The sequence below is a fragment of the Microbacterium deminutum genome, from assembly GCF_039530205.1.
In the GTDB taxonomy this organism is placed as follows: Bacteria; Actinomycetota; Actinomycetes; order Actinomycetales; family Microbacteriaceae; genus Microbacterium; species Microbacterium deminutum.
On record NZ_BAAAOG010000002.1, the window covers coordinates 772,652 to 830,322 of the forward strand.

The following is a 57,671-nucleotide window of genomic DNA, read 5'->3' on the forward strand; positions in this document are numbered from 1 at the left end:
AGCGTGCCGGCTTTGTCGCCCCGCTGGGCCGTCGCCCCGTACGCGACGGCATCCCGGATGTCGTCCCAAGGGTCGGGGGGAGCCGGAGCGGCGAACCGAAGCGCGCCGACCGGGGCCTTCGCGAACGGGATGCCGAGGAACGCGGCCGATGCGCCCGAGTCGCCCGGAGTTCCGCGCCAGAAGCCGCGGACGCGGCCCGGCGCGATCTTCACGACCGGAGCCTCAGTTGCTGTGATCATCGGTGGTCCTGTCTGTCGCAGAGGGGGTGAGCAGATCGAAGAGCTGTCCCACGATGCCGGCCATGTCCAGATCGGGCTCCAGCATCCATTGCAGCTGCAGGCCGTCGGCGACGGCCTGGAAGATCCGGGCGAGGGTCTCGGGGTCGATGGCTTCGGTCAGCTCGCCCGATCCGCGTCGCGCCGCGATCACGGCCGAGAACACCCCGCGGAGGTTCGCGCCCCGGTCGATGAAGAAGCGGTGCGCGGGATGCTGCTCATCGACCGCATCGACCGACATCTGCGAATAGAGCTGGACGAGCCCGGGCACGTCGCTGTTGTGCCGGATGACGGAGACGTAGCCCTCACGCAGCTGGGCGATGGTCGTGTCGTCCAACGCCGCAGGTCCGTAGTGGGCCATGTCGACCTCGTCGCGCTTGCGCACGATCTCGGTGAAGAGCTCTTCCTTGCTGTCGAAGTAGTGGAGGAGTCCCGCCTGACTGAGCCCGACCGCATCGGCCAGCACTTTTACGGATGCTCCGCGGTAACCCTCGCGCCCGATCACTTCAAGGGCTCGCTCGAGGATCTCCTCGCGCTTCGCGACGCCTTTGGCGTAGGAACCGCGGCGTCCCGGTCGGCTTTGTGCCATAGGAGAAGTAAACCGAACAACGCTTGATTTCTCAAAACCAAATGTCGTAAGGTTTTTTCCGCTGCGCTCGCTCCCGAGCGCGGCTCACCCATAGTCGTGTGAAAGGAACACCTCTGTGTCTGCCGCTGCACCCGAGCTCGCCCGAGAACTCACCGACGAAGAACTCGTCGACGGCGCCACCGAAGGCCCCGTCAACATCCGCGGAGCGCTCCGCAAGCTCGTCTGGTGGGCCATCCCCGCCAACTTCGCCATCTTCGTCATCTGGGGGGCCGTCCCCGGACTTCTGCTCGCGAAGCAGATCGAAGCGTTCGACCCCGACCCGCAGGCAAAGGTCGCGAACCTCGCCATCGTGGCAACGATCGGCGCGTTCGTCGCCATGATCGCGCAGCCCGTCGCCGGGCAGGTGTCCGACCGCACGCGCTCGCGATTCGGCCGTCGTGCGCCGTGGATGATCATCGGCTCGGTCGTCGGCGGCGCCGCGCTGATCGCGCTCGGGTTCCAGCACACCATCCTCGGCTTCGTGATCTGCTGGGCACTCGTGCAGGCCGCGTACAACTTCGCGCAGGGACCGCTGTCGGCGATCATGCCCGACCGGGTGCCCCGCATGGCTCGCGGCACGTTCGCCGCGGTCTCGGGCATCGCTCTCATGGTCGGGGCACTGGGCGGATCCGTCGTGGGAGCCTCGTTCGTCTCGATGATCCCGGTCGGCTACACGGTCCTCGCGGTCTTCGCCGTCGTCGCACTGGCGCTCTTCAACGTCTTCAACCGCGACCGCTCGAGCCTCGACCAGGTCAACGAGCCGTTCGATCTGAAGGCGTTCCTCAGCACGTTCTGGGTCAACCCGGTCAAGCACCCGGACTTCTTCTGGGCGTTCACCGGCCGGCTGCTGCTCTACACGGGCTACTTCGCGGTCGTCGGGTACCAGCTGTACATCCTCTCGGACTACATCGGCCTGGGCGACGACGCGACCAGCATGGTCCCGCTGCTGAGCCTCGCGGGACTTCCGGGCATCATCATCTCGATCGCGGTCTCGGGTCCGATCTCGGACAAGGTCGGGCGTCGCAAGCCGTTCGTGTTCGGGTCGTCGGTGCTCGTCGCGGTCGCGATGCTGTTCCCGATCTTCATGCCCACGTTCACCGGGATGCTCATCATGTCGATCGTGGCCGGCTTCGGCTTCGGCATGTTCCAGTCGATCGACACCGCCCTCATGAGCGAGGTGCTGCCGAGCAAGGAGTCCTTCGCAAAGGACCTCGGTGTCGTCAACATCGCGGCCACCCTGCCGCAGACCCTCGCTCCCGGCGTCGCCGGCGCGATCGTGCTGGCCTTCGGCTACATCGCGCTGTTCCCGGTGGGCATCGCGCTGAGCATCCTCGGGGCCCTCGCGGTCTGGCCCATCAAGGCCGTCCGCTGACCGGACAAGCGGATGCCGGGACCCCGGCATCCGCCTGTCAACCCCCACCCGCCCCGACACGAAAGCTGATGAGATGACTGATGTGAGCACCGCACCCGCGCCGGCGACGATCGCCGACCTGACCCTCGAAGAGAAGGCCTCGCTCACGAGCGGCGCCAGCTTCTGGTACACGAAGCCCATCGAGCGTCTCGGCATCCCGAGCATCATGGTCACCGACGGGCCGCACGGCCTGCGCAAACAGCGCGAGGGGGGCGACCACCTCGGGCTCGGCGACAGCGTCCCGGCGACCTGCTTCCCGCCCGCGGTGGGGCTCGGCTCGTCGTGGGATGTCGACCTCGTCGAGCGGGTCGGGCAGGCGCTCGGTGTCGAGACGTCGATCGAGAACGTCGCGGTGCTGCTCGGACCCGGTATCAACATCAAGCGCTCGCCGCTGTGCGGCCGCAACTTCGAGTACCTCTCCGAGGACCCCATCGTGTCGGGCGTGCTCGGTGCGGCCATCGTGCGCGGCATCCAGTCGAAGGGCGTCGGCACCTCGCTCAAGCACTTCGCCGCGAACAACCAGGAGAACGACCGCATGCGGTCTTCGTCGGATGTCGACCCGCGGCCGCTGCGCGAGATCTACCTGCGCGGCTTCGAGCGTGTGGTCGAGGACGCTGAGCCCTGGACCGTCATGTGCTCGTACAACCGCATCAACGGCGTCTATGCCTCGGAGGACCCGTGGCTGCTCACCAAGGTGCTGCGCGACGAGTGGGGCTTCGAGGGCCTGGTGGTGTCGGACTGGGGCGCGGTCAACGAGCGCGTGCCTTCGATCGCGGCCGGAATGGACCTCGAGATGCCGTCGTCCATGGGCATCACCGACGCGCAGATCGTCGCCGCTGTGCAGGCCGGCTCGCTCGACGAGTCGGTGGTGGATGTCGCAGCCGGACGCGTGCTCGACCTCGTGCGCAAGGCACGGGAGGGCGCCGGTTCCGTCGAGGGACCGCTGGATGTCGATGCCCACCACGCGCTCGCGCGGGAGGCCGGCGGACGCTCGATCGTGCTGCTGAAGAACGACGGCGACATCCTGCCACTGCAGGGCCAGCGGTCCGTCGCGCTCATCGGCGCGTTCGTCGACCAGCCGCGATTCCAGGGCGCGGGCTCGTCCATGATCAATCCCACGCGGGTGGACGACCTCGCTCTCGAGGTCGTCGCGCAGGCGGGGGAGGACTTCGTGTTCCAGGCGCAGGGCTTCTCGATCGCCGTCGCCCCGGAGCCGGCCGAAGTGGAGCGGCTGCGCGACGAGGCTGTCGCCCTCGCGGCCGCGAACGATGTGGCGGTGCTCTTCCTCGGCCTGCCCGCGCGGCTCGAGTCCGAGGGCTACGACCGCGAGGACATCGATCTCCCGGCCGATCAGCTGGCCCTGCTCGACGCCGTGCTCGAGGTCAATCCGAACGCCGTCGTTGTGCTCTCGAACGGCGGAGTCGTGGCGCTTCCCTTCGCCGACCGCGTGCCCGCGATCCTCGAAGGGTGGCTGCTGGGCCAGGCGGGCGGCGGCGCGATCGCGGACGTCCTCTACGGCGACGTGAACCCCTCCGGCAAGCTGACCGAGACCATCCCGCACCGGCTCGAGGACACCCCGGCGTATCTCGACTTCCCGGGCGAGTACTCGCACGTCCGCTATGGCGAGGGCCTGTTCGTCGGATACCGCTGGTACGACGCGCGTCGCATGGACGTGGCGTTCCCCTTCGGCCACGGCCTGTCGTACACGACGTTCGCGTATGGTTCTGCGACTGCTGCGGTCGGCGCTGACGGCGACGTCGACGTCCGGGTGACCGTGTCGAACACCGGGGGTCGTGCCGGCCGCGAGGTCGTGGAAGTGTACACCTCGCTGCCCGGTGGGACGGTGCAGCGGCCGGAGCGCGAGCTGAAGGCCTTCGCATCGGTTGCGCTCGAGGCAGGCGAGAGCCGCGAGGTGGTCCTCACAGTCCGCCGCAAGGATCTCGCCTACTGGGACATCCGCACCGACAGCTGGGTCGTCGAGGGCGGCGAGTACGTGGTGGATGTCGCCGCGTCGAGCCGCGACATCCGCTCGTCGGTGACTGTGCCGATCGAGGGCGATCCGATCGTGCTGAAGCTCTCACGGACCTCGTCCATCGGCGAGGTGATGGCGCACCCCGTGGTCGGACCGATCGTGCAGGCGGCCATCGCCCAGATGATGGGGTCGATGGAAGGCGCGGCCTCCATCATGCCCGAGGGCGTCGACATGACGAAGATGATGGAGTCGTTCCCGATCGGCCGCGCCGGCATGTTCGCCGCTGCGAGCGGTGGCGAAGGCGGCGTCAACCCCGAGATGATCGACGGCCTGATCGCGATGGCGAACGCTCCCCAGGGCTGACGGCCCGCCGGGTTCGGGGCGTTTCGTCTCGCTTCGCTCGCTCAACGACCGGGGGTGGCGGTTCCGGTGGTCGACCCACCGGGGGTTGCGGGTTTCCGGTCGTTGAGCGAGGAGCGAAGCGACCAGGCGAAACGCGCTATGCGGAGCGCAGGAACGCGAGCAGGGCCTCGTTCACCTCGTCGCCGTGGGTCCAGAGCAGTCCGTGCGGCGCGCCCTCGAGCTCGACGTACGTCGCTTCCGGCAGGAGCTCCTTGAATCGCCGCGCGGTGGCGTCGATCGGCAGGATGTTGTCGGCGGTTCCGTGGAGGATGAGCGCCGGCACGTCGACGGCGGGGATGTCGGCGCGGAAATCCGTCGGCCACGTCAACGGCGCGATGGCGATCGCCACATTGGCCATCTGATTTCCCACCTGCACGCTCGCGTCGACCGCCTCCTGCGAGATTCGCGAACCCAGGTTGTCGTCGAGGTTGTAGAAGTCCTTGTAGAAGCCCGCGAGGTACGCGTAGCGGTCCTGCCGCACCGCGGCGGCGATGCCGTCGAAGAAGTCCTGGGGCCCCGCGCCCCCTGGATTGTCCGCCGTCTTCAGCAGGTAGGGCTCGAGCGAGCTGAGGAACGCGGCCTTGGCGACCCGGGCGCTGCCGTAGCGCGAGAGGTACCGTGCGACCTCTCCGGTGCCCATCGAGAACCCGACGAGCACCGCGTCATGCAGGTCCAGGTCTTCCATCAGCGCGTGGAGATCCGCCGCGAAGGTGTCATACTCGTAGCCCGATCCCGGCTTCGACGACGCCCCGAACCCGCGGCGATCGTATGCGATCACGCGGTAGCCGGCATCCAGCAGGGCGGACTGCTGCTTGCCCCACGACTCGCCGTTCAGCGGAAAGCCATGGATCAGCACAACCGGCTGACCGGATCCCTGGTCGGTGTAGTAGAGGTCGATGTCGGCAGAGTTCTCGGTTCCCACGGTGATGTATGCCACGGTCATTCCTTCCGGCCGGGGTCGCGCGCCACGGCTCACCTCGACGCTAAGCGCGGGGCTGCCGTCTGCGCCAGGGGTTGACGCGTCGGGCGCTTCAGTCGCGACCGGCCCCTGCGGAGGGCACCACGGTGAAGAGGGTGGGAGCGCCGAATCCGGATGCCGCGAACGCAGCGGTGACGGCATCCGCCACCTGCTGCAGCCGATCGTGCGCGACGAGCGCGATCGCGGCACCGCCGAAGCCGCCGCCCGTCATGCGCGCCCCGACGGCACCCGCCTCCAGCGCGGCCTCGACCGCGGTGTCGAGCTCGGGGACCGAGATCTCGAAGTCGTCGCGCATCGAGGCGTGCGAGGCGACGAGCAGGTCGCCGATCGCGGTGGGTCCGTCGTCGTGGAGCACTCGGACGGTGTCGATCACGCGCTGGTTCTCGGTCACGACGTGGCGCACGCGGCGGAAGGTGACGTCATCCATGAGCTCGGCGGCGCGCGGCAGGTCGTCCACCGACAGGTCGCGCAGCGCGGGCACGCCCATGATCGCCGCACCGCGCTCGCAGGCGGCACGGCGCTCGCCGTAGCCTCCCGTGGCGTGGGAGTGCTTGACGCCGGTATCCATCACGAGCAGCTCGAGACCCGCCGCCGCGAAGCCCAGGTCGACGACCTTCGTGTCGAGGGAGCGGCAGTCGAGGAAGATCGCGGCATCCGCTCGCCCGAGCATCGATGCCATCTGGTCCATGATCCCCGTCGGGGCGCCGACGGCGTCGTTCTCGGCGGTCCGGCCGACGCGCGCGAGCGCGACATCGTCGAGGCCGAGGCCCCACGTCTCGTTCAGCGCCGTCGCGGCGGCACCCTCGATCGCCGCCGACGACGAGAGTCCGGCCCCGACGGGCACCTCGGACGTGAACCGCAGATCGGCGCCGGCGACGGCATCCGGTCTCGTTTCCGACGCACGCAGCAGCGCCCACGCCACCCCGAGCGGATACCGCGCCCATTCCGCGACCTCGTCCCGGCGCTCGGGGAAGAGGTCGTCGAGATCGGCGATGGCGACCTCGACGGCATCCTCGTCGAACGTCGACGCCACCCGGAGAATCCCGTCCTCGCGCGGCGTCAGCTCGACATGGGTGCGATGCTGGATGGCGAACGGCAGCACGAACCCGTCGTTGTAGTCGGTGTGCTCGCCGATGAGGTTCACACGCCCCGGCGCCGACCAGGTCTGCGTGGTGGTCACTCGGTCACCTCCGCGATCGAGGCGACAGCCTCGCGCAGCCGCTCTGCCGAGGTCTCGGGAGGGATGTCGCCGATCCACGCGCCCATCGCGGCCTCCGAGCCCGCGAGGTACTTGAGCTTGTCGGCGGCGCGGCGGGGGGACGTCAGCTGCAGGTGCAGGCGTGCGGTGTCGCGTCCGCGGTGCACGGGCGCCTGGTGCCACGCGGCGATGTACGGGGTCGGGGTGTCGTACAGCGCATCGACGCCGCGAAGCAGACGGAGGTAGAGCGGCGCGAGCTCGTCGCGTTCGGCCGTCGAGGTGGAGGCGAGATCCGGCACATGGCGGTGCGGCATCAGGTGCACCTCGAGCGGCCAGCGGGCTGCGAACGGCACGAACGCCGTCCAGTGCTCCCCTTCGAGGATGACGCGCTCCGAGCCGCGCTCGAACTCGAGGATCCGGGCGAATACGTCGGGTCCTTCGCGGTCGATCGACGACAGCAGGCTCATCGTCCGTGGGGTGATGTAGGGGTACGCGTAGATCTGCCCGTGCGGGTGCGCAAGGGTGACGCCGATGGCCTCCCCTCGGTTCTCGAACGGGAACACCTGTTCGACGCCCGGAAGGGCTGAGAGCGCCGCTGTGCGATCGGCCCACGCTTCGATCACGGTGCGCGCCCGGACGCGGGTCTGAGTGCCGAACGAGCCGGAGTCCTCGGGGCTGAAGCACACCACCTCGCAGCGTCCGACCGAAATGCGTGTGCGGCCGAGACCGGGCGCAGCGAGGTCGTCGAGGCCGAGCGGTGCATCGGCTCCCGCCGATACCGCACCAGCAGCGGCATCCGTCCCGGCCAGCGCAGGGCCGAACGACGGCGACTTGTTCTCGAACACGGCGACGTCATAGCGCGACGGGATCTCGGACGGATTGGTCGGCGTCTGCGGGGCGAGCGGATCGAGCTCGGCGGGGGGCAGGAATGCCCGGTTCTGTCGTGCCGCCGCCACAGACACCCAGTCGCCGGTGAGCACGTCGCGGCGCATGATCGCGGTCTCGGGGCGGGCGAAGGGGTCGCGGCCGTCGACCGCCCGTTCGGGGCCCAGGGTCGTGTCGGGGTCGTCGTAGTAGATGAGCTCGCGGCCATCGGCCATGCGCGTCGATCGCTTGACTACGCCGGCGCCGAGGGCCTCTGCGCGGATCTCTGGTATGTTCACGTCAACACGTTACCCCGAATGGCATGGTAACGTCAACATGGCCCGAGTCCGCCGACGTTTCGCAGCACTCTCGGGCAACATCCGACGGGGCTCAGCGGAGGGAGCAGAGATGGGCGACGCGAGACGCGTGTCGATGGCCGACGTCGCTGAGCACGCCGGCGTCTCGGGTCAGACGGTGTCGCGGGTCGTGAACGCCAGCCCGCGGGTCGATCCGGCGACGCGCGCTCGCGTCGAGGCCGCGATGACAGAACTCGGCTACCGCCCCCATCGCGCGGCACGGGCCCTGCGCACCGGCCGGACCCAGACGATCGGGCTCGTGGTCTCGACCCTCGCGAACGTCGGCAACTCCCGCATGCTGCAGGCGGTGGCCGATGCCGCGGCCGCACGCGGCTACGCCCTCACCGTCGTCACGCTCGGCCCGGACGGCATCGGCCCCGGGTTCGAGCAGCTTCGCGAGCAGGGCGTCGACGGGGTGGTCGTGCTCAATGAAGCCTCGGCGCTCGCGCGCGATGCCCCGGCACCGCTCGACCTCGAACTGGTGGTCGTCGACACTCCAGGCGCCGACGGAGCCGCCTACAGCATCGTCCAGTCCGACCACGCCGGGGGTGCGCATCAGGCGACGGCGCATCTGCTCTCCCTCGGACACAGCGGCGTCCACCTCCTCGCGGGTCCGGCCGCGTCGTTCGCGGCCGACGAGCGAGAGCGCGGATGGCGAGAGGCGCTCGTGGATGCCGGAAGAGAGGTGCCCGCCGTGGTCCGAGGCGACTGGACCGCGGCATCCGGTCACTCGGCCGCTGCTGCGCTCGCCGCGGATCCGACCGTCACGGCGGTGTTCGCCGCGAACGACCAGATGGCGCTGGGTGCGATCCGGGCCCTCGCCGAAGCGGGTCGGCGGGTTCCCGAGGATGTCAGCGTCGTCGGCTTCGACGACATCGCGGATGCCGCGGACTATCGGCCGCCGCTCACCACGGTGCGTCAGGACTTCGATGTGCTCGGCGTACGCGCGGTCGCAGCCCTGGTCGACGGGATCGAGGGCGGCCGCCGCCGCACCGAGACGATCCTCACCACCCTCGTGACTCGGGCGAGCACAGCGCGCAGGGGCTGATCAGCCCTGCGCCGCGCGCCGGGCCTCCCAGCCGGTGCGCACCATCTCGTCCAGCGAGTACCTCATCGCCCAGTCGAGGTCGCGGGCCGCGAGCTCGCCGGTCGCGACGATGCGGTCGGGGTCGCCAGGCCGGCGATCCGCGATCTCGGGGGTGAAGTCGATGCCGGTGACGCGGGCCATCGCATCCATGATCTCGCGCACCGAGAGCCCGTTGCGGGAGCCCAGGTTGTAGGCGGCCTCGACCGGCTCGCCGCCCTCGAGCCGCTCGGCCGCCACGACGTGCGCGGCGGCGATGTCGCCGACATGCACGTAATCGCGCACGTTCGTGCCATCCGCGGTGTCGTAGTCGTCGCCGTTGATGCGCGGGGTCCGGCCCTCGATGAGAGCCTCGAACACCAGCGGGAAGAGGTTGTGCGGGCTGGTGTCGTAGACATCGAGGTCGGCGGAGCCGACGACGTTGAAGTAGCGCAGCGACGTGTGGCGGAGCGGATGCCGCGACCCGGCGGTCGCCGTCGCCTGGTCCCGCAGCAGCCACTCGCCGATGAGCTTGGACTCGCCGTACGGTGACGCCGGCCGTTTGGGAAGGTCCTCGGTCACCAGCTCGACGTCGGGTGTGCCGTAGACGGCGGCGCTCGACGAGAACACGATGTTGGCGACATCCGCGGCCGCCATCGCCTCGAGCATGACGCGCGTGCCCTCGACGTTCTGCGCGTAGGTGTGGAGGGGGCGCTGCACCGAGACGCCGGCGTACTTGTATCCGGCGACGTGGATGACGCCGGTCACGCCGTGCTCGCGGAGCGTCGCCTCGACCAGCCCGCGATCGAGGATGGTGCCGACGATGAACGGCACGCCGCCCGGGACGAACCCCCGATGGCCGCTCGAGAGGTCGTCGATGACGACGGGAGCGAGGCCGGCGGCCGAGAGTGCGCGGACGACGTGCGCGCCGATGTAGCCGGCGCCGCCGGTCACGAGCCAGGACATGTCACTCCTCGGGGAGATGAGCGGGGGACAGGTCCATTCTGCCGGTACGGCTCCACGCCTCCGCACCGGCCCAGCGCGCCGCGTTGCGGATCAGCGCCTGATGCGACGCGGACTCGTACGACCGCTCGTCATGACCGAACGCTGTGACGACGGCGCGGGTCGGATGCTCGCGCACCCACACGAGGGGGTGGGATGCCGCATCCCGGGTGTGCGCGACGAGCACCTGTGCCCCGGGATCGATCACGAGATCGGTGTACAGCTCGTCGAAGAGCGCTATCCCGGTGAGGCCGGCTGTCACCGGATGAGCGGACTCCGACACCGGGACGACGGCGTAAGCAGCGGGAGGATGCCACGATCGCCCCTCCTGCCATTCACCGCCGATCGCCGTTCGCCACGCCGGGTAGTCGCGCAGGCTCGCGAGGGCGCTGTGCACGGCGATGACGCCGATGCCGCGTTCGATGGCGGCGTCGAGGCCCGACTGCGCACGGGGATCCACCCCTCGGCCGGCTTCGCGCCCGCCGGCGGACACGACGCTGTGCCACGGATCGCCCGCGTTGACGACGAGGACCGCAGCGTCGTCCAGCGACGCGAGTGCGGCATCCGGATCGTGGATCAGGGTGACGTGCCACCCGTCGTCGTCGAGGATCTCGGCGATCCGCGCGGACGTGTGGGCGAATGGATGCCACGGGTCGGCATAGCGCCCCGCCCCGCTCGCAATCACCGCTCGCGGGAGTGCGCTCGCATCGGCGCTGCTCATGCCTCCAGTTCTATACCCCCTCCCGCCCCACCGAGACATGTGTGCAACGTTGTAGAGTCAGGATGCCGCGGGGGAGGAGTGGTCATGTCGGTAACGCTGCACGACGTCGCCCGCGCGGCGGGAGTGTCGATCAAGACGGTGTCCAACGTCATCAACGACTATCCGCACGTGCGCGCGGACACCCGCGCCAGGGTGCACGAGGCGATCGAGCAGCTGGGCTACCAGCCGAATCTCTCCGCGCGAAGCCTGCGTTCCGGACGCACCGGGGCCATCGCCCTGGCCCTGCCCGAACTGAGCCTCAGCTATTTCGCCGAGCTCGCCGATTCGGTCATCGAGGCGGCAGAGCGGGTCGGGCAGTTCGTGATCATCGAGCAGACCGGCGGCGACCGTGAGCGCGAGCTGCAGCTGCTCTCGAGCTGGCGACGCAAGATGACCGACGGCCTGATCTTCAGTCCGCTCGGCATGGGGATGGATGACGCCGCCCACCTCGACGTCGCGTATCCGCTCGTACTGCTCGGCGAGCGGATCTTCGACGGCCCGACCGATCACGTGACGATGCGCAACGTCGAGGCCGCCCGCGCGGCCACCGAGTTCCTCATCGCGCGAGGACGCCGTCGCGTCGCGATCGTCGGAGCCCACGAGGGTGAGGTGATCGGTTCGGCAGGGCTGCGGCTTCGCGGATACCTCGAGGCGCTCGAGGCCGCCGGCATCCCGTACGACGAACGGATCGTCGTGCACACCACGCTCTGGCATCGCGCGAACGGAGCGACCGCGATGCGGGAGCTGCTGGCCCGCGACGTCGAGTTCGACGCCGTGTTCGGTTTCAACGACACCCTCGCGCTCGGTGCCATGCGCGTGCTCCAGGTGGCCGGCTACCGGGTCCCGGAGGACGTCTCGGTGATCGGGTTCGACGACCTCGACGAGGCGATGTACTCGCTGCCGAGCCTCACCACCGTGAACCCGGGCCGCAGCGAGATCGCCGAGGTCGCGGTGCGATCGCTCACGGAGCGGATCGAGGCGAACGGCGACACGGAGGTGCCCCCTCGCCTGCACCTCGCGCAGTTCCGGATCGTCGAACGCGAGTCCACGGCCACTGCGTAATGACTCTTGACAGAGGTCGGGGTCTCCAGGCAGGATGCATTTACAACGTTTACCTACAACGTTGTAAATCACCTTCACCCCGAGCATCGCTCGCTGGGCGGGGGTCGCAACACGATCGCAACGCAGACGACGGTGTCCCACACCGCGAGAGAAAGAGCACAGCCCAATGAAGAGAAAGCTCCTCGCAGCGGCGGGTGTCGCGGCCTTGGCCGCAGCACTCCTGACCGGCTGCTCGTCAGGCAGCTCGGCCCAGCCCGCGGCCAGCTGCACGAACAAGATCAGGGTGAAGGACGCGCCGCAGGTCAGCGTCTGGGCCTGGTATCCCTCGTTCGAGGAGGTCGTCGACCTGTTCAACGACACCCACAAGGACGTTCAGGTGTGCTGGACGAACGCCGGCCAGGGCAACGACGAGTACACGAAGTTCTCCACCGCGATCGAAGCAGGATCCGGCGCGCCGGACGTCATCATGCTCGAGTCCGAGGTGCTCTCGAGCTTCTCCATCCGCAAAGCGCTCGTCGACCTGACGAAGTACGGCGCGGATGACGTCAAGAGCAACTACAGCGAGGGCGCCTGGAAGGACGTCTCCAGCGGCGCCGCGGTCTACGCGATCCCCGTCGACGGCGGTCCCATGGGAATGCTGTATCGCAAGGACATCCTCGACAAGTACGGCATCGCCGTGCCCACCACGTGGGACGAGTTCGCCACCGCCGCTCAGAAGCTGAAGGATGCCGGTGCCCCCGGCGTGCTCGCCGACTTCCCGACCAACGGCCGTGCGTACAACCAGGCGCTGTTCGCCCAGGCCGGCTCCGTGCCGTTCGTCTACGACAACGCGAAGCCGACCGAGATCGGCATCAAGGTCAACGACCAGGGTGCCAAGGACGTGCTCTCCTACTGGGAGAAGCTCGTCGACAAGAAGCTCGTCGCGGTCGACGACGCCTTCACGGCCGACTACAACACCAAGCTCGTGGACGGCTCGTACGCCATCTACGTCGCTGCCGCGTGGGGCCCCGGGTATCTCGGCGGCCTGTCGGATGCCGACCCCAACGCCGTGTGGAAGGCCGCGCCCGTCCCGCAGTGGGACCCCGCGAACCCCGTGCAGATCAACTGGGGCGGCTCGACCTTCGCGGTGACCAGCCAGGCCAAGGACGCGAAGCTCTCGGCCGAGGTCGCCAAGGAGATCTTCGGCACCGAGGACGCGTGGAAGATCGGCATCGAGAAGGCCGCGCTGTTCCCGCTGTGGAAGCCGATCCTCGAGTCGGCCTACTTCCGCGACTTGAAGTACCCGTTCTTCGGCGGTCAGCAGATCAACAAGGACGTCTTCCTCCCGGCGGCGTCGGGCTACACCGGCTTCACGTTCAGCCCGTTCCAGAACTACGCGTACGACCAGCTCACCGAGCAGCTGTACGCGATGGTCCAAGGCCAGAAGGACTCCGGGGCGGCACTGGACGACCTCCAGGCATCGCTGGAGAAGTACGCCAAGGAGCAGGGCTTCACCCTGCAGTGATCGACGATGGGTGCCGGTGGCCGCGTCTCACGGCCGGCCACCGGCATCCGCCCTCCCGACGAAGAGAGAGCCCGATATGACCGCAACAGCCACGCTCATCGCCCCGGCCGGCAATCCATCGCGCGAGCGGCGATCCCGGCTCGACGCCCGGCGCCAGCGATGGGGATGGCTCTATGTCAGCCCGTTTCTGGTCGTCTTCGCACTGTTCCTGATCTTCCCGCTGTTCTACGCGTTCGGCATGAGCCTGTTCACGACCGGGCTCGCCACCGGCACGCAGTTCACAGGCATCGGCAACTACATCAAGGCGTTCACCGACCCCCTCTTCCTCGAGGGCCTGCTGCGCGTCGCCGCGTTCGCGATCGTCATGATCCCGGCGCAGCTGCTGGTCGCACTCGTCGCCGCGCTGGTGCTCGACTCGCTCGTCACATGGCTGTCGAAGGCGTCGAGGCTGCTCATCTTCGCGCCGTACGCGATCCCGGTCGTGATCGGCGCACTGATGTGGAGCTTCCTCTACAGCCCGCGGTTCGGGCCGGCCGGCACCCTCTTCGAGCTGTTCGGGCTTCCGGCGCCCGACTTCCTCGCGGCAGGAACGGTGTTCTACAGCCTCGTCAACATCGTGACGTGGCAGTGGTCGGGCTATTACATGATCGTGATCTACGCCGCGCTGCGGTCGATCGATCCGGCCATCTACGAGGCCGCGCGCATCGACGGGGCGAACGGCCTGCAGACCGCGCTTCGGATCAAGATCCCGATGATCTCGTCATCCATGGTGATGGTGATCACCTTCGCGCTCATCGGCACCCTGCAGTTCTTCACCGAGCCGGTGGTGCTGCGCAACATCGCGCAGGGCGCCATCGACGCCGCTTACACGCCCAACATGTACGCCTACTCGCTCGCGTTCTCGTACAGCCAGTTCAACTACGCGTCGACGATCGCCTTCTCGCTCGGCATCCTCGTCTTCGCCGGTTCATTCGTCTTCCTCTTCCTCACCCGCAAGCAGAGCGGACTCAAGTGATGGCCACCTTCATCGCCCCTTCGGATCCCCAGACCACCACGATCGGGCTGCCCTCCCATGAGGACCGCAGCGTCCGGGTCCGGGGGCGCCGAAACGGGGGCCGCCGCATCGGCTCGCACATCCTTCTCGTCATCCTCGCGATCTACTTCGTCGTCCCGATCTGGTGGCTGTTCGTCGCATCGACGAAGACCACACCGGGTCTGTTCGCAAGCCCGGCGTTCTGGTTCTCAGACAACTTCGCGTTCTTCCAGAACGTCGCGGGATTGTTCGCCCATCAGGACGGCATCTACTGGCGCTGGCTGGCGAACTCGTTCGTCTACGCGTTCGCCGGCGGCATCGGTGCGACGATCCTCGCGATCCTCGCGGGCTACGGCTTCGCGAAGTACCGCTTCCGGGGGCGTTCGGCGATCTTCACGATCATCCTCGGATCCGTCATGGTGCCGCTGACCGCGCTCGTGATCCCGACGTTCATCCTGCTCAGCCAGTACGGCATCATCAACACGCCGTGGGCCGTCATCCTGCCCTCGCTGCTGAGTCCGTTCGGCGTCTATCTCATGCGGGTCTACACGCAGGATGCCGTGCCCGACGAGATGCTCGAGGCGGCACGGATCGACGGGGCGGGCGAGATCCGCACGTTCTTCCAGGTCGCGCTGCCGCTGCTGCGACCCGCGATCGTCACCGTGCTGCTGCTGTCGGTCGTCGGCACCTGGAACAACTTCTTCCTGCCGCTTGCGGTGCTCACCAACGAGCAGCTGCTTCCCGTGACCGTCGGGCTCAACCGCTGGACTGCGCTGTCGAATGCCGGTGCCGGAGGTGAGCAGGTCTGGAACCTGATCACCACGGGCGCGTTCATCTCGGTGCTGCCGCTGCTGCTGTCGTTCCTCTTCCTGCAGCGCTACTGGCAGGGCGGCCTCGCGCTTGGAAGCCTCAAGTAGCCCGGCGCCATCCGATCCACCCCTCTTACCCCTCTCGGAACCGAAGGACCGTCATGCCTGCCTCCCATCTCACCATCGACCCCCGCTTCGCTGTCGGTCCGATCAACCGCCGCCTGTTCGGCTCGTTCGTGGAGCACCTCGGTCGGTGCGTGTACGACGGAATCTACGAGCCCGGGCACCCCACGGCGGATGCCGAGGGATTCCGCCGGGACGTCATCGACCTCGTCAGCGAGCTCGGCGTCTCCGCCATCCGGTACCCGGGCGGCAACTTCGTCTCGGGCTTCCGCTGGGAGGACAGCGTCGGCCCCAAGGACGAGCGGCCGCGCCGGCTGGACCTCGCGTGGCACTCGACGGAGACGAACGAAGTCGGTCTGCACGAGTTCTCGTCGTGGCTCGACAAGGTCGGCAGCGAGCTCATGCTCGCCGTGAACCTCGGCACGAGAGGGACCCTCGAGGCCTTGGACCTGCTGGAGTACTCGAACATCAAGGGCGGCACGGCCCTGTCGGATCGGCGCGCGGCGAACGGCCGCACCGAACCCCTCGACGTGCGGATGTGGTGCCTCGGCAACGAGATGGATGGGCCGTGGCAGCTCGGCCACCGCTCCGCCGACGACTACGGCAAGATCGCGTCGCAGACCGCGAAGGCGCTGCGCCAGGTCGATCCGGATCTCGAGCTCGTCGTCTGCGGGTCCTCGAGCGCGCACATGCCGACGTTCGGCGAGTGGGAGCGCGTTGTCCTGGGCCACACCTACGACGACGTCGACTACATCTCGTGCCACGCCTACTACGAGGAGCGAAACGGCGACCTCGGGAGCTTCCTCGCCTCGGCCGTCGACATGGATCGGTTCATTGAGACCGTGGTCGCCACCGCCGACCACGTCGGGGCCGTGAAGGGCAGCAGCAAGAAGATCGACATCTCGTTCGACGAGTGGAACGTGTGGTACATCGACCGGTACCACGGCGTCGACAAGATCGAGGGCGTCGACAACTGGCCGGTCGCCCCGCGGCTGCTGGAAGACAGCTATTCCGTGGCGGATGCCGTCGTCTTCGGCAATCTGCTGATCTCGCTGCTGAAGCACGCCGACCGCGTCACGAGCGCTTCGCTCGCCCAGCTCGTCAACGTGATCGCGCCGATCATGACCGAGCCTGGTGGACCGGCGTGGAAGCAGACGACGTTCTTCCCGTTCGCGACCACCTCGCGCCTCGCCGTCGGCACGTCCCTCGAAGTGCGCCTGGGGTCACCGACCTACACGACCGAGGTGTACGGCGAGGTGCCGGTGCTGGACGCCGTGGCCACCCATGACGCCGAGACCGGCGCCGTGGCGCTGTTCCTCGTGAACCGCGACCAGACGCAGGCGCACGAGGTGAGCGTCGACATCTCGGCGCTCTCGGGGCTCAGCGTGCGGGAATCCGTGTCCCTCTGGGACGACGACCGCTCGGCAGCGAACACGCTCGACGACCCCGAGCGGGTGGGCCCTCGCGCCAACGACTCGACGGTTCTCGACGGCGACAGGCTCACCGTGACGCTTCCGCCGGTGTCGTGGACGGCGATCTCCCTCGGCTGAGCGCCGATTCGCCCAACGCGGCGGTGGCATGCACTATCCGACAGGCCTCCGAGAGCGTAGACCGGAGGAGTGGACAACTCGCCTTCGCTGGACGTGCGCGTGACGGGCGGCCTCGTGCGCGGCACCCGCGAGGGCGGCACGGTCGCGTGGCGCGGCATCCCGTATGCGGCGCCGCCGGTCGGCCGGCTGCGATTCCGTTCGCCCCGACGGGTGCTCGCGTGGCGCGGGCGCCGCGACGCCGAGACGTTCGGACCTGCCGCCCCGCAGGCGCACAAGGGTCAGTTCACCGGCATCGACCCGGACGTGCCGTCGGGGGAGGACTGCCTCACCATCAACGTGGTCGCGCCGTCTTCCGGCGCGGCGGACCCGCGCGGGCTTCCCGTCATGGTGTTCATCCACGGCGGCGGCTACAGCACCGGGTCATCGCGCGACTTCAGCGGTCAGGGTCGCAACTTCGTCCGCAGCGGCCGGGTGGTCTACGTCAGCTTCAACTACCGGCTGGGTGCCCTCGGCTACCTGGACTTCTCGCGCTATTCGACGCGGCGGCGCCCGATCGATTCGAACCTGGGCCTGCGGGACCAGGTGGCGGCGCTGCGCTGGGTGAGCCGGAACATCCGCGCCTTCGGCGGCGATCCCGGCAGGGTCACGGTCTTCGGCGAGTCCGCGGGAGCCAATGCCGTCACGACCCTCATGGCCACACCGTCCGCCCGCGGCCTCTTCGCCCGCGCCATCGCGCAGAGCGCGCCCGCCAACGCCGTGTACTCGCGTGAGAGGGCGGCCGCCTGGGCGGAGGAGTTCGTGGAGATCCTGCGGCGACGCATCGGCCCCGCCTCCACGTCCGACCCGGATGCCCCGTTGTCCGTCGACCAGACGGTGGCGCTCCTCACCGGTGCCGATGCCTCTGAGCTCGTCAGTGCCGCGCTCGTGCTGCAGGCTCGAACTCCCGACGAGACCCCCGGGCTCTTCTGCCTGGCACCGGTGGTCGACGGCCGCCTGGTGCCACGGCATCCGATGGTCGCCTTCCGAACCGGGACCGCTCACCGCGTGCCGCTCATCATCGGCACGAACGACCGCGAGGGCACGATCTTCCGCGGGCGGATCGACATACTTCCCCGGTCCATCCTGCGGATCGAGACCGTGCTCGGGAACGGCGATCCCGAGTCCCGGGCCCTGATCGTCCAGGCGTATCCCGGACTGCCGGGCGGCGGGCTCACCGCGGATTTCAGCGGAGACTACGCGTTCTGGTACCCGTGCGTCGCGGTGGCGGAACGCCATTCCCGGTACGCGCCGGTGTACTTCTACCGGTTCGACGTCGCGCCGCGGCTGATGCGCTGGGCGGGCCTGGACGCCACGCACGGCCTCGAGATGTTCGCGCTGTTCGAGCAGGCCGACGCGCGGCTCGCGCGCACCATGACCTCGCTGGGCGGACGGCGGGTCTTCACCAGCGCGGGGGAGCGCATGCGGGATGCCTGGCTGCAGTTCGCGGAGGTCGGCGCGCCGCTGGAGGATTGGCCGCGCTATGCAGAACCCGAGCGGCTGACTCTGATCATCGCCGAGCACGACCGCATCGAGTCGGACCCTCGCGCCGCTCGTCGCCAGGCGTGGACCGCACTGCTGCCGCTCGCCTGACGCGACTGCCGCAGGCCGGGAACCTACGCCCCGCCGAGCGCGGCTGAGACCACCGCCCGCGCCTCCTCCTGCACCTCGACGAGGTGCTCGGGGCCGCGCAGCGACTCGGCGTAGAGCTTGTACACGTCTTCGGTCCCGGACGGGCGCGCCGCGAACCATGCGTTCTCGGTCGTGACTTTGAGCCCGCCGATCGCCGCGCCGTTGCCCGGCGCGTGGGACAGCTTCGCCGTGATCGGCTCGCCGGCGAGCTCGGTCGCGGTGACGGCATCCGGCGACAGCTTTCCCAACGCCGCCTTCTGCGCGGGCGTCGCCGGAGCGTCCACGCGCTGATACGCGGATGCCCCGAACTCGGCCTCGAGCTCGACGTAGCGCTGCGACGGGGTCTTGCCCGTCACAGCCAGGATCTCGGCGGCCAGCAGGCAGAGGAGGATGCCGTCCTTGTCGGTCGTCCAGACGGAGCCGTCCTTGCGCAGGAACGACGCGCCGGCCGACTCCTCTCCGCCGAATGCGACAGAGCCGTCGAGCAGGCCCGGCACGAACCACTTGAACCCGACCGGCACTTCGAGGAGCTTCCGGCCGAGCGAGGCCACCACCCGGTCGATGATCATCGACGAGACGAGGGTCTTGCCGACCGCGGCATCTGCAGACCAGTCCGGACGATGCGAGTACAGGTAGTCGATCGCGACGGCGAGGTAGTGGTTGGGGTTCATGAGACCCGCGTCGGGGGTCACGATGCCGTGGCGGTCGGCGTCGGCATCGTTGCCGGTCAGGATGTCGTACTCGTCGCGCCGGGCGACGAGCGAGGCCATCGCCGAGGGCGACGACGGATCCATCCGGATCTTCTCGTCCCAGTCCAGCGTCATGAACCGCCACGTCGGGTCGACGTCGGGATTGACCACTGTGAGGTCGAGGCCATGGACCTGACCGATGAGGTCCCAGTACTCGACGGAGGCCCCGCCCAGCGGGTCGGCCCCGATCCGGACGCCCGCGCTGCGGATGGCGTCGACGTCGATGATGTTCGAGAGATCCCTCACATACGCGTCGCGGAAGTCGTAGTCGCCGAGCGCATCCCCGTCGATGTCCTTGAACGGCGTGCGCGCGACTCCCTCCAGCCCCGCCGTGATGAGCTCGTTCGCCCGATCGGCGATCCAGCCGGTTGCGTCGGTGTCTGCAGGGCCGCCGTTCGGCGGGTTGTACTTGAAACCGCCATCGCGCGGCGGATTGTGCGAGGGAGTGACGACGATGCCGTCCGAGCGGCCGGGATCGGCGGCATCCCGCCCCTTGTTGTACGTCAGGATCGCGTGGCTGAGCGCGGGCGTCGGCACCCAGGAGTCCCGGGAGTCGACCCGCACGTCGACTCCGTTCGCGATCAGCACCTCGATCGCGCTACGTTCGGCGGGAAGCGAAAGGCCGTGCGTGTCGCGGCCGAGGAACAGCGGCCCGTGGATGCCCTGCGCGTTGCGGTAGTCCACGATCGCCTGGGTCGTCGCGAGGATGTGCACCTCGTTGAAGCTCGACGACAGCGAGGACCCGCGGTGCCCGCTGGTTCCGAACGCGACGCGCTGCTGCGGGATCGATGGGTCCGGCACACGGTCGTAGTAGGCGTTGATCAGCTCGTCGACATCGATGAGGTCGGAGGCTTCGGCAGGTTGTCCGGCACGGGTGCTCATGGCGCCATTCTCGCAGGATGGGCCGCCGATGTCGCCGGTAGGCTGACACGCATGACGGATGCCGCGGCCCGACGCACCTACAGCTATCTGGGTCCGGCCGGCACCTTCACCGAAGCCGCGCTCGCACAGGTCCCTGAAGCGTGGGGCCAGGAGTGGCGGCCGGTCCGCAACGTCGGCGAGGCGCTCGCGGACGTCGTCGAGGCCCGATCCGATGCCGCGATGATCGCGATCGAGAACTCGGTCGACGGCGGCGTGTCGACGGCGCAGGACGCACTCGCGACCATGCCCGGCCTTCGGATCGTTGGGGAGTACCTCGTTCCCGTCGAGTTCGTGCTCGTCGCACGCCCGGGAACCCGCCTCGAGGATGTGTCGCTCGTGGCGGCGCATCCGGTCGCATACGCCCAGTGTCTGCAATGGCTCACCGCCACCCTGCCGGCCCACGCGCACGTGCCCGCTTCCAGCAACGTCGCGAGCGCGATGGGGCTGCTCGACGGCACGAGCGATGCGGATGCCGCGATCGCCCCGCCGGGCATCCTCGATCATCACGAGCTCGAACTGCTCGCCTCGGACATCGGCGACAACCCGAACGCCGTCACGCGGTTCGTGCTCGTCAGCCGGACGGTGGCCGCGCCTCCGCCGACGGGCGCCGACAAGACCTCGCTCATCGCGGAGCTGCCTGATGACCACCCCGGAGCGCTGCTCGAGATGCTGGAGCAGTTCGCTACGCGGGGCATCAACCTGTCGCTCCTCGCCTCGCGGCCGATCGGCGATGAACTCGGCAGATACCGCTTCGTGATCGACGCCGACGGGCACATCGAGAACGAGCGGATGGCCGATGCCCTGCTCGGGCTGCGGCGCTTCAGCCCGAAGGTCGTCTTCCTCGGATCGTATCCGCGCGCGGACCGAGCCGTGGTGCACTACCCCGAGCGCTACTCCGACGACGTGTTCGTCGAAGCTCGCGACTGGCTCAGGGGACTCGTCAGCGGCGAGCCCGAGGACTGAGCCGGGCCGGTCCGCCGCGCTCTGGGGCTCCTGTGGACTCGATCCGCCGGGTTTGGGGCGGGTTTCGTCGGTTGGGGCGGAGGGTGTGCGCCCCAACGGACCGAGGGCGCCCCAAACCCAAGGACGAAGGCTTCGGGATGCCGGCCGGCCGCCTGGCGGCCACGGGCACTCAGCCGGCGGCAGCCAGCAGCTCGAGCGTCTGCGCGCGGCCGGCCGCGGCATCCATCGGCTCGCCGTCGTACGCGCCCGCGATCGGCGAGATCATCACCTCGTCGACATCGTGCCGCGCGGCGAACACGGCGAGCTGGGCGGCCACCGAGTCGCCGGTCCCGACGAACCAGTTGGCGCGGGCGGAAGCCATGAGCGAATCCGCGAGCCCGTCGAACTCGTCGGCTCCCGCCAGCGCCTGCTCGACGGTCTCCATCGCGACGAGCGGCCTGCTCATCCGCAGGCGCGCCGTCATGCGCTGGTTGGGCAGCGACCGGGCCTCGGCCTCTTCGGCCGTCGGAGCTGCGATCGCGTTCACGGTGAGGAAGGTGCGCGGAGCGCGCAGCGCCTCGCTGGGCTGGAACTGGGACCGATAGAGGTCGAGCGCGCGCTCGAGACCCTGACCCGAGAAGTGGTTCGCGAACACGTACGGCAGGCCGAGGGCCGCGGCGAGCTGTGCCGAGTAGTCGCTCGAGCCGAGCAGCCATACCTCGGGCGCGCCGGTTGCGGCGGGGGTGGCGTGCACGTCGTACGTGCCTCCGCTCGTGAAGCGAACCGCGGCGCCGTCCGGCGAGACCAGGGACAGGATGTCGCGGACGTGGTCGGGGAACCGCTCCACGTCGCTCGTCGTTCCACTCTGGCGCAGCAGCTGGGTGATCACCGGGTCCGATCCCGGTGCCCGGCCGATGCCGAGGTCGATCCGGCCGGGCGCGAGCGCCTCGAGCGCGGCGAACTGCTCGGCGACGACGAGCGGGGAATGATTCGGCAGCATGACGCCGCCGGACCCCACCCGGATGCGCTGGGTGCGGGCCGCCGCCGCGGCGACGAGAACCGGCGGGGTGGTGGATGCCACGGCCGGCATGTTGTGGTGCTCCGCGAACCAGTAGCGCCGGAACCCGAGACGGTCGGCGCGACGGGCGAGATCCAGGGATGCCGCGACCGCCTGCGCGCTGGTCTGGCCGGCGCGCACCGGCACCAGGTCGAGAACGGACAGGGCCGGGGCGGAGGAGGTGATCATCACCTCAGACAACGGGGCGCGGCATCCGGTCTATTCCGCAGGCCCCGTCGCAGCGCGATCTATCGTGGGCGGCCGGTGCAGATCCGCACGAGATGAGGTGCAAGTCTTGCGCGATTCTGCAAGTTCTTGCGTACACTGAGCGCATGTCGAAGCGTCTCGCCGAAGTGGCGCGCAAAGTCGGAGTCAGCGAAGCGACCGTCAGTCGCGTCCTCAACGACAAGCCGGGAGTGTCGGAAGCCACCAGGCAGGCCGTGCTCACCGCGCTGGACGTGCTGGGGTACGAACGTCCGACGAAGCTGCGTGGCGAGCGCGCGCGGCTGGTCGGGCTGGTGCTGCCGGAGCTGCAGAACCCCATCTTCCCCGCGCTCGCCGAGATCATCGGCGGCGGGCTGACCCAGAACGGATACACCCCGCTGCTGTGCACGCAGCAGAACGCCGGAGGCATCACCGAGTCGGACTACATCGACCTGCTGCTGCAGCAGCAGGTCTCGGGGGTGATCTTCCTCGGCGGGAACTACAGCCAGGCCGACGCCCCGCACGAGCACTACGAGCGGCTCCGCCAGGTGAACCTGCCGACGGTGCTCGTCAACGCGCGCATCGACACGCTCGATTTCGCGACGGTGTCGACGGATGACGGAGCGGCCGCCGAGCAGGCGATCCTGCACCTGCATCAGCTCGGGCATCGCCGCATCGGCATGCTCATGGGGCCGCTCGATCACATTCCCTCGCAGCGCAAGCTGGCCGCGGCCAAGCCGCTGCTGGAGCGGCTGGGGACACCGCTCGAAGACGCTCTCGTCGTGCGGGGGCTGTATTCGCTCGAGTCCGGTCAGGCCGGGGCGTCCCGCCTGTTCTCGGTGGGCGCGACGGCGATCGTGTGCGCGAGCGACCCGCTCGCGCTCGGGGCCGTGCGCGCGGCGCGTCGGGCGGGACTGCACGTGCCGCAGGACGTCAGTGTCGTGGGCTTCGACGACTCTGCTCTCATGAGCTGCACCGAGCCGCCGCTGACGACGGTGCGTCAGCCGATCGAGTCCATGGGCCGCACGGTGATCGAACTGCTGCTCTCGCAGATCGCCGGAACGACCGAGGCCGGCGACGAGCTGCTCTTCGAGCCCGAGCTGGTGCTGCGCTCCTCCACAGGCCCCGCACCCGCCCTCGCACCGGCCTGATCGCCGGCATCCCGGCGCTGCGCAGGATCATCATTCCGGGATGCGTACGCGCGATCGCCTGCGGCGGTCGCCCGCCCATTCCGAGCCCGCAATCCTGCGGATGATCCTGCGCCGCCTGTCTCTCCGTGGCTGCGGTCCCGAATCCAGCGGAGCCGGGTGCCTTCTTCGACGAGCTGGCATCGGGCTCGGCGGGCGACGGCCGCGGGCCGCCGCGGGAATGTCTCGTCGAAGGAGGCACCCCGCGCAGCAGCGGGAACCATGACCTGGCGCGAGAGACCTGCAGGCGTCGTTGCACAATCGTGATCTTGCGTAATTCTGTTGAAGAGTTGCACGAAAGGGAAGCGGAAGCTACATTCTCACGTGTAAGACTTCCCCCGATGACGAGGAGCCCCGTGGACAGCGACGTCCTCACTCGCGAGCAGGCCTCAGGGCGCCGCACGACGCCCTCGACGACCGATCCGCTGTGGTGGCGCTCCGCCGTCATCTACCAGGTCTACGTTCGCAGCTTCGCCGACGGGAGCGGCGATGGCACGGGCGATCTCGCGGGTGTGCGCGCCCACCTCGGCTACCTGAAGGCCCTCGGCGTCGACGCGGTGTGGTTCAACCCGTGGTACCCGAGCCCCATGGCCGACGGCGGCTATGACGTCCAGGACTATCGCGACATCCATCCCCAGTTCGGATCCCTGGCAGAGGCCGAGGCGTTCATCCAAGAGGCCTTGGCGCTCGGCATCCGCACCATCATCGACGTCGTCCCCAACCACATCAGCGATCAGCACGAGTGGTTCCAGGCGGCGCTCGCCGCCGGGCCCGGAAGCCCCGAGCGCGAGCGCTTCTGGTTCCACCCCGGCAAGGGCGAGAACGGCGACGAGATCCCGACCCACTGGGTCTCGAGCTTCCAGGGGTCGACGTGGACCCGCACGACGAACCCCGACGGCACTCCGGGCGAGTGGTACCTGCACATGTTCACGCCCGAGCAGCCCGACCTCAACTGGAACCACCCCGACGTGCGGCGCGAGCACGAGGAGATCCTGAAGTTCTGGTTCGACCGCGGCGTCGCGGGCGTGCGCATCGACTCCGCGGCCCTGCTGATCAAGGATGCCGACCTGCCCGAGGTCGGCGAGAAGCGGGGCCCCGGCCAGCATCCCACCGAGGACCGCGACGAACTCCACGACGTGTACCGGTCGTGGCGGGCGGTCGCCGACTCCTACGCCGGCACCAGGGTGCTCGTCGGGGAGATCTGGGTGCCCGACATCGAGCGGTTCACGGCGTACCTGCGTCCCGATGAGATGCACACGGCGTTCAACTTCGACTTCCTCGCGCGGCCCTGGGGCGCGGCATCCTTCCGTGAATCCATCGAGCAGACCCTCGCGGCGCACGCGCCCGTCGGCGCTCCGAGCACCTGGGTGCTGTCCAACCACGACGTGACACGCACGGTCACGCGCTACGGTCGCGAGGACACTGCGTTCGCGTTCCTCAAGAAGCGCTTCGGCGTGCCGACCGACCCCGAGATCGGGTCCAACCGCGCTCGGGCAGCGGCCCTGCTCGTGGCAGCCCTCCCCGGCAGCCTCTACATCTACCAGGGCGACGAGCTCGGCCTGCCCGAGGTCGAGGACCTCCCCCTCGAGCTCATCGAGGACCCGATGCACTACCGCTCGGGTGGAATCGACCCGGGTCGGGACGGATGCCGCGTGCCGCTGCCCTGGTCAGGGGACCGCCCGCCGTTCGGCTTCAGCCCAGAGGGCACCCGGACGTGGCTGCCGCAGCCCGCGCAGTGGGCGGCCCTCACGGTGGAGGCGCAGGAGGCCGACCCGGCTTCGACGCTGAACCTGTACCGCGAGGCGATCCGCCTGCGCCGCGAGCTGCCCGAGCTCGGCGACGGACCCCTCGAATGGATCGACGGGCTCGGATCCGACATCCTGGCCTTCCGGCGCGGCGACACGTTCGCCTGCGTCGTGAACACGGGCGACGAGCCCGTGACCCTGCCCGCGCACGACGCCGTGCTGCTGGCAAGCGCCCCGCTCGACGGCGTCCATCTGCCGGGCAACTCCACAGCGTGGCTGCAGACAGAACGGGATGCCGAGCCCCCGGCCGCCCGCGCAGCAACGAGCACCAAACCCACCCACCACGAGGGACGACGGCGCCAAGAGGCCGGCGCCGCCCTCAAACGAAAGGAAAGACGATGAAGTCACCAGGCAAGGTCCTGCTCGCCGGTGTCGCCACACTGGCGACGGTCGGCGCGCTCGCGGGCTGCTCCGCGGGCGGCTCGGGCAACGGCTCGGGCGACAGCAAGGTCCACATCGTGGTCGCCCCTGTGCTGCCCGGCGCCACGGCGGATGCGCTCAGCGCGCTCGCCGACCGCGTGAAGGAATTCGAGAAGGCCAACCCCGACATCGATGTGAAGCCGATCGAGTACCAGTGGACCGCTTCGACCTTCGCGGCCGAGCTCGCCGGCGGCACGCTGCCCGACGTGTTCAACGTTCCGTTCACCGACTCTAAGACGCTCGCCAACAACGGTCAGCTCGCCGACATCACGAAGTACTTCGACGAGACGGCCACCGCGAAGAAGTGGAACGAGAAGGTGCTGGATGTCGCCAAGAGCGACGACGGCAAGGTCTACGGCATCCCGTGGGGTCCGTACGCCATGTCGCTGTCGTACAACCGCGACATCTTCACGCAGGCCGGGCTCGACCCCGACAAGCCGCCGACCACCCTCGACGAGATCCAGGCCGATGCCAAGACGATCTCCGAGAAGGTCCCGGGCGTCGCCGGCTACATGCAGATGACCCAGGACGCCACGGGCGGCTGGAACCTCGCCACCCTGACCCAGTCGCTCGGCGGCCGGCTCGAGACCGTCGGCGGCGACGGCAAGGTCACGGTCACGGCCGACAACGACCAGACCAAGGCCGGTCTGGAGTGGCTGAAGAAGATGCGCTGGGACGACAACTCCATGGGCAGCAACTTCCTGTTCGCTTGGTCGAGCATCAACGAGGCGTTCGCCGCAGGCAAGATCGCGATGTACATGAGCGGTTCGGACGTCATCGGCTCGCTCATGCAGGCGAACGGGTTCGACCAGAACAAGTACGGTGTGACGACCTACCCGCTGGCATCCGACCCGAACGCGGGCATCCTCTCCGGCGGCAACGTGGACGTGGTCAACGTGAAGTCCTCGCCCGAGCAGATCGCCGCCGCGGTGAAGTGGATCGACTTCTACCGCACCCAGCCGACGGTCGACAAGGACGCCGCGATCAAGAACGCCCAGACGCTCCAGGCCGGCAACCAGGCCGTCAACGCGCCGACGCTGCCGGTGTTCGACCAGGCGACGTGGGAGCAGAACCAGGAATGGATCAAGCCCTACGCCAACATCCCGGCCGCGAACCTGAAGCCGTTCACCGACGGCATCTTCAGCCAGAACATCGTGCCGGAGCCGCCGAAGCACACGCAGGATCTGTACAAGGCGCTGGATGCCGTCGTGCAGGCCGTGCTGACGGACCAGAATGCTGACATCGACGCGCTCCTCAAGGGCGTGAACGACCAGGTGCAGGCGCTGATCGACGCCGACAGCTGATCCGCCCCGTCGGTGTGAGGCCGGGTCGCCACCTCGACCCGGCCTCACACCGGCACCCGAACGAGAAGACTCCGCAATGACCCAAACAGCAGTCGAGGCTGCCGTGGCCCCGAAGTCGCAGCCCAGGCGTCGTCGTAACCCGATCACCTGGGTGCAGCGCGGCGGGCTCAGCACGCTGCTCTTCCTGTTGCCCCTTCTGCTCATCTTCGGGGTCTTCTCGTGGACGCCGATCGTGGAAGCCGTGGTGATGAGCTTCCAGAAGACCAACCTCGTGACCGCGCCGGTCTTCGTGGGCTGGGAGAACTTCGAAGCCGTCTTCCGCGACCCGCTGTTCTACACGGCGATGCGCAACACCGCGTACTTCGCCCTCCTGGCACTGATCTTCGGGTACCCGCTGCCGCTGCTCGCGGCCGTGATGATGAGCGAGTTCCGCCGGGCGAAGGGGTTCTACGGCGTCCTCGCCTACCTCCCGGTCATCATCCCGCCGGTGGTCTCCGTGCTGCTGTGGAAGATCTTCTACGATGCCGGACCCAACGGCGTCTTCAACACGATCCTCGGGTTCGTCGGCATCCCGCCCCAGCCGTGGATCCAGAGCCAGGTGCAGGCGATGCCTTCGCTGGTGCTCGAGGCGACGTGGGCGGCCGCCGGCAGCACCGTGATCATCTACCTCGCGGCGCTGACCTCGGTCGCTCCCGAGCTGTACGACGCCGCGGAGGTCGACGGCGCATCGATCTGGGGCAAGATCTGGCACGTCACGCTGCCGCAGCTTCGCGGGATCCTGTTCATCACCCTGATCCTGCAGATCATCGCCACGGCGCAGGTCTTCCTGCAGCCGTTCCTGTTCACCAGCGGCGGTCCCGCGAATTCCACGACGACGATTCTGCTGCTGATCTATCAGTACGCATTCACGAGCAGTCTCGGGGTCGGAGTGGGCAAGGCGACCGCGCTGAGCCTCATGCTCGCCGTGTTCCTCGCCGTGCTCTCGATCGCCTATTTCCGCGTCACCCGCAGATGGAGCGACAATTGACCACCACGGTTCAGGCCCAGCTGCAGGGGCAGGACGCGCTCGCCATCGGCGGAGCCCGCCGGATCCGCCGACAGCGGCGGAACGTGGAGACCGTCGACCGCGGCATAGTCTCCGCGGCCGATTGGGGGCGGACGCCCGTCCGCGTCTTCGGCACGGTGCTCAATGTCCTGCTCGGAATCTCACTCATCGTGATCGGTCTGCTGCCGCTCTTGTGGCTGCTGAAGTCCGCCGTCACGCCCACGCAGGAGACCCTCACCCACCCGCTCGCCATCGTGCCGAGCGAATGGGCGTGGTCGAACATCGAGCGCGCGTGGAACGACGTCCACATCCAGAACTTCTTCTTCAACACGGTGGCGATGGCGGCCGGTTCCTGGGCGGTCCAGCTGCTCGTGGCGACGACCGCGGGCTTCGCCCTCTCGGTGCTCAAGCCCAAGTACGGCAAGATCATCAGCGGCGCCGTACTGGCGACGCTGTTCATCCCGGTTGTCGTACTGCTCGTGCCCCTGTACCTGACGATCCTCAATCCGCCGCTCATCGGCCATTCGCTCATCAACACCTTCTGGGCCGTGTGGCTGCCGGCAGGCGCCAGTGCGTTCAACGTGCTGCTCGTCATGCGGTTCTTCGACAGCATCCCGCATGAGATCTTCGAGGCCGCCCGCACCGACGGCGCCGGAACCTTCCGGCTGTTCTGGTCGATCGTGCTGCCGCTGTCGAAGCCGATCCTCGGAGTCGTCTCGATCCTCGCGATCAACGCGGCGTGGGCCGACTTCCTCTGGCCGAACCTCGTGCTCACCGACATCGAGATACAGCCGCTCTCGGTGCGGCTCCCGCAGATCCAGGCGTCGACCGACCTCGGCGTGTACCTGGCATCGCTCGCGATCGCGACTCTGATCCCCGTGGCGATCTTCCTGATCTTCCAGCGCGCGTTCCTCAACAGCGGCGGCATCGGGGGAGCCGTGAAGGGCTGATCCCCGCCCCGCGGGAGGGCTACAGCCTCGAGACGGGGTGGCCCTTGGGCACCATCACGATCAGGCCGCCGGCGGCGACCCGGGTGATCACCTGGACGGCCTCGCCGAATTCGTCTCCGTCGAGCTGAACGGGCTGCGCAGGAGACGTCGCGACGTCGACGCCCGGGCCGCGCGAATATCGCACGGCATTGTCCCTCGTGCGCAACGCGAGTACCTGGCGTCCCGCGCGGAAGCGGCGCAGCACGCTGTTGTCCCACGCCACCCGGCGCCACACCAGCAGCCAGCCCAGGGGTCCTTTGGGCTGGAAGATCACGATGTCGAGCTCGCCGTCGCTCACCGAGGCCTCGGGGATCAGCTCGAGCCCCGCCGGCAGTGATCCGCAGTTCGCGAACAGCACGCTCTGCACGCGGGCCGCGTGGAGCCGGTGGTCGCCGATCTGGTACATCACCCGGAAGGGCCTGGCGCTCGGCAATGAGCGCGCCGCGCCGTCGATGTAGGCGATCCAGCCGACGCGCTTCTTGAGGTGTCCGCTCGTGTTCGCGATCATCGCCGCGTCGACGCCCATGCCGCCCATGACTACGAACGCGCGCTCTTCCCGGGTTCCGTCGGCGCGGTGCAGCTGCGCCCAGCCCACGTCGATCGGATGGGTGTCGCCGTCGAACGTGGCCCGCACCATCGCGGTCGGATCGCCGATCGGGAGGAAGAGGTTCCGCGCCAGCAGATTGCCGGTGCCGCTCGGCACGATCGAGAGCGGGACACCGCTCCCGCTCATGGCCTCGGCGACGGCGCGCACGGTGCCGTCGCCGCCGGCAACCAGCACGGCCGTGACGTCCTCCTCGAGCGCCTGCCGCGCGACGACATCACCGAGGTCCTCGATCGTCGTCTCGTAGAAGAGCGGTGGAGCCCATCCGGCATCAAGAGACAGCCGTCCGACTGTGGCGCGCAGGGCGGCAGCATCCACCTTCGTCGGGTTGTAGACGAGGGCGGCCCTGTGACTCGCGCGCTTGTCCACGCCGACAGGAATCGGTGAGTCCCCGGGCGCCTCGGAGGCGCGAGAATCGCGGGGATCGCTCGCCATGGGTACACCCTAAGACCCGCCGGCGCCGGATGCCGCTGCATGCACGTTGACTAGACTCGAGTGGTGATAGATCCCGTACTCCTCCGCGAGAATCCCGAGCTGGTCAGGCGCTCGCAGGAGGCGCGCGGAGAGTCGGCAGACACGGTGGACGAAGCGCTCGCCGCCGATCGCGAGCGCCGCGCGGCCATCACCGCGTTCGAGGAGCTGCGGGCCGCGCAGAACTCCCACGGCAAGCGCGTCGCGCAGGCGCCGAGAGAAGCGAAGGCCGCGCTCGTCGCCGAGGCGAAGGAGCTCAGCGAGCGCGTCAAGCGGGCCCAGCACGCGGTGACGACGGCGGAGGCGGCATCCGATGCGGCGTTCGCCAAGATCGAGAATGTCGTGATCGACGGAGTGCCCGCAGGCGGCGAGGCCGACTTCATCACGCTGCGCACGCATGGTGAGACCCCGACCTTCGGCTTCACGGCCCGCGACCACCTCGAGCTCGGCGAGCTGCTGGGCGCGATCGACATGGAGCGCGGCACGAAGGTTTCGGGCAGCCGCTTCTACTTCCTGACCGGGATCGGCGCTCGCCTCGAGCTCGCGATCATGAGCCTCGGGCTCGACCGCGCGATGGCGGCAGGCTTCGTCCCGATCATCCCGCCGACGGTCGTGCGGCCCGAGGTGATGCGGGGCACCGGGTTCCTGGGGCAGCACGCCGACGAGGTGTACCACCTCGAAGAGGACGACCTGTATCTCGTCGGCACCAGCGAGGTGCCGCTGGCGGGGTTCCACATGGACGAGATCCTCGATCTGTCGAAGGGCGCCAAGCGCTACGCCGGATGGTCGACCTGCTATCGCCGCGAGGCGGGCTCGTACGGCAAGGACACGCGCGGCATCATCCGCGTGCACCAGTTCAACAAGCTCGAGATGTTCGTGTACACGACGGTGGAGGATGCGGAGGCCGAGCATGAGCGCCTGGTCGGACTGCAGGAATCCATGCTGCAGGACCTGGGTCTCAGCTACCGCGTGATCGACGTCGCCGCCGGCGATCTCGGCTCGAGCGCGGCGCGCAAGTACGACGTCGAAGCGTGGGTGCCCACCCAGGGTGCCTACCGCGAGCTCACCAGCACGAGCAACTGCACGACCTACCAGGCGCGCAGGCTCGACATCCGCCACCGGCTTCCGGCTGATCAGGGCGGCAGGACGCAGCACGTCGCCACGCTCAACGGCACGCTCGCCACCACCCGCTGGATCGTCGCGATCCTCGAGACCCACCAGCGGGCGGACGGCTCGGTCGCCGTGCCCGCCGTGCTGCAGCCGTACCTCGGCGGGCTCGAGGTCCTGGAGCCCATCGCGTGACACGCGGTACGCGACCGGCGCGCGCCAGCGCGCATCGCCCGAAGGGGGCGATCGAATGAGTACGGAGCACCTGCCGCCGACGGGCAGCATCAAGGTCGTCCCTCCCGGACGGGCGGCCAAGCTCGTCGAGCAGGTCGCGCGCGACACCGAGGACCCGACCGTCGTCACCGAGCAGCTGCTCATCGTGCTCGACATCGACGGGACGGTGATCCTGCAGGACGAATCCCTCAGCCCCGGTGTGGTCGAGGCCGTCGAGCACGCCCATCGTGCCGGCCACGAGGTGATGATCGCGACCGGACGCAGCTGGGAGGGCACACGCGGCATCCTCGAGGCTCTCAAGATCGCCCCCGAGTTCGTGGTGTGCTCCAATGGAGCCGTCGTGCTCAGGAGAGTGGATGCCGGCGAGCTGCACTACGAGCGGTTCCACATCGAGACGTTCGACCCGAGCGAGGTGCTGACGCAGCTGCGGGTGCACCTGCCCGATGCGAAGTACCTCGTCGAGCTGCCGGACGGAAGCCGGCTGTACACCGACTACCTCGAGGACTGGAACCTCGTGCACGCCAAGCAGGTGACCTTCGAGGAGCTGTCGGCTCAGCCGGTGTGCCGCATCGTCGTCGTCGCGCCCGACCAGCACGAGCAGGACTTCGTCGATCTCGTCTCGCGCATCGGTCTGCACCAGGTGGCGTACTCGGTGGGATGGACGGCCTGGCTCGACATCGCGCCGATGGGCGTCGACAAGAGCACGGGCCTCGAGATCGTCCGCCTTCAGCTCGGCATCGACCCCGCCCACGTGCTCGTGATCGGAGACGGCCGCAACGACCTCGGGATGTTCCGGTGGGCGCGTGAGAAGGGCGGACGCGCGGTGGCGATGGAGCAGGGTCCGCAGGAGGTCCGGGATGCCGCCGGCGAGACGACGACCTCCGTCGAGGCGGGCGGCGTGGCGGCCGTGCTTCGCAAACTGTGACGGTACGGGGATCCGAGCCCGCCCTCAGAGGATTGCCAGGCGCCCCTGGAAGAATGGCACGACAGCGCTGTCGGCTAGACTCGACGCCTGTTCGACCGTGCTGCGGCACCGGTCGGGAGGGTTGTCCGAGCGGCCGATGGACCTGGTCTTGAAAACCAGTGGGCAGCAATGTCCCGTGGGTTCGAATCCCACACCCTCCGCAGTGCGAGGGAACCCGCCCCCGAGAGGAACCCGTGAGTCAGACGACCAAGCCCGCGAAGCGTGGCCGTCACACCGTTGCGCGGCACGGCGAGCTGACCTCGCCGGGTCCGCTCGGGCTCGTGCTGAAGTTGATCGGCATCGCGCTCGGGGTCGTCCTCGTCGCGAGCATGGGTGTCGCGGCCTACGCCGCATACGACCTCACCGCGAGCTTCACCGGCGGCGCGGTCGCACTGGAGGGCCAGGACCCGGTTCCGCCCGACATCGGGGCGATCGAGGGCGGAGTGAACCTGTTCATCGCAGGGACGGATGCCTGTGAGCCCGCGTACGCGAAGTACTTCGGCGATCGGTGCTCCGGCCCCGACGCAGGCGGCGAACTCAATGACGTCAACATGCTCGTCCACATCTCGGATGCCCCGCGCCGCGTCACGGTCATCTCCTTCCCCCGCGATCTGATGGTCCCGATCCCGGCCTGCACCCGCAAGGACGGCAGCGAGTCGCCTGCGATGAGCAGGCAGCCGCTGAACTCGGCCTACTCCTACGGCGGACTCTCGTGCATCGTGAAGACGGTCTCGCAGCTGAGCGGGCTGAACATCCCGTTCGCGGCGAAGGTGACGTGGGGCGGCGTGATCCAGGTCACCAACGCCGTCGGGGGCGTCGACGTGTGTCTCGCGTCGGGCATCAAGGACAGCTACACCGGCATCGACTGGCCGGCCGGCATGCGCAACATCCAGGGCCTCGAGGCGCTGCAGTTCCTCCGCACCCGTCACGGCGTCGGCGACGGCAGCGATCTCGGCCGCATCTCGAACCAGCAGCAGTACATGTCGCGACTGGCGAGGAAGCTCATGAGCGAGGACGTGCTGTCCAACCCGGCGACGCTGTACAAGCTCGCCACGACCGCGGTGCACAATGTCACGCCGAGCCAGAGCCTCACCAATCCGCTGACCCTGGTGCAGATCGCGCTCGCGGTCAAGAACGTGCCTTTCGACGAGATCGCGTTCGTCCAGTACCCGGTGCTCAGCGACCCCACCGACCCCAACAAGGTCATCCCGGACCTGTCCTCCGCAGACGCGCTGTGGGCCGCGCTCGCCGCGAACAAGCCCCTCAAGCTCACCGGCGCCGCCGGCTCGAACGGCGGCGTCGTCGTCGTGCAGCCGACGCCCGGCGCCACTCCGTCGGCGACTCCGTCAGCGACGCCGACGCCCGGTCAGACGACGGCGCCCGAGGACCAGGCCGTCGAGCTGCCGTCATCCATCACGGGCTCCACGGCTGCGCAGCAGACCTGCTCCAACGGCAACCTCCGCGGAAACGGCTGATGCCCGGATCGAAAAGGCCCTCCGTCGAGGGCCTCACGCCGGTCGCGCGCCACGGGCAGCTGCGGACGCGGCATCCGCTCCTGCAGTTCATCGCGATGCTGGCCGTGGTCGTCGCCGTCATCGTGGTCAGCGCCGGCGGTGTCGCCGTGTACTCCGTGTTCGATGCGGCGAAGGCGCTCAGCGACCACGCGGTCGTGCTGGACCGCAACGAGGTCATCCCGCCGTCGCTCGGAGCGATCGAGGGCGGCGCGGACGTCCTGGTCGTCGGCACTGATTCGTGCGAGGGGCAGGATGTCGCGATCTTCCCCCGCTGCGCCCACGACGACGGCGGCGAGCGCAACGACGTCACGATGCTCGTGCACATCACCGACGATCCACGGCGAGTGACCGTGGTCTCGTTCCCTCGCGACATGCTCGTGCCGATCCCCGCGTGCGACAAGCCGGGCGGCGGCCAGTTCTCGGCCATGAGTTCGCAGATGATCAACGTCTCGTATTCGCACGGAGGGCTCGCGTGCACGGTGAAGACCGTCGAAGCACTCACCGGCGAAGACATCGAGTTCGCCGCCGCGCTGCGCTGGACCGGCGTCATCCACATGTCGGATGCGATCGGCGGCGTGGATGTCTGCGTTGCAGGCGAGATCAACGACGGCAACACCGGCCTGCACCTGTCAGCCGGCGCGCACACGCTGCAGGGTGCCGAGGCTCTGCAGTTCCTGCGGATCCGTCATGGGATCGGCGACGGCTCCGACCTCGGCCGGATCTCGAACCAGCAGCAGTTCATGTCGTCGATGGTGCGGAAGCTCCAGTCTCAGTCTGTCCTCGCGAATCCCGGAACACTGCTCACGCTCGCGACCACGGCGCTGGCCCAGGTGACGCAGGGCCAGCTCGTGCTGAGCCAGTCGCTGGCCAACCCCACCCTCATGGTGCATATCGCGATGGCGGTGAAGGACGTGCCCTACGAAGACATCGTGTTCGTGCAGTACCCCACGCGCTACGCCACGGGCACAGGAGCGAGTCGTGTTCTTCCGGTGACGGATGCCGCGAATGTTCTCTTCGCCGCGATCGACGCCAACAAGCCGATCTCGCTGACCGGCGATCCGAGTCAGGGGTACGGCGTGGAGGTCTCCGGCGAGGCCACGAAGCCGGCGCCGACTGCCACCGCCACCGCCACCGCGGCGCCTTCCGCGACCGGGTCCCCGTCGGCGACCGGGGCCGCGCCGGAGGACAGGGTGGCGCTGCCGTCCGACATCGCGGGCACCACCGCAGCCCAGGTCACCTGCACGCGCCCGCAGCAGTAGCCGGTTCGTCCGGGTCGTCGCGAGCGGTTATGATTACTGGGCGCATCCGTTGTTCTCGCACTTTCGGATGCCTGGAGACGTCGCATAGTTCGGCCTAGTGCACCACCCTGCTAAGGTGGAGTCCCCTCACGGGGACCGAGGGTTCAAATCCCTCCGTCTCCGCGAAAAGAAGTTCCTGATCAACCCCGCCGTTCACCGGTCGACGGTGCGTCGTCGGAAGGCTCCACTGAGGCTACGCAGCAGCAGCAGCATGCCACCTAGACCGAGCACGCTTCCCAGGAACGAGAACGCCCGCACGTCCTCGGTCAGGGCGGGGCCGACATCCGACACGGCGAGGAAGAATCCGGTCGCCACGAGCGCGACGCCGACGATGGTCGCGGTGACCTCCCCGACGATGGAGTCCACCCACCGGCGGTCGTCGACGCTCTCCAAGGCTCGGATCCGCACCGAGAAGGTGCCGTCCTGCAGGGACTGCGTGATCCCCTCGATGCGGCGCGGGAGCCGTCGCAATTGTTCGGCGACGATCGCCGACTGGGCCTGCAGGTCCAGCGCGACTCGTCGCGGAGAGGAGAGCTGAAGCGCGATCTGGGGAGCCCGCGCCAACCCTCGGCCCACCATGTCGTATCCGGGCACAAGCCTGCGCAGCGTGCCCTCCAGCGAGGTCAGCGTGCGGAAGACGAGGAGCAGCGACGGCGGCATCGCCAGCCGATTCCTGCGAAGCACCTCGATCAGCGCGCTGAAGACGTTCTCGTCCCCTGGTGCATACGCCACCCGGGTGAGGATCGCGCCGATGTCGTGCTGGAGGGCGGTCTGCTCCACGCTTCCGCCGGACATCGGCGGGCAGAGCAGCAGCACGATGTCCGTGGCGGACACGTCGTCTTCGTTCGCGATCGCCACCAGCAGCGGCGCGAGGAGCCTGCGCACGCTCCGCTCGAGCACGCCGACCGCGCCGAAGTCGATCAGTGTGACCGTGCGCTCATCCGTGAGGATCACGTTGCCTGCGTGCAGGTCCGCGTGGAAGACGCCGCGCGCCGCGATCTGCTCGAATACCGAGTCGACGACGAGATCGACGACCGCGTGGGCTGCCTCCGGCTCGAGGGCATTCGGGGTGAGCCGGCTGAACGGGATGCCATCCGCCCGCTCGAGCACCAGCATCCGGGCGGTGGAGAGGTCGTCGTACACCTTCGGGATGTTCAGTGCCGCGGACCGGGACTTGGCGATCGCCTCACGGAGCATCTCGGTGTTCGCGGCCTCCACACGGTAATCCAGTTCGTTGCGAAGGGCGCGCGCGAATTCCGCCGCGAGCGCGCGCGCCCCGAGGTCGCGCGCCCACTCCGTGCGCCGCTCGGCGTCCCCCGCGAGCCGCTCGAGGATGTCCAGGTCGGTCGTCACCTGAGCTCGTGCACGCGGACGCTGGATCTTGATGACGACCCGGGCGCCGTCCAGCAGCGTTGCGGTGTGCACCTGCGCGACGGATGCCGCCGCGAGGGGGACCTCATCGACCGAGAGGAACACCTCGTCCAGTGGACGCTTCAGCTCCGCGCGGATTGCCGCCTCGGCCTCCGCCCAGGGGATCGGAGTCGAGTCCATCTGCAGCGTCGAAAGGGCCGTGATGAACTCGCGCGGCAGCACGTCCTCGCGAGATGAGAGCACCTGGCCGAGCTTGACGAAGGTCACTCCGGCCTCGTTCATTGCGGAGACGAGCGCCTCCGGAAGCTCCTCGCTGTAGCCTCGCGCGCGCTTCTGGTACAGACCCAGCCCGTGCCGGGAGGCGATCACGACGATCTGCGCGTAGCGCCTCGCCCGATCGCGCCGCTTGATCGCCTGGCGGATCACGACGATCGGATTGCGCAGCGGGCGGGTGGGGACCAGGAACTCGCTGACGACGATGACGACCACCACCACGGCGAACACCCATCCCACGATGAGCGCGAAGAAGGTCGTGACGACCGGCCAGCCGACCAGGAACTTCCCGTCGGCGTAGACATGGGACTGCTTCAGCATCCAGAGCACCAAGGGGATGCTCAGAGAGAAGACGACCAGCGAAATGATCACCGACCGCACCCACCCGACCTGGGTGTCCAAGAGGCGGCGCGAGACCCAGGTCGCGACGGCGGCGAAGGCGAGCGCTACCAGCGCGAACACGAGCCAGGTCGGCATGCCTCGATTCTGTCAGCGCGGAATCGCCAATGCGCGATAATCTGCCACGTCGGAACTCATTGAGCATTCGCGGAAACGGATCTTGACTGTGGTCGGCGCTCCTGTTTCCGGCTGCCCACACGTGCCGGCGGCTACGGGGGTGCGGCGTCTGTCCACGTTCCAACATCTCCCTCAGGCGTGTGGTCCGCCCAAGCGTGATCTCTGGACCGAGCGCGATCCAGGGCGGCGGTGAAATGCGTGTCGCATCCCTAGAAGCGCGCGAGTCTTTGGCTGAGCTGTTCTAAGGTCGGTCCGATTCCCCCAGGAAGCTCGACCTAGTGTGGGGGTATGACTCGTCTTGACTCCGGCGCCGAGGCGCCCGACTTCACGCTCGTCGATCAGGAGGAGCGTCCGATCGCGCTGAGCGGTCTGCGCGGTGATTCCGTCATCCTCTTCTTCTATCCGGAGGCGATGACTCCGGGATGCACCACGGAGGCGTGCGACTTCCGGGACAGTCTCGTTCCGCTGCAGGCAGCGGGCTACCGGGTATTCGGCGTCTCGCGCGATCTTCCGGAGAAGCTCCGGCAGTTTCGCGCGCGCGACCGCCTGACCTACGACCTGCTGAGTGACCCCGACCACCGAGTGCACGAGGCGTACGGGGTCTGGGGCGAGAAGGTCAGGAACGGTGCCACGGTGATCGGCGTCATCCGCTCGACCTTCGTCATCGACGCTGACGGTCGCGTTCGCCACGCGCTCTACGACGTTCAGCCGGAGGGGCACGTCGCGCGCCTCAAAGACCTGCTCAGTATCGGCCGCTGATCTCGAACTCTCTCGGCCACCGAGGAGGAACCATGAGCGAACCGCGCATCGTGATCGTCGGATTCCCCTCTGCCCAGATCCTCGACATCACGGGTCCGCTCGAGGTCTTCTCAACCGCTTCGCGCTTCCTTCGGCACGCGCGTGACGAGCAACTCGATCATCGAGAACTGCGCTCAGCTGCCGGCGAGCGTCGTCCGCAACGCCGGTCTCGAACCGGCCTACCGGCACCTCGACCCTCGGCTGTCGGCATCCGATGCCTCGTTCTGGCTCGCGATGCCCGACGAGAGCGGGAGTCACGAATGAAGGTCACCCACCACCACCTATTACGAGTCGCTGGTCACATCGCTCGAAGTCCGGCGTGAGCCGGCAGTCGACGCGAATGGGCTCGTGCACGCGCCGGCCGGACCCGGCATCGCCCTCCCCCCAGGGCTCGACTACCCGAGCATCCTTCATCCCTACGTCCGCGCCGCGTGAGCGCTGACGAACTGCTTCGCCCTCAGAGCCAGCGACGCGTGCGGAAGAGGACGTAGAGCCCGAGGCCGGACGCGACCATGATGACGATCGCGATCGCAAAGCCCCACGGCGACGACTGCCACGGCATGACTTTGAAATTCATGCCGTAGATGCCTGCCACGAGGGACGGTGCGACGACGATGGCCGCCCACCCCGAGATCTTCTTCGCCTGCTCGGCCTGCCCCAAGCTCGTCTCGGTGAGCCGTCGCATCTCGTCATTCTGCTGCTGGGCCACGAGTGTGCTGTGCGTCATCAGCGCGTTGGCAAGCGTCTGACGGAACTCCTCCGCCTTCTCGGTGATGCTGACGACGTGATCGAGCACATCGCGAAAGGATCGACGGAGTTCCAAAGCGTGTGATTCATCTTGCGCCGATCGGAGGTCGTCGCGCAGTGTCGCGAGGATCGTCGTCAGGGGCCGGATTGCGCGTTGCAGCTCCATGACTTCGCCGGCAAGGTCGTAGATCCGCTTGGCGACCGCCCGATCCCCTGAGAACAGCTGGAGTTCGATCTCCTCGATGTCGTTCCCCAACCCCTCGATGACGGGTTCGTACTCGTCGACGACTTGATCGACGATCGCATACAGCACCCCCAGCGGACCTCGTTCGAGAAGCTCGGGCGCACTCTCGAGTCGTGCGCGCACGCGCCGAAGATCCGGCGATTCGGCGTGACGGATCGCGATGACGAAGTTGAGACCCACGAAAAGATGCACCTCGCCGAACTCGACGGTCTCGTCCGCGTCGATGTACCGGGCGGGACGGAGCACGACGAACCGGGTGTCGGCGTAGCGATCGAGCTTGGCTCGCTGGTGGCCGGTGAGGGCGTCCTCCACAGCGAGCTCGTGGAGTCCGAACTCGGCGACGGCGAGACCGAGCTCGTGTTCGTCGGGTCGGTAGAGCCCGATCCAGGCGAACCCGCCGAGTTCGTCCAACGCTTCGAGGGTTCCGGTGAGAGTCGCGGGGCTCGCCACCCGCCGACCGTCCACGTAGATCGCGTCATCGACCAGCACGCCGTCAGTCTCCCACTCAAGGACCCCATCGGCCATTGGATCGCATGCAACGGGCCGGTGCAGATGCCGCGTCCGACGCACGACGTGGGGAGCGGCTGGGACGGGTGAGCGCGCGATCGAACTGGCGCCCGCCGCGGTGAGAGAGGATGATGCCGTCCACGCCGGCATCGATCAGGGACATTTCGGTCCTCGACGTCGTGAACATCTCAACCACTTGGAGGAGCAGCATGCGATTGGGAATGATCGGCCTCGGCCGGATGGGCGCGAATCTGGTGCGTCGACTGATGCGCGACGGCCACGAAGCCGTGGTGTTCGACGTCAGCCCCGAGGCGGTGGCCGCACTCGCCGGCGAGGGCGCCGTGGGCATCGGCAGCATCGAGGAGTTCGCCGCCAAGCTCGAAACACCGCGAGTCGTCTGGCTGATGATCCCCGCCGGGCTGACCGGCCGAGTCGTCGACCAGGTCGCGGAAGTGCTCGCGCCCGGCGACATCATCATCGACGGCGGCAACTCGAACTACCGTGACGACGTGAGGCGCGCAGCGAAACTCAAGGGACGCGGCATCCACTATGTCGACGTGGGCACGAGTGGGGGAGTGTTCGGTCTGGAGCGCGGGTACTGCCTCATGGTCGGCGGACCCGACGAGGCGGTGGCCGTCCTCGACCCGATCCTCAAGACGATCGCCCCGGGCTCGGGGGAGATCCCCCGCACGCCGGGACGCGAGGGCGACTACGCCGCCGAGGAGCAGGGGTATCTGCACTGCGGCCCCTCCGGAGCAGGGCACTACGTGAAGATGGTGCACAACGGCATCGAGTACGGGATCATGGCGGCGCTCGCCGAGGGGCTGAACATCCTGGACAACGCGGATGCCGGCATCCGCGAGTCCGAGCACTCCGCGGAGGTCGCGCCACTCGAGGAGCCCGAGTTCTACCAGTTCACGATCGACACCACGAAGGTCGCCGAGCTCTGGCGGCGCGGCTCGGTCATCTCATCGTGGCTGCTCGACCTCACCGCGGCTGCGCTCACGGCCAACCCCACTCTGGACGGACTCGCGGGTCGCGTGTCGGACTCGGGTGAAGGGCGGTGGACCATCAAGGCCGCGGTCGACACCGGGGTGCCGGTGCCCGTGCTCGCGGCATCCCTCTTCGAGCGATTCGCGTCCCGCGGCGAGGACCACTACGCCAACCAGCTGCTCTCTGCGATGCGGCTGCAGTTCGGCGGACATCAGGAGCTGCCCGCCGGAGACGTGCTGGAGGCGGGCAGCCGAAAGGCAGACTCGTCGACCGCGTAAGCCGAGGTCAGCGAGCGAGGATCGAAATGAAGTCGGGGTAGCTTTCCCCGGCACCCTCGTGTCGAACGCTCTCCGAGGCTGCCTCGACGCCCGCTCGGACGGAGCTCGGGAGCGTGCGTCCGAACGCCAGCGCCGCGGCTGTCACTCCCACGAAGGCATCCCCTGCGCCCGTCGAATCGATGACATCCGAAATGGATGGTGCCGCGATGTGCAGTGCCCCTGATTCGGTGACGAGGACCGCGCCCCTGGCGCCGATCGTGACCACCGCCGAGCGGCAGTATCCCAGGAGGCGGCTCGCCACCTCCGCGATGTCCTCGGGGCCACCCGGCTGTGCGCCGAGCAGTTGGCCCGCCTCGACCTCATTCAGGATCAGCGGGTCCGCCACCGAGAATTCCGCAAGCCATCGGGTGAACGGGGCAAGATTGACGATCACGCGGACTCCCACCCGAGAGGCTGCGACAACCGCCTCGGCGGTGAAGGTCATCGGCATCTCACCCTGAACAACGAGGACCGCGGCGTCGGCGAGGGCGGCGGCGGCTTCGAACCTCTCCAGCCGGGCGTTGGCGCCGGGATCGACGATGATGAGGTTCTCGCCCGCGTCGTCGACGGCGATCACCGCAGAACCTGTCGCAGCTCCGCGGATGACCTGCACATGCTGGGCATCGACGCCGGACGAGGCGAGCACGCGGAGCGGGTGGCGGGAAGTGCGGTCGTCGCCGACCGCGCCGACCATGGTCACCCGGCACCCCGCGCGTCGAGCGGCCATCGCCTGGTTGGCTCCCTTGCCTCCGAGACGCACGGAAGAGCGGGACGCGATGAGAGTCTCGCCCGGCGCCGGAAGATGCGGAACCCGCAGAAACGTGTCCACGTTGATGCTGCCGGCCACGACGACATTTCCGAGCCGAGGATCGCCTGTCATGTAGTTCTCCGTCGATCGTGAGGAGAGTTGGAAGACGGCATCAGCCGAACGTGAAGCAGTACGCCTCCACGCCTCCGCCCTGGAATTCGATCTCGACCACGTGATCGCGGACTCGACCCGACTGCCGGATCAGCTGGTACGTCTTCTGGTCCTGGACGACACCGCTGCCTCCCGAGTCCACATCCGTGCCGTGCGCGTCCTGCGCGGGCTGCCCGTCGATGCGCACTCGGAATGGGATGGCGGATCCTGCAACCGTCGGACCCATGACGAGGTTCACGTCGCGCGCGTGGAACGCGAACGCGACTCGGCCGCCGGCGCCATTCAGCACCGCCGCGTGACGGGCCTGCGTCCACTCCCCGACGAGAGTCCAGGTGTTGAGGGAGAGCCGAGCGTCACCGCCGTAGACGTGCGGGCGGTCGTAGAGACCGGCGTCCTCTGAGGCGAACCCGGTGCTCTGCCCATATCCGAGGTAGGTCTCGGGTGACCGCAGCGAGGCCCAGTCCGCGGCCGCTTCCAACCCCTCGGGTTCGACCATCACCAGGTCGAGATCGACCTCGCCCGCCCCGGAGGCCACGAGAAGCCGCTGGATCACCATCTCGGTGCGCGGATACTCGCCTTCGCCGAAGTGGTGGTGGCGCAGCCGGCCGTCGGCATCCGCGATGTAGATCGCGGGCCAGTAGCTGTTCGCGAAATCGCCCCAGACGCCGTAGTCGCTGTCGACGGCGATGGGGTATTCGACGCGGAGGTTGCGCGACTGCCGGGTGATGTTGTCGAGGTCTCGCTCGAACCCGAACTCCGGCGTGTGCACGCCGATGATGGTCAGACCCGCGGATTCGTACTTGTCATGCCAGGCCCGCAGGTACGGGAGCGTCCGGAGCCAGTTGACGCAGGTGTATGTCCAGAAGTCGACGAGCACGACACGTCCACGCAGCCCGTCGGGTGTGAGCGGGTCGGAGTTGAGCCAGGTGGTGGCCCTGGCGAAAGACGGCAGTCCTCCCTCGTCCGGGAGGATCTCCTCAGCACCCGCCAAACGGTGCGCGATGGAGCGGAAGAGCCCGGTGTGAGCCTGTTCGTCGGACACGATGAATCTCCTCTGTCGTCATCAGCCGTTGCGTGGTGTCGCCATCCCTTGTTGCAGATGCTGGTACGTCGCCGCGGCGTCGGCAAGACCAACGGGCGGCAGTCGGTTCGCTTGTTCACGACACGACCTGCGTCGACATTCGCTCGACGTCGATCACGGCCTCGGCGAAGGCCCGGGGCGCTTCCTGCGGCAGGTTGTGGCCGATGCCGCCGGCGATGACCCGGTGCTCGTACGGGCCGACGAACGCGGTGCGATACGTCTCGGCCTCAGGATGCGGTGCGCCGTTGGCATCCCCTTCGAGCGTGATCGTCGGGACCGTGATGGGCGGGCGTTCGGCCAGCCTTCGTTCGAGGTCGTCGTACGCCGCCGCCCCATCAGCGAGCCCCAGCCGCCAGCGGTAGTTGTGGATGACGATGTCGACGTGGTCGGGGTTGTCGAACGACTTCGCCGTCCGCTCGAACGCCCCATCGGCGAATCGCCACAGCGGCGACGCGGTGTGCCAGATGAGCCGCGCGAACTCCTCTCGGTACTGCTCGTACCCCGCCCGCCCGCGCTCTGTGGCGAAGTAGAACTGATACCACCACGAGAGTTCGGCGGCTGGTGTCAGCGGGCGTTCGCCGAGTTCGCGGCTGCCGATCAGGTAGCCGCTGACCGAGACGAGTCCGCGGATCCGCTCCGGCCACAGGGCCGCGAGCACGTCGGCCGTGCGCGCGCCCCAATCGAAGCCGCCTACGACGGCCGAGTCGATTCCGAGTGCGTCGAGCAGTGCGATCGCGTCGACCGCGAAGACGGACTGCTGGCCGTTGCGGGCGGTCTCCGGCGAGAGGAACCGGGTTGTGCCGTAGCCGCGCAGGTGCGGCACGAGCACCCGATAGCCGGCCTCGATGAGCATGGGCGCGACCTCGGCGTAGCTGTGGATGTCGTACGGCCAGCCGTGCAGGAGGAGGACCGCGGGGGCGTCGGCCGGGCCGAGGTCGGCGAGCCCGATCTCGAGCTCGCCGGCCTTGACCGGCACGATCGGTCCCAGCCCGCCGAGTGGAGCGGAGGTGTGGTCGGTCGTGGTGTTCATGTTCGGACCTCTTGCCTCACCGCAGCGATCGGAAGGCGGCGCGCATCTCCTGCGAGAACAGCTCGGGCTGCTCCCACGCGGCGAAGTGCCCGCCCCGGTCGAGCCGGTTGAAATGGATGAGGTTCGGGTATGCCTGCATCGCCCAGCTGCGTGGCGCGGCGTAGATCTCGTCGGGGAAGACGCTCAACGCGGTCGGCAGTGTCACACCCTTCGGGGCGAAGAACGCGAGCTTGCTCTCCCAGTACAGGCGCGCCGAGGACACTGCGGTGTTCGTGAGCCAGTAGAGCGTCACGTTGTCGAGGACATCATCAGTCGTGAGCCCCTCGGTTGCCCCGGCGAAGACACGGGCGATCAGCTTGTAGCTGGCCGCATCGTGATCCAGCATCCATGCCGCCAGCCCCACCGGGGAATCCGCGATGCCGTACAGCGTCTGCGGCCGGTTTCCCATCTCCTGCGCGTAGGCGAGCCCGTGCGCGTAGAAGAAGGCGAGCTGATCCCAGGCTCCCCTCTCGTCGGAGGAGAGTTCGGCGGGCGGCGGATCGCCGTTCGTCAGAGCGGCCTGGATCGAATCGGGGACGGTGGCCGGCATGTTGGTGTGGATGCCGGCAAGCCCTTGGGGCTCGAGGAGCGCCAGCTGCTCGGTCACCGCGTTGCCCCAGTCGCCACCCTGCGCCACGTATCGTTCGTAGCCGAGTCGCCGCATGAGCTCGGCCCAGGCGTGGGCGATGCGGATCGGGTCCCAGCCGGGTGCCGTGGGCTTGCCCGAGAATCCATGTCCGGGAAGCGACGGGATGACGAGGTCGAAAGCGTCCGCGGCGGTCCCGCCGTATGCCTCCGGGTCGGTGAGGGGGCCGATGATCTTCAGCTGCTCAATGATCGAGCCGGGCCAGCCGTGCGTGACGATCAGCGGCAGCGCGTCCGGATGCGGTGAGCGCACATGGATGAAGTGGATGTCGAGCCCGTCGATCGTCGTGACGAACTGCGGCAGAGCGTTGAGGCGCTGCTCGACACCCCGCCAGTCGTAGCCGTTCACCCAGCGGTCGGCGAGCGCCTTCAGCACCGTCAGCTGGACGCCCTGCGAGGCGTCGTCGACGGTCTCGTGCTCCGGCCATCGCGTTTCGCGGACACGGCGTTGCAGGTCGTCGAGATCGGCTTTCGGGAAGTCGACGGTGAACGGACGGATGGTGTCGTCTTGCAGGTTGGCCTCGAGTGGGGCCTCGGTGGTGGTCATGATGTTCCTCCTCAGGATGCTGGCCGTATGGTGGGTTGGTGTCGGCCGGGGCTGCCGACGGTATCGCCTCGTCGGCCGGCCCCGGCCGGGAGAATCGTCAGTCGTTCTCGCCGCCTTCGTCGGGGGTGAGGAAGTCGACCAGCAATTCGTTGACGCGTGCCGCCTCGTCGTGGTGGACCCAGTGGGACGCGTTCGGCAGACGCTCCACGCGGGCCAGGTTGGGGACGTCCTCGTGGTGCGGTTCGGCGAGGTCGGGGCCGAGATACCGGTCGCCCTGACCCCAGATCACCAGCGTGGGCGCGGACATCGGCAGAACCTTCTGCTTCGATCCGAGCCGCACGGCCGCGCGGTAGTAGTCGATCATCGCCTTCGCTGCTCCTGGCTGAGACCACGCCTCGATGTAGCGTTCATTCTCCTGCTCGGTGTACTGCGGGCGGGCGTCGCGCTGGAAGCCCTTGAAGAACTGCCAGCCGTTGCGGCGCGCACGCCGTTCGGGCAGTCCGGGGAACTGGAAGTAGAAGAAGTACCAGCTCCGCAGCAGCTGGCGCGGGCTGCGGAGTCCTTCGTTCAGCTTGCGCGGGTGAGCCGCGTTGAGGATGACGAGTCGGTCGACCACCTCGGGGTGGTTCATCGCCAGGGTCCATGCGACCGATCCGCCCCAGTCGTGGCCGACGACCGTCGCGGACTCGGCGCCGAGGGCGAGGATGAGCCCGCGGATGTCGGCGGCCGGCTTGTCAGCGGTGTAGTCGGTGAAGGCGTCCGGCTTCGACGAGAGGTTGTAGCCGCGCAGGTCGGGCGCGACGACCCGGAAACCAGCCTCCAGCAGCGGTGCGAACTGCTCGCGCCAGCTGTACCAGAATTCGGGGAAGCCGTGCAGCAGGACGACGAGCGGTCCACTGCCGGCCTCGACGTAGTGCAGCTCGACGTCGCCGATCTCTGCGAAGCCCTCGCGAAGGCGGGTGCCGGTCTTGGTCGCCGAACCGGTGAGGGTGTCGAATGTGTTGTTCATGTCAATCTCCTTTCAAGAGATCTCGTTGGTGATGACCACATCGTCTTCCCGAATCCGGCACCGTCGCGCCAGGGAGACACCCGGGTGCAGCCACGGGTGAAGACCCCTGGCCCTCTTGCCGAAGGAGGCGGCGATACCTACTGTCGGAGCGGGTGATGGGATGCCGATGACGAGTCACGAAGAGAGTCCCGCACTGCGAGGCAGGCGCGCCGAGCGTGATGAGCTGCATCGCGTCCTGGCCAGGGCGACATCCGGTCACAGCGAGGTGCTCGTGGTCCGGGGCGAAGCAGGCGTGGGCAAGACCGCCCTGCTCGAGGACCTCGTCGAGCAGGCGGACGGCTTCACCATCGTTCGCGCGACGGGCGTGGAGTCGGAGGTCGAGCTCGCCTACGCCGTCATCCAACAGCTGTGCACTCCGTTCCTTGCGGGCATTCCTCGCCTTCCAGAGCCTCAGCAGCAGGCACTCGGCACGGCGCTCGGCTCACGCAGCGGCACGCCGCCGGATCGGTTCCTCGTCGGACTCGCGGTCCTGGGGCTGTTCGCCGAGGCGGCGGAGACGACCCCTCTGCTGTGCGTGCTCGACGACGCGCAGTGGATCGATACCGCATCAGCGCTGACGCTCACCTTCGTCGCGCGGCGCCTGGCCGCTGAGCGGATCGCGATGGTGTTCGCCCTGCGCGACGGGCTCGATGTGCAACAGGCGGGCGATCCGTTCGACGATCTTCCCGCGCTGCTCGTCGGCGGCCTCGCGGACGCGGACGCCGCGGCGCTGCTCGACGCGGTGGTCGCCGGGCAGCTGGATCAGCGTGTGCGCAGCCGGATCATCGCCGAAGCGCGCGGGAACCCGCTCGCGCTGCTCGAGCTGCCGCGGGATATGGATGCCGCCGAGCTCGCCTTGGGGATCACCTCCGTCAGCCGCGGTCCCCTCAGCAGTCGGCTCGAACGAGGCTTCACCCGGCGTCTGGATGGACTCCCGGCTGCGACGCGGCAGCTGATGCTGATCGCGGCCGCGGAGCCGATCGGCGACGTCACCCTGCTGTGGCGTGCGGCCACGCGGCTCGGGATCCCGGAGGACGCCGCCATCCCGGCGCAGGATGCCGGCATGTTCGAGCTCGGTGCGCAGGTCCGGTTCCGGCATCCGCTGATGCGGTCCGCGGTCTACCGCGCTGCCTCGGAGACCGATCGGCGGCGTGCGCACGAGGTTCTGGCCGAGGCCATGATCGGCGATGCGGACGCGGACTGCCTCGCCTGGCATCGGGCGGAAGCCGTCGCCGGCCTGGATGACCGCGTCGCCGGTGAGCTCGAGATCGCTGCGGTGCGCGCCCAGGCCCGCGGTGGCTGGGCGGCGGCCGCCGCGTTCCTGACGCGATCCATGGAACTGACAGCTGATCCCGGTCTGCGTGCGCGCCGGGCGCTGGCAACGGCGAACGCGCGGCTGCAGGCCGGAGCCGCCGATGCGGCGCGATCCATGCTGGCGGTCGCCACCGCCGGACCGCTCAGCGATCTGGATGGCGCGCGGGCGGAACTGCTCGGAGCCCAGATCTCATTCGTCTCCACGCGCGGTCGGGATGCGCCGGCGCTGCTTCTCAAGGCGGCGAAGAGGTTCGAGCCGCTTGACGCGGCGGTGGCCCGCGAGACCTACCTCGACGCGTTCACAGCGGCGCTGTTCGCCGGGCGCCTGGCCGGCGGCGGCGCGGCGCTCGATGATGTCGCACGGTCGATCGTCGACGCGCACTGGAGCGACACCGGCAGGAGACTCCCGTCCGCATGCGAGCTCCTCCTCGAAGGCCTCGCGACCGTGGTCGTCCACGGCTACGCCCTTGGCGTGCCGATGCTCCGGGACGCGCTCGCCGCCATCCGGAGCGACCAGCTCGACGACGACGACGCGTTGCGATGGCTGTGGCCGGCCTCGCGGGCGGCGCGGGCCGTGGGTGACGACGCCGCCTGGCTGGAGCTCACGGAGCGGCATGTGACGGTCGCACGGCGCACCGGGGCCCTCGCCGTCCTGCCGATCGCCCTCAGCGAGCGTTTCAGCGTGGAGCTGTTCACCGGAGACCTCGATGCCGCCCTGGCTCTGGCTGCCGAAGCGGACGCGGTCGCCGGGGCGACCGGCAACGGGATGAGCCCGCACGTCGCGTTCCTGCGGGCCGCGTGGCGCGGGAACGAGACCGAAGCCCGTGCGCTGATCGACGCCAGCAGCAAAGACGTGTCGGCGCGGGGGGAGGGGCTCTTCCTGATGGGGACCGAATGGACCAGCGCCGTCTTCCTGAACAGCCTCGGACGATACGACGAAGCCGTGGCCATGGCCGAGCACGCCGCGGAGCATCCCTTCGAACTCGGGCTCTCGACGTGGGTGTATCCGGAGCTGGTCGAGGCGGCGGCGCGCAGCAACCAGCCCGAGCGCGCCGTCGTTGCGCTCGACCACCTCGCCGAGATCGCGCGCGCGAGTGGCACCGACTGGTCGCTCGGGGTTCTGGCGCGCTGCCGTGCGCTGCTCAGCGCTGACGATGTCGCGGAGAGCTTGTATCAGGAGGCGATCGATCGACTCGGGCGCACCCGCATCCGCGTGGCATCGGCTCGGGCGCACCTCGTGTATGGCGAGTGGCTGCGCCGGATCGGGCGTCGGATGGATGCGCGCACCCACTTGCGCGTGGCACATGAGTTCTTCGCCGAAGTCGGCATGGAAGGGTTCGCGGAGCGCACCCGCCGGGAGCTGTCGGCGACGGGCGAAACCGTCCGCGCCCGGTCGGTCGACACCTCGAACGAGCTGACGGCGCAGGAGGCCCTCATCGCGAGGCTCGCCGCAGAGGGCCGCAGCAACCCCGAGATCGGGGCGCAGCTGTTCATCAGCCCGCGCACCGTGGAGTGGCATCTCGGCAGGGTCTTCACGAAGCTCGGCGTCGCATCACGCAAGGCCCTGCGTGCCGCGCTCGCTCCGACCGCCCCCGGACTCGGAGGGCTCTAGGTTCGGGAGCCCGCGGCGCGTGGATGTCGGGCGGGACCCGGACTACGACACCTGGACCCAGTGACGCACCAGGTCGTCGCGCTCGACGAGGAACCGATCGTCTTCCGGGTAGTAAACGGCGGTCTCGATGTCGACGCCTGCGAAGCCCTTGATCGCCTCGAGGCTCTCCCAGCGTGAGACCGTCACATCTCGGTCGTGCCGTCGCCGAGGTCTCTGGTGAGCATCCACGCGTCGAGATTGCCGGGAGTCTCCCGATACTCCGTCATGCCGGTGCGCTCGATGTAGGCGACGTACTCATCAGCATCCTCAGTCCGCACGCTGCCGCGCCACATCCGGACAATGCCCTTCTGCTGTGCCATGCCGCCATTGTGCGCGGAAGACGGATCCTGTGCATACGGCTGCCGCGGCAGATGTCGAGCGAATCCCGCCGGCCTCCCGACGGAGCAGTCAGCGGCAGCGTCAAGAATCCTGGCCTCCTGTGGTCGGCGATGATGACGCGTGCCACGATGTTGCGCATGGAGACATGGGTCTGGTGGGAGCGTCTTCCGCCGCCGACGCGCGAGTGGCTGATCGATCACAATGGCGAGTATCTGCCCGCCGATGTCGTTGACGAGATCGTCGATGCGACCGGCGGCAAACCGGAAGAGGTGTTCGCCGTCTCCGAACCGGACGAGCCGCGGAGGCTCGCCGACAAGGTCGTCGATTGGATCGAAGCGGTCGCCAATGGGGAAAGCGTCTAGCCTGAACGGATGCCTCGCCTTCTCGTCCGCCGCCCGTCGCCCCGCCTCGCCGAGGGCGAGATCACTCATATCCCGCGCCTCGCCGCCGACGCCGACCTGGCGTTTCGCCAGTGGGAGGCCTACGTCGACGTCTTCCGCCAGCGCGGCTGGGAGGTCATCCCGATCGATCCGGCCGATGACCATGCCGACGGGGTGTTCGTCGAAGACACCGTGGTCATGTTCGGCGACGTCGCGGTCCTCACCCGCCCGGGTGCGGATTCGCGCCGTGGCGAGATCGACTCGACGCGGATCGCGCTCGAGCGGGCCGGCATCCCGTTCCTGTCGATCCAGGCACCCGGCACGCTCGACGGCGGCGACGTGCTCAAGGTCGCTCGCACCGTCTACGTGGGGGCGTCGCTGCGAACCGACGCAGACGGCATCGACCAGCTGAAGGCGCTCCTGTCGCCGCGAGGATGGGATGTCGTGACCGTGCCGATCACGAAGGTGCTGCATCTCAAGAGCGGGGTCACCGCGCTGCCCGACGGGACGGTCGTGGGGTATCAGCCGCTCGTGGACGACACGGCGGCATACCCGGTGTTCCTCCCTGTGCCCGAAGAGCACGGCACGGCGGTCGTGGTGCTCGACGCCGGCTCCGTGCTCATGTCCGCCGACGCTCCGCAGACCGCCGCGCTGTACCGTGGCCGCGGCCTCGAGGTCGTCACCACGCCGATCACCGAGTTCGAGAAGCTCGAGGGCTGCGTGACCTGCCTTTCCGTACGCGTGCGGGACTAGCGGGGTCGACGGCGGCCGCCGCGCTCATCCGATCGCGGTACCCGGAACGATCACGACCGGCACCGGCGCGTGGCGGATGATCTTCGACGCACTCGACCCGAGGAAGACCTGCGCCAGCCGGTGCGTCGACGACGACCCCAGGACCAGCACGTCGCCGTCGGTCCAGTCCACCCCGGCGACGGCGGCGCTCCAGTCCGCGCCCTCGGCTATGTGCAGGCGAACGCTGTCGCCGGTGATCCCCATCGAGTTCAGGTACGCCTGCGCTTCAGCCTGGGCGGAGGCGGCCTGCACCGACCACAGGTCGATGACCTGGGTCTCCGCATGGGTGACCGCACTCGTGACCGGGCGCCGCGAAGGGCGCACCAGAAAGGTGACGACGCGCAGTCGCGCTGAGGCACGCCTGCTGATCTCGGCCACCCGCGTGAGGAGCGACCAACTCGCATCGTCGTCCCGGAAGCCGACGGTGATCCTCGTCACCCCGCTCGAGGTGCGGTATCCCCGTGGCGCGATGGCCACCGGCACAGTCGACGAATGGACCAGTCGGTCCGTCTTCGACGTCAGGCGGATGCGCCCTGGTTCGGCCTCGTCTCCCGATCCGACGACGAGGATCCAGGCATCCCTTTCGGCTGCCTGTTCCAGGAGCGTCTGCGGCACCGATCTGCCGGCGACCCAGACCGCAGACCCGTCGACGGTGGGATGCTGCGCGAGATCCGCGGCCGCGAGCGCCGCGCTGTCCTCGCCCTCGCCGGCGGCCCACAGCTCGTACTCTCGATCGGTGCCTGCTGCAACCGGCGTTCCCCACCCGCGCGGGACGACCGACACGGCGACCACCGGTTCGGGAAGGGAGACTGCCAGCTGGCAGGCGAGCTCGACGGCGCTGCGATCGTGCTTGTGCGGGCCGTAGCCGACGACGTACGTCATACCTCGGCCTCGGGGTGGATCGGCTCCGAGATCTCTTCCTCGGAGGTGTAGTTGCTGAGCGTGGCGTGTCGGCGCCCGTAGAGCAGATAGAAGACGAAGACGATGACCAGCCAGGTGACGCAGATGATCCAGGTGATCGGCCGGAGGCTCGTGAGCACGTAGACGCAGACGATGACCGTGAGGATCGGCACCACCGGGTACAGCGGAACCTTGAACGGGCGCTCCAGATCAGGACGCCGGCGCCGCAGCACCATCAGCGAGATCGCGACGACGCTGAACGCGACCAGCGTTCCGAATGAGACGCTGTCCCATAGGTAGTCGGAGGGGACGAACCCCGCGACGATGGATACCAGGATCGATACGACCACGGTGTTGAAGACGGGCGTGCCGTGCTTGGCGCTGACCGCGAGGAACCTCTTCGAGACCATGCCGTCGCGCGAGATCGAGAACAGGATGCGGGTCTGGCCGTACAGCGTCACGAGGGTGACCGAGAAGACCGAGACGACTGCGCCGGCGGCGAGGATCGTCGCCCAGATCGGGGTGCCGGTCACGTTCTCCATGATCTTGGCCAGCCCGGCCTCGCCCGCTTCGGGGGTGGCGAACCACTCCACGGGCTCTGCAGCGAGCCCCGCGATGCACACCAGGACATAGAAGACGGTGACGATGAGCAGAGCCCCGATGATCGCGCGGGGGATCGCCTTCTGCGGATTCCGCACCTCTTCGCTGGCCGTCGCGACGGCATCCAGTCCGATGAACGAGAAGAAGATCGTGCCGGCCGCCCCGCTGATCCCGGCGGCCTGGGCGAAGAAGTTCGAGAAGTGGTCGGCGTTGAACGCGGAGAACCCGATGATGATGAACATCGTCAGCACGCCGAGCTTGATGCACACCATGACCGCGTTGATCGTCGCGGACTCGGAGGCGCCCCGGATGAGGAGCAGCATGCACAGGATCACCAGCACGATCGCGGGCAGGTTCACGATGCCGCCGGTCGCCGCGCCGTCGTTCCCCGGCACGAAGGAGGTGGACAGCTCGGTCGGCAGCTGCCAGCCGAAGAGCTGGTGCAGCAGTTCGTTGAAGTACCCGCTCCACCCGACGGCGACCGCGGAGACGGCCACACCGTACTCGAGCAGCACGCAGCCGCCGACGAGGACCGCCGCGCCCTCGCCGAGCGCGTGATACGTGAACGAGTAGCTCGAGCCGCTGACCGGGATGGATGCCGAGAGCTCTGCGTAACAGACCGCCGCCAGCCCGGCGGCGACGGCTGCCAGGAGGAACGAGAAGATGACGGCCGGACCCGCCACCGGGATCGCCTCGCTCAGCACGAAGAAGATGCCGGTGCCGATCGTGGCGCCGACCCCGAACATCATGAGCTGGAAGGTGCCCAGATTGCGCTTGAGCTCCTCGCCCGGGTGATGCCGGTGCTGGAAGATGATGGGCTTGCGACGAAGCAGCTGCTTTCCGAGGTCGGGCATGTCAGACTCCAGACGGTCGGCCCCGCTCCACCGCAACGGGGGTTGCCCAAGTCTGGTGCGCACCTCCGCCGCAGGGCAAGCGCGTGCCCCGACTCGGCATGAGCCGCCACGGCCGCCGAACCCGTTCGGCGGGCGCGCTGGTGACGTAAAGTTCGTGGCGTGGACAGTGATGCCGCCGAGTGGTTCCTGGGCGGTGCCGAGCGGGGAAACCCAGCCACTGACGTGCAAGCTGGGCGGGCCGGGCTGCCGTCCTGGTCAGAGGGCAATCTTGTGCACCCCCTCGTGCACGGAGCCACGTACTTCGCCCGGCTGCACGAGGAGCTGACGGCGCTGCGACCGGGGGACCGGGTGTGGTTCACGGATTGGCGCGGTGATGCCGATGAGCGGCTGCTGCCGGAGGGTCCGTCGATCGGCGACGTGCTCGTGCGACTTGCCCGGGCCGGAGTCGAGGTGCGCGGGCTGATGTGGCGGTCCCATGGCGAACGTGTATCGGCGCCGATGAGCGGTCGATCGAATGCGCTCCTGGGGCGTCTGGTGAACGACGCGGGGGGAGAGGTCCTGCTGGATCAGCGGGTACGTCTCTTCGGGTGCCACCATCAGAAGTTCTTCGTCATCCGGCATAGCGAGGACCCGTCACGGGACGTCGCCTTCGTCGGTGGGATCGACCTCTGCCACAGTCGACGTGACGACGCCGGCCACTCCGGCGACCCGCAGGCGCTGGACATGGATTCCCGGTACGGGAAGCGACCGCCGTGGCACGATGCCGCGCTGGAGTTGCGCGGCCCGGTGGTCGCAGACCTCTTGGCGGTCTTCGCCGAACGGTGGAATGACCCGCATCCCCTGGACCACCACACTCCGTACCGGATGCTGCTGCAACGAGTCGCCGCGATGCCCCGGCATCCCAAGCCGCTCCCCGAGGCCGCCCCGCCACCTCCGCCAGCCGGCCCGCACGCGGTGCAGCTGCTGCGAACCTACGGCCCCAAACGGCCCCCCTTCCCCTTCGCGCCTGCGGGGGAGCGCAGCATTGCGCGCGCGTATGCGAAAGCGTTCGCTCTCGCTCGCTCATCGATCTATATCGAGGACCAGTACTTCTGGTCGACCGAGGTCGCCGGCGGCATCGCCAAGGCCCTCATCGACCACCCGAGGCTGCAGGTGATCGTGGTCGTGCCCCGCTACCCGGACTCGGACGGTCCGCTCGCGGGACCCCCGAGCCGTCTCGGCCAGCTCCGCGCGATCACGATGCTGCGCCGCGCAGCATCCGACAGGTTCGACGTGTTCGACCTCGAGAACGAGTCCGGCACGCCCATCTACACCCACGCGAAGATCTGCATCGTCGACGACACCTGGATGACGTGCGGGTCGGACAACTTCAATCGGCGCTCCTGGACCACCGACAGCGAACTCACCTGTGCCATCGTCGATCGCACCCAGGCCGACCCGGACACGCGCGGCCCGGGCATCCATGACCAATCGCTTGGCGGGATAGCACGTGATCTGCGTATGCAGCTCTGGGCCGAGCACCTGGGCGTCGATCGGGACGATCCTCGGCTGCTCGATCCCGACAGCGGACTGACCCTGTGGAGATCCAGGGCCGGCGCTCTCGATGATTGGCACCGAAGCGGAAGCCGCTCCCCCCGACCCATCGGACAGGTACGGCATCACGTCATCGAGCCCGTGTCCCGGCTGCAGCGCCTGTGGGCGACGCCCGTCAACCGGCTCGTCATGGACCCGGACGCCCGTCCCCGCCGGCTGCGAGGCACCTCGCAGTTCTAGCGGCTTCGCCGTCACTCGTCGCGCGACGCGTCCGGGGCGTTCGAGAGCCGCGGCGTCCGCTGCAGCAGTCGCCTGAGCAGCTCGTTCAGCTGGGTCACTTCATCGCTGGTGAGGCCGGAGAGGACGATCTCCTGGCCCTGCAACGAGATGGGCTTCATCTGGTCGTGCATGTCGGCGCCGGCTCGCGTGAGATACAGATGCCGCGACCCCCGGGCGCCGTCGGCCGGGACGATGAGTCCGCGAGCGATCAGCGTGTTGACGCTCTTCGAGACGACGGCCTTGTTCATGGCGACGAACTCGGAGATCTGCATGGATGTCGCGCCCGGCCGGATGGACAGGGCCGAGAGAACCCGCCAATCGTTGGTACCCAGATTGAAGGAGCGCCGCAGGAGTCGCGACTCGCGCCAGACCAGTGCGTTCGAGATCAGGTGCAGCAGCCGCGGGGTGAACTCGTCGCTGTCGATGACGTCGGCAAGAGGCTCCGTGATGATCTCTGCCGATCTGACGAACGGCGCCGACCCCGTGCCCCAGTCGCCGGGCATGCGCACTCCGTTCCAGCGGCCGATCACGCCGTCATCCGTGAGGCGAGTCTATCCATCGCTGCCGGCTGTGCCGTGGTCGACAGGAGCCGCATCTCGTGTCGCGCCTGCCGACCACGGTCGCTCATCAGTGCGCCTGCGCTGCGAGGGCGGCTGCGTCGATGTGGGCGATCGAGCGTGTGTCCTGGAAGGCGCGGATGCCTTCGATGCCCTGCTCGCGTCCGAATCCGGACTGCTTCATGCCGCCGAATGGCGCGCGCAGGTCCAAGCGGGCTGCGCCGTGGTCGTTGACCCAGACGTAGCCGCACACGAGCTGCCTGCCGACGCGGTTCGCGGCGTCCACATCCGCCGTCCACACCGAGCCGCACAGGCCGCCCCAGGTGTCGTTCGCGGCGGCGATCGCCTCGTCCTCGGTGTCGAACGGGATGATCGGGATGACCGGACCGAACTGCTCCTGCGTGACGACGCGCAGCGACGGGTCGGGGTCGATGACGATCGCCGGACGCAGGAAGTTGCCGCCGGCGAGATCGCCGCCGGGGAGTTCGCCGAACTCGCGCACGTCGGCTCCGGCATCCTTCGCCTCTTCGATGATCTCGGCCACGAAGGCCTTCTGCACGGGCGAGTGCAGCGGTCCCATCGTGGTGGCCTCGTCCATGCCGTAGCCGATCACGGCCTTGCCGAGCCGTTCTGAGAGTCCATCGACCAGCTCGCCCAGGCGGGAGCGGTGGACGTACAGCCGTTTGGCGTTCATGCAGATCTGCCCGGTCGTGTCGAACACCGCGGCGTAGATGCGGTCCAGGTGCGCATCGTCGAGGATGGCGTCCTGGAGGAACAGCGCGGCGTCGTTGCCGCCGAGCTCGAGCGTGACGCGGGTCAGCGACTTGGATGCCATCTCCATGATGCGCTTGCCGCCGTTGACCGAGCCGGTGAAGCAGACCTTCGCGATGTCGTCGCTGGAGATCAGGGCCGCCATGTTCTCGTCCTTGCCGGTGACGACATTCAGGACGCCCGGCGGCAGCTTCTCCGCGATCCGCTGTACGATCCGGGCGGTCGCCAGCGGCGCCGAGGGCGGCGGCTTGACGATCGCCGTGTTGCCCGCCAGCAGCGCGTGGGGGAGCGACGCACCGAGGATCGCGACCGGCCAGTTGAAGGGCACGATCACGGTCACCACGCCGAGCGACTGATACGACACCGTCGTCTCGACGGGGATGCCGGGCGCCACCGGCAGGGTCTTGCCGGTGTCGACCTCGTCGGCGAGCATCAGCGCCAGATTCCAGCGGATCTCGAACACGAGCGCGTCGATCCAGGCTTCGAGTCGGATCTTGCCGTTCTCCTGCGACAGGATCGCGGCATCCTCATCGCGCTGATCGGCGAGCCCTTCGATGGCGCTGCGCATCTTCTCGGCGCGCTCGGACGCGGACAGGGCCGACCATGCCGGGTAAGCCGCCCTGGCCGCGTGGATCGCGTCATCCACATCCTGGCGTGAGGCGGCGGCCGCACGGCCGACGATCGTCCCCGGCCTGCCCGGGTCGACGATCGCCAAAGTGTCGGCGGCGTCGCGCGCCGCGCCCCCTATGAACAAGCCGGTACGCACTGTCTCCAAAATTTCGGACATGACGGTCGAACACCTCTCTGTGCCTTGCGAATCACGAAGATGAGCGTCTTCTCACCTATAAACAAGTTTATGTGCATTCCTGTTTACTTGTAAAGTAGATCGTGCTACCGTCCGAATTGTCGACGTCTGAACGGACGGAGACCACGAACGGAAGGTCGACGGCCGCCCCGGATCCGGAGTCGGGTCGTCGACGCGTGTCATTCAATGAGGAGGCATGTCATGGGCCGAGAGAGCCTGCAGCCGGGTGTCGTCCCGCGCTCCGTGAAGGAGCTGGAGGACCTGGCGTTCGAGCTGAGGTCGAAGCTGCTGCACCTGTGCGGCACGTATGAGGGAGCCGTGCACATCGGCGGCGACCTCTCCGCAGC

Annotated in this window: 50 protein-coding genes and 2 tRNA genes (2 of these 52 running past the window's edge); 29 read left to right on the forward strand and 23 right to left on the reverse strand. The window is 68.4% G+C overall.

Annotation, left to right across the window (positions count from 1 at the left end; genetic code table 11):
* Window positions 1-239 carry the 5' portion of a carboxylesterase/lipase family protein gene (locus ABD212_RS09865; RefSeq protein WP_344093930.1) on the reverse strand. Its footprint begins 1,267 nt before the window's first position, so the window shows 239 of its 1,506 coding nt (coding positions 1-239); its start codon is at window positions 237-239; the stop codon falls past the left edge of the window.
* Window positions 223-864, reverse strand: coding sequence for a TetR/AcrR family transcriptional regulator (locus ABD212_RS09870; RefSeq protein ID WP_344093932.1), 642 nt, complete (start codon window positions 862-864; stop codon window positions 223-225). The genes ABD212_RS09865 and ABD212_RS09870 overlap by 17 nt, the downstream gene beginning before the upstream one ends.
* A gap of 115 nt (window positions 865-979) precedes the next feature.
* Between ABD212_RS09870 and ABD212_RS09875 the strand changes: the two genes are divergently transcribed.
* A complete protein-coding gene (locus tag ABD212_RS09875; RefSeq protein ID WP_344093934.1) occupies window positions 980-2,275 on the forward strand; it encodes an MFS transporter in 1,296 nt (431 codons plus the stop codon).
* A gap of 73 nt (window positions 2,276-2,348) precedes the next feature.
* A complete protein-coding gene (locus ABD212_RS09880; RefSeq protein ID WP_344093936.1) occupies window positions 2,349-4,649 on the forward strand; it encodes a glycoside hydrolase family 3 C-terminal domain-containing protein in 2,301 nt (766 codons plus the stop codon).
* Between the two features lie 136 nt (window positions 4,650-4,785).
* On the opposite strand, the gene ABD212_RS09885 is transcribed toward ABD212_RS09880, so the two are convergent.
* The 3 genes from ABD212_RS09885 to galT form a co-directional block, all read right to left on the reverse strand.
* On the reverse strand, window positions 4,786-5,625 hold the full coding sequence (locus tag ABD212_RS09885) for an alpha/beta fold hydrolase (protein WP_344093938.1): 840 nt from the start codon (window positions 5,623-5,625) through the stop codon (window positions 4,786-4,788).
* 94 nt (window positions 5,626-5,719) lie between these two features.
* Window positions 5,720-6,847, reverse strand: coding sequence for a galactokinase (galK, locus tag ABD212_RS09890; protein ID WP_344093940.1), 1,128 nt, complete (start codon window positions 6,845-6,847; stop codon window positions 5,720-5,722).
* Window positions 6,844-7,965, reverse strand: coding sequence for a galactose-1-phosphate uridylyltransferase (gene galT / locus ABD212_RS09895; RefSeq protein WP_344094151.1), 1,122 nt, complete (start codon window positions 7,963-7,965; stop codon window positions 6,844-6,846). Before galT ends, galK begins: the two co-directional genes overlap by 4 nt.
* Before the next feature lie 172 nt (window positions 7,966-8,137).
* On the opposite strand from galT, the gene ABD212_RS09900 reads away from it, so the two are divergent.
* A complete protein-coding gene (locus ABD212_RS09900; protein WP_425561257.1) occupies window positions 8,138-9,133 on the forward strand; it encodes a LacI family DNA-binding transcriptional regulator in 996 nt (331 codons plus the stop codon).
* Here ABD212_RS09900 and galE read toward each other — a convergent pair whose 3' ends face one another.
* On the reverse strand, window positions 9,134-10,114 hold the full coding sequence (gene galE, locus ABD212_RS09905; protein ID WP_344093942.1) for a UDP-glucose 4-epimerase GalE: 981 nt from the start codon (window positions 10,112-10,114) through the stop codon (window positions 9,134-9,136).
* A gap of 1 nt (window position 10,115) precedes the next feature.
* Window positions 10,116-10,871, reverse strand: a complete 756-nt coding sequence (locus ABD212_RS09910) for a ThuA domain-containing protein (RefSeq protein ID WP_344093944.1) — start codon at window positions 10,869-10,871, stop codon at window positions 10,116-10,118.
* An 84-nt stretch (window positions 10,872-10,955) separates the two neighbouring features.
* On the opposite strand from ABD212_RS09910, the gene ABD212_RS09915 reads away from it, so the two are divergent.
* The 6 genes from ABD212_RS09915 (at window position 10,956) to ABD212_RS09940 (ending at window position 18,620) form a co-directional block, all read left to right on the forward strand.
* A complete protein-coding gene (locus ABD212_RS09915; protein ID WP_344093947.1) occupies window positions 10,956-11,972 on the forward strand; it encodes a LacI family DNA-binding transcriptional regulator in 1,017 nt (338 codons plus the stop codon).
* A gap of 166 nt (window positions 11,973-12,138) precedes the next feature.
* Window positions 12,139-13,476 (forward strand): ABC transporter substrate-binding protein, encoded by a 1,338-nt coding sequence (locus ABD212_RS09920; RefSeq protein ID WP_344093949.1) that lies wholly within the window; start codon window positions 12,139-12,141, stop codon window positions 13,474-13,476.
* Window positions 13,477-13,552: 76 nt separating this feature from the next.
* Window positions 13,553-14,491 (forward strand): carbohydrate ABC transporter permease, encoded by a 939-nt coding sequence (locus ABD212_RS09925; protein WP_344093951.1) that lies wholly within the window; start codon window positions 13,553-13,555, stop codon window positions 14,489-14,491.
* A complete protein-coding gene (locus ABD212_RS09930; RefSeq protein ID WP_344093954.1) occupies window positions 14,491-15,426 on the forward strand; it encodes a carbohydrate ABC transporter permease in 936 nt (311 codons plus the stop codon). The genes ABD212_RS09925 and ABD212_RS09930 overlap by 1 nt, the downstream gene beginning before the upstream one ends.
* 53 nt (window positions 15,427-15,479) lie before the next feature.
* On the forward strand, window positions 15,480-16,991 hold the full coding sequence (gene arfA / locus ABD212_RS09935) for an arabinosylfuranosidase ArfA (RefSeq protein ID WP_344093956.1): 1,512 nt from the start codon (window positions 15,480-15,482) through the stop codon (window positions 16,989-16,991).
* Window positions 16,992-17,060: 69 nt separating this feature from the next.
* Window positions 17,061-18,620 carry a carboxylesterase/lipase family protein gene (locus tag ABD212_RS09940; RefSeq protein ID WP_344093958.1) on the forward strand — a complete coding sequence of 520 codons (1,560 nt, stop codon included), beginning with the start codon at window positions 17,061-17,063 and terminating at the stop codon, window positions 18,618-18,620.
* A gap of 23 nt (window positions 18,621-18,643) precedes the next feature.
* On the opposite strand, the gene pgm is transcribed toward ABD212_RS09940, so the two are convergent.
* Entirely contained in the window at window positions 18,644-20,290 is a 1,647-nt protein-coding gene (gene pgm, locus ABD212_RS09945) for a phosphoglucomutase (alpha-D-glucose-1,6-bisphosphate-dependent) (protein ID WP_344093960.1), read from the reverse strand.
* Between the two features lie 51 nt (window positions 20,291-20,341).
* Between pgm and pheA the strand changes: the two genes are divergently transcribed.
* A complete protein-coding gene (gene pheA, locus ABD212_RS09950) occupies window positions 20,342-21,292 on the forward strand; it encodes a prephenate dehydratase (protein WP_344093963.1) in 951 nt (316 codons plus the stop codon).
* A gap of 169 nt (window positions 21,293-21,461) precedes the next feature.
* On the opposite strand, the gene ABD212_RS09955 is transcribed toward pheA, so the two are convergent.
* Window positions 21,462-22,517 carry an LLM class flavin-dependent oxidoreductase gene (locus ABD212_RS09955; RefSeq protein WP_344093965.1) on the reverse strand — a complete coding sequence of 352 codons (1,056 nt, stop codon included), beginning with the start codon at window positions 22,515-22,517 and terminating at the stop codon, window positions 21,462-21,464.
* Window positions 22,518-22,660: 143 nt separating this feature from the next.
* Here ABD212_RS09955 and ABD212_RS09960 point away from each other — a divergent pair, with 143 nt between their 5' ends.
* From ABD212_RS09960 to ABD212_RS09980, 5 genes are all read left to right on the forward strand, one after another.
* Entirely contained in the window at window positions 22,661-23,683 is a 1,023-nt protein-coding gene (locus ABD212_RS09960; protein WP_344093967.1) for a LacI family DNA-binding transcriptional regulator, read from the forward strand.
* A gap of 377 nt (window positions 23,684-24,060) precedes the next feature.
* Window positions 24,061-25,866 (forward strand): glycoside hydrolase family 13 protein, encoded by a 1,806-nt coding sequence (locus ABD212_RS09965; protein ID WP_344093969.1) that lies wholly within the window; start codon window positions 24,061-24,063, stop codon window positions 25,864-25,866.
* Window positions 25,863-27,248, forward strand: a complete 1,386-nt coding sequence (locus ABD212_RS09970) for an ABC transporter substrate-binding protein (protein ID WP_344093971.1) — start codon at window positions 25,863-25,865, stop codon at window positions 27,246-27,248. Before ABD212_RS09965 ends, ABD212_RS09970 begins: the two co-directional genes overlap by 4 nt.
* Window positions 27,249-27,324: 76 nt before the next feature.
* Window positions 27,325-28,275 carry a carbohydrate ABC transporter permease gene (locus tag ABD212_RS09975; RefSeq protein ID WP_344093973.1) on the forward strand — a complete coding sequence of 317 codons (951 nt, stop codon included), beginning with the start codon at window positions 27,325-27,327 and terminating at the stop codon, window positions 28,273-28,275.
* Window positions 28,272-29,243, forward strand: coding sequence for a carbohydrate ABC transporter permease (locus tag ABD212_RS09980; RefSeq protein WP_344093976.1), 972 nt, complete (start codon window positions 28,272-28,274; stop codon window positions 29,241-29,243). The genes ABD212_RS09975 and ABD212_RS09980 overlap by 4 nt, the downstream gene beginning before the upstream one ends.
* Window positions 29,244-29,262: 19 nt before the next feature.
* Here ABD212_RS09980 and ABD212_RS09985 read toward each other — a convergent pair whose 3' ends face one another.
* Window positions 29,263-30,321 carry a diacylglycerol/lipid kinase family protein gene (locus ABD212_RS09985; protein ID WP_344093978.1) on the reverse strand — a complete coding sequence of 353 codons (1,059 nt, stop codon included), beginning with the start codon at window positions 30,319-30,321 and terminating at the stop codon, window positions 29,263-29,265.
* A 63-nt stretch (window positions 30,322-30,384) separates the two neighbouring features.
* On the opposite strand from ABD212_RS09985, the gene serS reads away from it, so the two are divergent.
* From serS to ABD212_RS10015, 6 genes are all read left to right on the forward strand, one after another.
* Complete coding sequence (serS, locus tag ABD212_RS09990; RefSeq protein WP_344093980.1) at window positions 30,385-31,659, forward strand: serine--tRNA ligase; 1,275 nt, start codon at window positions 30,385-30,387, stop codon at window positions 31,657-31,659.
* A 55-nt stretch (window positions 31,660-31,714) separates the two neighbouring features.
* Entirely contained in the window at window positions 31,715-32,623 is a 909-nt protein-coding gene (locus ABD212_RS09995; RefSeq protein WP_344093982.1) for an HAD family hydrolase, read from the forward strand.
* A 115-nt stretch (window positions 32,624-32,738) separates the two neighbouring features.
* Window positions 32,739-32,823, forward strand: a tRNA-Ser gene (locus ABD212_RS10000).
* A gap of 33 nt (window positions 32,824-32,856) precedes the next feature.
* Window positions 32,857-34,137 (forward strand): LCP family protein, encoded by a 1,281-nt coding sequence (locus ABD212_RS10005; protein ID WP_344093984.1) that lies wholly within the window; start codon window positions 32,857-32,859, stop codon window positions 34,135-34,137.
* The gene (locus ABD212_RS10010; RefSeq protein ID WP_344093986.1) at window positions 34,137-35,435 is read left to right on the forward strand and encodes an LCP family protein; all 1,299 of its coding nucleotides are present in this window, start codon (window positions 34,137-34,139) and stop codon (window positions 35,433-35,435) included. Before ABD212_RS10005 ends, ABD212_RS10010 begins: the two co-directional genes overlap by 1 nt.
* A gap of 73 nt (window positions 35,436-35,508) precedes the next feature.
* Window positions 35,509-35,597 (forward strand) — tRNA-Ser (locus ABD212_RS10015).
* A gap of 30 nt (window positions 35,598-35,627) precedes the next feature.
* On the opposite strand, the gene ABD212_RS10020 is transcribed toward ABD212_RS10015, so the two are convergent.
* Window positions 35,628-37,595 (reverse strand): ABC1 kinase family protein, encoded by a 1,968-nt coding sequence (locus ABD212_RS10020; RefSeq protein WP_344093989.1) that lies wholly within the window; start codon window positions 37,593-37,595, stop codon window positions 35,628-35,630.
* A gap of 327 nt (window positions 37,596-37,922) precedes the next feature.
* Here ABD212_RS10020 and bcp point away from each other — a divergent pair, with 327 nt between their 5' ends.
* Together bcp and ABD212_RS10030 are read left to right on the forward strand one after the other, a co-directional pair.
* Window positions 37,923-38,393: a thioredoxin-dependent thiol peroxidase gene (bcp, locus tag ABD212_RS10025; protein WP_344093991.1), complete on the forward strand. Its 471-nt coding sequence runs from the start codon at window positions 37,923-37,925 to the stop codon at window positions 38,391-38,393.
* Between the two features lie 141 nt (window positions 38,394-38,534).
* On the forward strand, window positions 38,535-38,696 hold the full coding sequence (locus ABD212_RS10030; protein WP_344093993.1) for a hypothetical protein: 162 nt from the start codon (window positions 38,535-38,537) through the stop codon (window positions 38,694-38,696).
* Window positions 38,697-38,889: 193 nt separating this feature from the next.
* On the opposite strand, the gene ABD212_RS10035 is transcribed toward ABD212_RS10030, so the two are convergent.
* Window positions 38,890-39,912 (reverse strand): magnesium and cobalt transport protein CorA, encoded by a 1,023-nt coding sequence (locus tag ABD212_RS10035; protein ID WP_344093994.1) that lies wholly within the window; start codon window positions 39,910-39,912, stop codon window positions 38,890-38,892.
* A gap of 227 nt (window positions 39,913-40,139) precedes the next feature.
* On the opposite strand from ABD212_RS10035, the gene gnd reads away from it, so the two are divergent.
* Entirely contained in the window at window positions 40,140-41,201 is a 1,062-nt protein-coding gene (gnd, locus tag ABD212_RS10040; protein ID WP_344093996.1) for a phosphogluconate dehydrogenase (NAD(+)-dependent, decarboxylating), read from the forward strand.
* Between the two features lie 7 nt (window positions 41,202-41,208).
* On the opposite strand, the gene ABD212_RS10045 is transcribed toward gnd, so the two are convergent.
* From ABD212_RS10045 to ABD212_RS10065, 5 genes are all read right to left on the reverse strand, one after another.
* Window positions 41,209-42,120: a ribokinase gene (locus ABD212_RS10045; RefSeq protein ID WP_344093998.1), complete on the reverse strand. Its 912-nt coding sequence runs from the start codon at window positions 42,118-42,120 to the stop codon at window positions 41,209-41,211.
* Between the two features lie 40 nt (window positions 42,121-42,160).
* Window positions 42,161-43,201, reverse strand: coding sequence for a thioredoxin family protein (locus tag ABD212_RS10050; protein ID WP_344094000.1), 1,041 nt, complete (start codon window positions 43,199-43,201; stop codon window positions 42,161-42,163).
* Window positions 43,202-43,316: 115 nt separating this feature from the next.
* On the reverse strand, window positions 43,317-44,270 hold the full coding sequence (locus ABD212_RS10055) for an alpha/beta fold hydrolase (RefSeq protein ID WP_344094002.1): 954 nt from the start codon (window positions 44,268-44,270) through the stop codon (window positions 43,317-43,319).
* Window positions 44,271-44,286: 16 nt separating this feature from the next.
* Window positions 44,287-45,501 carry an epoxide hydrolase family protein gene (locus ABD212_RS10060; protein WP_344094004.1) on the reverse strand — a complete coding sequence of 405 codons (1,215 nt, stop codon included), beginning with the start codon at window positions 45,499-45,501 and terminating at the stop codon, window positions 44,287-44,289.
* Between the two features lie 97 nt (window positions 45,502-45,598).
* Window positions 45,599-46,510 (reverse strand): alpha/beta fold hydrolase, encoded by a 912-nt coding sequence (locus tag ABD212_RS10065; RefSeq protein WP_344094006.1) that lies wholly within the window; start codon window positions 46,508-46,510, stop codon window positions 45,599-45,601.
* A gap of 166 nt (window positions 46,511-46,676) precedes the next feature.
* Here ABD212_RS10065 and ABD212_RS10070 point away from each other — a divergent pair, with 166 nt between their 5' ends.
* Window positions 46,677-49,475 (forward strand): helix-turn-helix transcriptional regulator, encoded by a 2,799-nt coding sequence (locus ABD212_RS10070; protein ID WP_344094009.1) that lies wholly within the window; start codon window positions 46,677-46,679, stop codon window positions 49,473-49,475.
* Window positions 49,476-49,517: 42 nt separating this feature from the next.
* Here ABD212_RS10070 and ABD212_RS10075 read toward each other — a convergent pair whose 3' ends face one another.
* The gene (locus ABD212_RS10075) at window positions 49,518-49,661 is read right to left on the reverse strand and encodes a hypothetical protein (RefSeq protein ID WP_344094011.1); all 144 of its coding nucleotides are present in this window, start codon (window positions 49,659-49,661) and stop codon (window positions 49,518-49,520) included.
* Window positions 49,658-49,834 (reverse strand): hypothetical protein, encoded by a 177-nt coding sequence (locus tag ABD212_RS10080; protein ID WP_344094014.1) that lies wholly within the window; start codon window positions 49,832-49,834, stop codon window positions 49,658-49,660. Before ABD212_RS10080 ends, ABD212_RS10075 begins: the two co-directional genes overlap by 4 nt.
* Window positions 49,835-49,963: 129 nt before the next feature.
* On the opposite strand from ABD212_RS10080, the gene ABD212_RS10085 reads away from it, so the two are divergent.
* Window positions 49,964-50,215 (forward strand): hypothetical protein, encoded by a 252-nt coding sequence (locus tag ABD212_RS10085; RefSeq protein ID WP_344094017.1) that lies wholly within the window; start codon window positions 49,964-49,966, stop codon window positions 50,213-50,215.
* 9 nt (window positions 50,216-50,224) lie between these two features.
* Complete coding sequence (ddaH, locus tag ABD212_RS10090; RefSeq protein ID WP_344094020.1) at window positions 50,225-50,986, forward strand: dimethylargininase; 762 nt, start codon at window positions 50,225-50,227, stop codon at window positions 50,984-50,986.
* Between the two features lie 24 nt (window positions 50,987-51,010).
* Here ddaH and ABD212_RS10095 read toward each other — a convergent pair whose 3' ends face one another.
* Together ABD212_RS10095 and ABD212_RS10100 are read right to left on the reverse strand one after the other, a co-directional pair.
* Window positions 51,011-51,907 carry a universal stress protein gene (locus ABD212_RS10095; RefSeq protein ID WP_344094022.1) on the reverse strand — a complete coding sequence of 299 codons (897 nt, stop codon included), beginning with the start codon at window positions 51,905-51,907 and terminating at the stop codon, window positions 51,011-51,013.
* Entirely contained in the window at window positions 51,904-53,379 is a 1,476-nt protein-coding gene (locus ABD212_RS10100) for an APC family permease (RefSeq protein WP_344094024.1), read from the reverse strand. Before ABD212_RS10100 ends, ABD212_RS10095 begins: the two co-directional genes overlap by 4 nt.
* 159 nt (window positions 53,380-53,538) lie before the next feature.
* On the opposite strand from ABD212_RS10100, the gene ABD212_RS10105 reads away from it, so the two are divergent.
* A complete protein-coding gene (locus tag ABD212_RS10105) occupies window positions 53,539-55,152 on the forward strand; it encodes a phospholipase D family protein (protein ID WP_344094026.1) in 1,614 nt (537 codons plus the stop codon).
* Window positions 55,153-55,163: 11 nt separating this feature from the next.
* Here ABD212_RS10105 and ABD212_RS10110 read toward each other — a convergent pair whose 3' ends face one another.
* Both ABD212_RS10110 and ABD212_RS10115 read right to left on the reverse strand, forming a co-directional pair.
* Window positions 55,164-55,694 (reverse strand): MarR family winged helix-turn-helix transcriptional regulator, encoded by a 531-nt coding sequence (locus ABD212_RS10110; protein WP_344094028.1) that lies wholly within the window; start codon window positions 55,692-55,694, stop codon window positions 55,164-55,166.
* Window positions 55,695-55,818: 124 nt separating this feature from the next.
* The gene (locus ABD212_RS10115; protein WP_344094030.1) at window positions 55,819-57,306 is read right to left on the reverse strand and encodes an aldehyde dehydrogenase family protein; all 1,488 of its coding nucleotides are present in this window, start codon (window positions 57,304-57,306) and stop codon (window positions 55,819-55,821) included.
* A gap of 219 nt (window positions 57,307-57,525) precedes the next feature.
* Here ABD212_RS10115 and ABD212_RS10120 point away from each other — a divergent pair, with 219 nt between their 5' ends.
* Window positions 57,526-57,671, forward strand: the 5' end (the start) of a protein-coding gene (locus tag ABD212_RS10120; RefSeq protein WP_344094032.1) for a transketolase. Its footprint extends 733 nt past the window's final position; only the first 146 of its 879 coding nucleotides appear in the window; the start codon lies at window positions 57,526-57,528; the stop codon falls past the right edge of the window.

Coding starts and splice junctions, on each gene's coding strand:
- ABD212_RS09955 (WP_344093965.1), bottom strand. CDS start 22,517: ATGATCACCTCCTCCGCCCCGGCCCTGTCCGTTCTCGACCTGGTGCCG.
- bcp (WP_344093991.1), top strand. CDS start 37,923: ATGACTCGTCTTGACTCCGGCGCCGAGGCGCCCGACTTCACGCTCGTC.
- pgm (WP_344093960.1), bottom strand. CDS start 20,290: ATGAGCACCCGTGCCGGACAACCTGCCGAAGCCTCCGACCTCATCGAT.
- gnd (WP_344093996.1), top strand. CDS start 40,140: ATGCGATTGGGAATGATCGGCCTCGGCCGGATGGGCGCGAATCTGGTG.
- galE (WP_344093942.1), bottom strand. CDS start 10,114: ATGTCCTGGCTCGTGACCGGCGGCGCCGGCTACATCGGCGCGCACGTC.
- ABD212_RS09975 (WP_344093973.1), top strand. CDS start 27,325: ATGACCCAAACAGCAGTCGAGGCTGCCGTGGCCCCGAAGTCGCAGCCC.
- ABD212_RS10115 (WP_344094030.1), bottom strand. CDS start 57,306: ATGTCCGAAATTTTGGAGACAGTGCGTACCGGCTTGTTCATAGGGGGC.
- ABD212_RS10070 (WP_344094009.1), top strand. CDS start 46,677: ATGACGAGTCACGAAGAGAGTCCCGCACTGCGAGGCAGGCGCGCCGAG.
- ABD212_RS09915 (WP_344093947.1), top strand. CDS start 10,956: ATGTCGGTAACGCTGCACGACGTCGCCCGCGCGGCGGGAGTGTCGATC.
- ABD212_RS10060 (WP_344094004.1), bottom strand. CDS start 45,501: ATGACCACCACCGAGGCCCCACTCGAGGCCAACCTGCAAGACGACACC.
- ABD212_RS10055 (WP_344094002.1), bottom strand. CDS start 44,270: ATGAACACCACGACCGACCACACCTCCGCTCCACTCGGCGGGCTGGGA.
- ABD212_RS09900 (WP_425561257.1), top strand. CDS start 8,138: ATGGGCGACGCGAGACGCGTGTCGATGGCCGACGTCGCTGAGCACGCC.
- ABD212_RS09960 (WP_344093967.1), top strand. CDS start 22,661: ATGTCGAAGCGTCTCGCCGAAGTGGCGCGCAAAGTCGGAGTCAGCGAA.
- ABD212_RS09880 (WP_344093936.1), top strand. CDS start 2,349: ATGACTGATGTGAGCACCGCACCCGCGCCGGCGACGATCGCCGACCTG.
- ABD212_RS10085 (WP_344094017.1), top strand. CDS start 49,964: ATGATGACGCGTGCCACGATGTTGCGCATGGAGACATGGGTCTGGTGG.
- ABD212_RS09985 (WP_344093978.1), bottom strand. CDS start 30,321: ATGGCGAGCGATCCCCGCGATTCTCGCGCCTCCGAGGCGCCCGGGGAC.
- ABD212_RS09995 (WP_344093982.1), top strand. CDS start 31,715: ATGAGTACGGAGCACCTGCCGCCGACGGGCAGCATCAAGGTCGTCCCT.
- ABD212_RS09970 (WP_344093971.1), top strand. CDS start 25,863: ATGAAGTCACCAGGCAAGGTCCTGCTCGCCGGTGTCGCCACACTGGCG.
- ABD212_RS10010 (WP_344093986.1), top strand. CDS start 34,137: ATGCCCGGATCGAAAAGGCCCTCCGTCGAGGGCCTCACGCCGGTCGCG.
- ddaH (WP_344094020.1), top strand. CDS start 50,225: ATGCCTCGCCTTCTCGTCCGCCGCCCGTCGCCCCGCCTCGCCGAGGGC.
- ABD212_RS10045 (WP_344093998.1), bottom strand. CDS start 42,120: ATGACAGGCGATCCTCGGCTCGGAAATGTCGTCGTGGCCGGCAGCATC.
- ABD212_RS10020 (WP_344093989.1), bottom strand. CDS start 37,595: ATGCCGACCTGGCTCGTGTTCGCGCTGGTAGCGCTCGCCTTCGCCGCC.
- ABD212_RS10100 (WP_344094024.1), bottom strand. CDS start 53,379: ATGCCCGACCTCGGAAAGCAGCTGCTTCGTCGCAAGCCCATCATCTTC.
- ABD212_RS09930 (WP_344093954.1), top strand. CDS start 14,491: ATGGCCACCTTCATCGCCCCTTCGGATCCCCAGACCACCACGATCGGG.
- ABD212_RS10065 (WP_344094006.1), bottom strand. CDS start 46,510: ATGAACAACACATTCGACACCCTCACCGGTTCGGCGACCAAGACCGGC.
- arfA (WP_344093956.1), top strand. CDS start 15,480: ATGCCTGCCTCCCATCTCACCATCGACCCCCGCTTCGCTGTCGGTCCG.
- ABD212_RS09965 (WP_344093969.1), top strand. CDS start 24,061: ATGACGAGGAGCCCCGTGGACAGCGACGTCCTCACTCGCGAGCAGGCC.
- ABD212_RS09870 (WP_344093932.1), bottom strand. CDS start 864: ATGGCACAAAGCCGACCGGGACGCCGCGGTTCCTACGCCAAAGGCGTC.
- ABD212_RS10080 (WP_344094014.1), bottom strand. CDS start 49,834: ATGGCACAGCAGAAGGGCATTGTCCGGATGTGGCGCGGCAGCGTGCGG.
- ABD212_RS10110 (WP_344094028.1), bottom strand. CDS start 55,694: ATGCCCGGCGACTGGGGCACGGGGTCGGCGCCGTTCGTCAGATCGGCA.
- pheA (WP_344093963.1), top strand. CDS start 20,342: ATGACGGATGCCGCGGCCCGACGCACCTACAGCTATCTGGGTCCGGCC.
- ABD212_RS09925 (WP_344093951.1), top strand. CDS start 13,553: ATGACCGCAACAGCCACGCTCATCGCCCCGGCCGGCAATCCATCGCGC.
- ABD212_RS10095 (WP_344094022.1), bottom strand. CDS start 51,907: ATGACGTACGTCGTCGGCTACGGCCCGCACAAGCACGATCGCAGCGCC.
- ABD212_RS09910 (WP_344093944.1), bottom strand. CDS start 10,871: ATGAGCAGCGCCGATGCGAGCGCACTCCCGCGAGCGGTGATTGCGAGC.
- galT (WP_344094151.1), bottom strand. CDS start 7,965: ATGGCCGATGGCCGCGAGCTCATCTACTACGACGACCCCGACACGACC.
- ABD212_RS09920 (WP_344093949.1), top strand. CDS start 12,139: ATGAAGAGAAAGCTCCTCGCAGCGGCGGGTGTCGCGGCCTTGGCCGCA.